This is a genomic window from Mycobacterium sp. NPDC050041, from assembly GCF_049541695.1.
Lineage (GTDB): Bacteria > Actinomycetota > Actinomycetes > Mycobacteriales > Mycobacteriaceae > Mycobacterium.
Map to the genome: position 1 here is coordinate 793,200 of NZ_JBMVDG010000003.1, position 57,671 is coordinate 850,870.

Here is a 57,671-nt window from a genome sequence, read left to right on the forward strand (position 1 = left end):
GCCGCGGAAATCGACAATACGGCTGCGTCGCCTCGCCGCATGGCGCACCCTTCTAGGCAGGGAAAAGCAGGTCAATCCCGGGCTCCAGCCTCCCATGGCAATGCCTCGGCGTTGCGCGATCGTCGACGAAAGGTGCGCGGACGTGTCGCCGTCGTGGAGGAAGCCCCGGTGAACGACATCGACCGGTGGTTCGAACGCACCGGCCGCCGCAGGCAACGCGCGGTCTCGCTCTACGGCTGCCTGTTGACCGGCAGGATGTTCGAGTACTTCCGCTACCGCCTGCGCTACGCGCTGCTCGTGGACGGCATCGCGTTCGTCGTCCACGTCGCCGAGTTCCTGATCATCCTCACCGCCCTCGGCGGGCTGGCGGCGTTCACGGTGATGATCCTGCGCGTCGGCAGCCTCATCGTCAGCGGCGCCTGGTGGGGACTGCTGGAGGTGATGCGCGAACGTCTGCGCGCGTTCTCCCTGACCCGCGACCGCGACGCCGTCGAACGCGAGATCGGCAGCTGGCTGGTGCTGTCGGTGATCGCGGCGACCACCGTGGCCGTCGCCGGCGCGGCGGTGGTGCTGTCCCTGTTGCCCTCCGACGGCGATCCCATGGGTCTGCTCTACGCGTTCCTCGTCGTCATCGAGCTCGCACTGCGAATGCCAGTGCGGGTGCTGCATTCCGGCATGTACGCCACCCGGCGGATCTGGCGGCCACTGTGGACGCTGTTCGCCCCGACGGTCGTGCAGATCGCGGTGATCGGCGCCGGGGCGATGTTCTATCCGACCGCCGCCGTGATCGTCGCGATCATCGCATCCAACGCGCTCTCGATCTGGATCACCATCCACTTCACCCTGCGCCTCTACCGGCTCAACGGCGTCTCCCCGAATCACCGGGCGGCGCAGCCCCTGCGTGCTCGCCTGCCCTCGATCCCGTTCCGGCAGGGGGTGGACACCACGCTCGCGGGCCTCGGCCTGCGGCTCGACGCGATCGCCGTGCTCGCGATCGCCGGCATCTACGGCACCAGCACCCGCTCGTTCGACCTGACCGCCGGATTCGAGGCGTGGCGCGACATCGATGCCTTCCAGTTCTTCTATCTGGTGCTCCCGCTGTTCCGCGGTGCCTACGAGGCGACAGCCGTGTTCTACTTCGATTTCGTTCGGCTGCGGCGCATTCCGGCCCTCCGCGAGTACCGGTTGTGGTTCTTCCACCGGCTGCTGCTCGTCACGCCGGTGGTCACGCTGTACTTCTGGGCGCTGGCCGTGGCGCTGGGACTGTTCGTGTTGCCCGGCATCCCGTTCGGGTTCCTGCTGGCGCTGCTGCCGCTGTTCATCGTGCGCAGCTTCATCGGCACCTATCAGATCCGGCTGTTCGCCGAGGGCCGGTTCCACGCGCTCAACCTGACCATCGTGTTCACCGGACTGCTGTTCGCGCTCGTGTGGATCGACGTCAATCCCGCTTCCGACCTCCTCGAGCTCACGGCGGCGATGATCGTCCTGCTGATCGTGCACGTCAACGTGCAGCACCTCGAGGACCGCAGCCCGCCACCGGCCACCCAGCTGCCGCTCGGCGACTGGATCCGGGCGCTGGCCGCGGAACCGGGACCGGTGCGCGCCGGGACGATCACCGTGCCGGAGTGGATCCCGCAGCGGCAACGGTCGGCAGCCGTCGACACGATGCGAAAGACGTTGACGGGCAGCGGCTGTCTCGCGTTCTACTCACCGACGTCCCTGGTCTTCTACGAGCGCGAGTCGGACATCGACCATGACCGGCAACCGCACCTCGAGGTGCAGACCGTCACGGGTGGCGCCGCCAACCGGGGTCGTTACTGGCGAGAGCCGGCGGCTGACGGCCGTGATGCGCTCGATCGCATCGTCACCGCACAGTGGATCAAACCCATTGCAGGAGTCCCGAGAGCGCCGCAGAGCCCCGACCACCTCGGACCGGAATTCCTCGACATCTTTCCCGACGGCACGGTCGCCGATCTCGACACTCGCGCGGGCGCCAAGATCATGCGAACGCTCGACGAGGACTTGGTGCCGGCGATCCTGACCACGGCCATGAAGAGCCTCGACGACGACGCACTGGTGGTGTCGGTGGCGGGCCGCTGGCTGTCGCCGATCTTCCACGAGAACAAAGTGCGGATGATCTTCCTGCTGCCGTCTGACCCCGAGCCGGCGCGGTTCCAGCGCTGGCTGCGGACATTACGGGCGTGGCGGCTCGGCCAGTGGGAGGGCACCGGCCGTGACGCTTGAACCCATCGACATCGACCGCTGCCTGGTCGATCCCGCGACGTACGAATCCACGATTCTGCGCATCTACGCCAAGCGCAACGAGCAGGGCCTCGGTTTCAACGAGGTGTCCTCTGGCGTCAGCTATTTCGACGCGGCGACGGACCGCAAGAAGTTGTCCCGCGCCATCGCCGACAGCATCGCGGACGGCACGTACCGGCCCCAGCCCGTCGACCTGTGGTTCCTCGAGACCGGTGGCAAGCGCCGCACCGCCCACCTGGCCGGCTTCGTCGATCATGTGGTCGGCTCGGCGCTGTTCAAGGTGTTGTCGCACAACGCCCGCTGCTACGGGCTGCCCGGTGTCTGGTCCTACCTGCCGGGCCTGACGAACGTCGGGGCGATGCGGGCGTTCGCCGCGTTCATCCGCGCCCACCGGGAGCGGGTCGGTCCGAGGGGCGGGCCGCTGTACGTGCTGCAGTCAGACTTCGAGAAGTACGGCGACAACCTGCCGGTCGGCCCGGACGCCGCACTCTGGCACACCCTGCGAGAGGTGGTGTCACTGGGCAGCGCCGGTGGTGAGATCGGCAATGCCGCTTGGGATCTGATCACGGCGCTGGTGCGGCCGGTGGTGCGCGATGAGGACGGCGCCGAGTTCACCCGCCTCAACGGCGTCGCGATGGGCACTCCCCTGGTTCCCCTGTTGGGGAATCTGGCGGTGGTGCCGATGGACCGCGCGATCAGCGCTCTCGACGGCGTGTTCTATGCCCGCTACAACGACGACTTCATGATCGCCCATCCCGACCTCGCGGTGATCCACGAGGCGGACGCCCGCATCGACACGCTCGTCGCGGAGTTGGGGGTGAAACGGAAGCTGAGCAAGGAGATCCGCACCGCCCTGAGCGGGAACGGCCGACCGTGCACGGTCGATCCGGCTTACGGCGGCCGGGACCGGATCGACTGCCTCGGCATGTCGGTGACATCTGCAGGCACCGTCACGCTGGGCCCGCATCGGTTGCGCCGCTTCGTCGCCCGCATCGCGGCGCGGATCGATGGCGCCGCGCCGACGCTGTCGGAGATGACGGTGCGTGAGCGGGCCCGCCACCTCGTCGCCGCGACCAACGTCATGCTGGACACGACGAGTCCGTTCGCGGTGGCCGGGTTGTCCGCGCTGCTCGACGCGGTGACCGATCGGGGCTCGCTCAAGGATGTCGACTACCGGATCGCCCGTAAGATCGCACAGACCGCGACGGGCATCCCGGGTGTCCGCGGCTTCCGGCAGCTCCCACCGGAGGTGCTATACCGCGAGATGGGCCTGGTATCGCTGGTCGCGCTGCGCAACAGCCGGTGACCTTGCGGGACGCCCCGGCGCGCGGCTAGTTTGAGTCTGGCGCGGATCCCGCACGTGTGCGGTCATCCCGAGAGACCACAGAGGTTGCGGCTTTCGGTCTCTCTTTTTCGGCGTTTTTCCCCGCGCCCCTTACTTGTCGTGCGCCCGGCGTTGGCCGCGGCTTTCTGAGCCAGTGCAATGACCCGCTCCCGTCAACATTTGTTGACGGGAGCAGGCCGTCACTGTTCTCGAGCAGCGCGCCACCCACCTCGGCCACACGGGTGCGATCTTGTCCGCGGTGGAGCACAATGCCGGATACTCGTCCGCACATGCCGATTGGAGTCGCGTGACCCGAAGCGTCGAAGACGTGGACACCCCGTGGTCGCCGCGGGAGTGCGAGCTGCTGGCGGTCACCCTGGAATTGCTCCAGGAGCACGGCTACGACCGGCTGTCCGTCGACGCCGTCGCCACCACCGCGCGCGCGAGCAAGGCAACGCTGTACAAGCGGTGGCCGACGAAGGCCGAACTCGTGCTGGCGGCCTTCGTCGAGGGCACCCGTCATGTCGCCGTCGACCCGGACACCGGCACGCTGCGCGGCGACCTGCTCGAGCTCGGCGAGCAGATTCGCGCCCACGTCAACACCCACGCGGGCACCATCCGCGCGGTGCTCGTGGAGATCTCCCGGAGCTCGGATCTCGCCACCACGATGCAGGAGCGGTTCCTCGACCAGCGGAAAGCGCTCATGTCCCATGTCCTCGCGCGGGCCGTCGACCGCGGCGAGATCACGTCGACCGCCGTTACCGATGACCTCTGGGACGTGATGCCGGGCTACCTCATCTTCCGCACCCTCCTGAACGGACGGAACCCGTCCCGGCGCACCGTCACCGACCTCGTGGACAACGTGCTCATCCCCAGTCTCACCCGTCACAACATCCGATGATCTTGAGGCGAGCAAAGGGTTGAGCAGTACGGTCCGGTACCGTACTGTCAATCAAGTTGATATGACTCGAGCCGGCCGGTCGCCGGTCGCCGAGGCGTGTCAAAATGCCGCCGCCCGTCGAAAGGCTCACGTATGCAGCGGGTTTCACTCGGTGGCCGCCTGCTGAGGCAGTGGATGATCCTGGTGGCGATCGTCGTCATCGCCATAGCGGGTTTCGCGGTGTACCGGCTGAACGGCATCTTCGGATCCAAGGACGTCACCTCCACCCCCAGCGGCGCCGCCAACGAGATCGTCCCGTTCGACCCGAAGCGCGTCCTCATGGAGGTGTACGGCCCGCCGGGCGCCGTCGCGACCATCACCTACACCGACATCGACGCCCAGCCGCAGCGCGTCGACGGCGCGACCCTGCCGTGGACGTACGACACCACGACCACCCAGCCCGCGGTCTTCGTCAACGTCTCCGCCCAGGGTGACAGCGACTCCATCGGCTGCCGGATCACGATCGACGACGTCGTCAAGGACGAGAGAACGGTCACCCAGTTGAACGCCTACACCTTCTGCCTGGACAAGTCCGGATGAGCCAGCACCTCGCCGAACGCCCGGCGAAGACCGACCGCGTCGCCCGGTGGATCCGCAGGCTGGCCATCCCGATCGTGCTGGCGTGGGTGGCGATCGCCGCCCTGACGAACGTGCTGGTGCCGCAGCTCGAAGCCGTCGGCGAAGAACAGAACGTGGCGTTGAGCTCCCCCGATTCGCCCTCGCTGCAGGCGTTTCAGCGCATCGGCGAGAAGTTCGAGGAGTTCGACTCCGACAGCGCGGCGATGATGGTGCTGGAGGGCGATCAACCCCTCGGCGCCGAAGCGCACGCCTACTACGACGAGCTCGTCAAGCGGTTCGAGGCCGACACCACACACGTCCAGCACGTTCAGGACTTCTGGGGCGACCCGCTGACCGCGGCGGGCTCGCAGAGCCCGGACGGCAAGGCCGCCTACGTGCAGGTGTTCCTCGCCGGCAACCAGGGCGAGGCGCTGTCGCTGGAATCGGTCGACGCGCTGCGGAAGATCATCGCCGATACGCCTGCGCCGCAGGGCATCCACGCCTACGTCGCCGGCTCCGCGGCGCAGATCGCGGACCAGTTCGAGGTGGGCAACGAGAGCACGGTGCTCGTCACGCTGCTGACCGTCGGCGTGATCGCGGTGATGCTGCTGATCGTCTACCGCTCACCGGTGACGATGATCCTCGCGCTCGTCACGGTGCTCATCATGATGTCGGCGGCCCGCGGAATCGTCTCGTTCCTGGCCAATTCCGGACTCATCGGCCTGTCCACGTACTCGACGAACATCCTCACGTTGCTGGTGATCGCCGCCGGCACGGACTACATGATCTTCTGGCTCGGCCGCTATCAGGAGCGGCGCAACGAGGGCATGGACCGCGAGGCCGCCTTCTACGACGCGTACCGCGGGACGGCGCACGTTGTCCTCGGGTCGGGGCTGACGATCGCCGGCGCCGTGGCGTGCCTGCACTTCACCCGTCTCCCCTACTTCCAGAGCCTCGGCATCCCGGCGGCGATCGGCGTGCTCGTCGCGCTGGCCGCATCGCTGACGCTGGCGCCGGCCGTTCTGGTGATCGGCAGCAAGCTCGGCCGGTTCGACCCGAAACGCAAGACGGCCAAACGTGGTTGGCGGCGGATCGGCACGGCGATCGTGCGGTGGCCGGGACCGATCCTGATCGCGACGATGGCGCTGGCGCTCGCGGGTATCGGCGCGCTGGGCGGCTACAAGGTGAGCTACGACGTCAGCGCGTACATGCCGGACGACGCGCCGTCGAACGTCGGGTATGCCGCGGCGGAGCGGCACTTCTCGAAGGCGCGGCTCAATCCCGAACTGCTGATGATCGAGACCGATCACGACCTGCGCAATCCGACCGACATGATCCTGCTGGAGCGGGTGGCGAAGGCCGTCTTCCACACCGAGGGCATCGCGCAGGTGCAGTCGATCACGCGGCCGCTGGGCACGCCGCTGGACCACACGTCGATCCCGTTCCAGATCAGTGCCAACAGCGCGGCGCAGATCAACAACCTCCCGTACCAACAGGCCCGGGCGCAGGATCTGCTCAAGCAGGTCAGTGAGATCAACACGTCGATCGACACCCTGCGGCAGCAGTATGCGCTGCAGCAGCAGTCCGGCGAGATCACCCACGAGCAGAGTGAGGCGTTCCAGAACACGGTGGCGATCGCCGCGGAGCTGCGCGACAAGATCGCGAACTTCGACGACTTCTTCCGGCCGATCCGCAACTACTTCTACTGGGAACCGCACTGCTACGACATCCCGATCTGCTGGGCGTTCCGGTCGCTGTTCGACGCGCTGGACGGTATCGGCGAGCTGACCGATCAGCTGGCCAGTGTGTCGGGGAGCATCGCCAAACTCGATGAGCTGCAACCGAAACTGCTGGCGCTGATACCGCCGCAGATCGCGGTGCAGGAGACCAACCGCGACCTGACGATGACGAATTACGCGACGACGTCCGGCATTTACGATCAGACCCAGAAGGCGCTGGAGAACTCGACGGCGCTGGGCAAGGCGTACGACGCGTCGAAGACCGACGACTCGTTCTATCTGCCGCCGGAGGTGTTCAGCAACTCCGAGTTCATCCGCGGGCTAAAGCTGTTCCTGTCACCGGACGGCAAGGCGGCGCGCATGATCGTGACGCACGAAGGTGATCCGGCGACGCCCGAGGGCATTTCGCACATCGAGGCGATGCGCAACGCTGCCAAGGCGGCGGTCAAGGGCACGCCCCTGGCGGGGTCGAACATCTACATCGGCGGGACGGCGTCCACCTATGGGGACATCCAGGAGATGGCGCACTACGACTTGATCATCGCCGGCATCGCGTCGCTGACTCTGATCCTGCTGATCATGATGTTCATCACCCGCAGCATCGTCGCCGCGCTGGTGATCGTGGGCACGGTAGCGCTGTCGCTGGGGGCGTCGTTCGGGGTGTCGGTGTTGGTGTGGCAGCACATCTTCGGCATCCAGATGTACTGGGTGATCCTGCCGTTGGCGGTGATCCTGTTGCTCGCGGTGGGGTCGGACTACAACCTGCTTCTGGTGTCGCGGTTCAAAGAGGAGATCCACGCCGGCATCAACACGGGCATCATCCGGTCGATGGCCGGCAGTGGCTCGGTGGTGACGGCCGCGGGCCTGGTGTTCGCGTTCACGATGGCGTCGTTCATCTTCAGCGACCTGACGGTGCTCGGCCAGATCGGGACGACGATCGCGCTCGGGCTGATGTTCGACACGTTGATCGTGCGGTCGTTCATGACGCCGTCGATCGCCGCGCTGCTCGGTCGGTGGTTCTGGTGGCCGGTGAAGGTGCGCCAGCGCCCGGTGCCGCAGAAGTTCGGCGACGAGGACACCCGCCAGCTGTCGCTGTTCTGACGCGCGCCGTCTGAACCACGCGGGAGCGGGCACCCACCCCTACAGTGACCAGGTGTCCACACAGGGGGCGGGATGACAGCGGCGAACACAGCGGCGACGTCGACGTGGGCGCCGCTGCGTTCGCCGGTCTACCGCGCGCTGTGGATCGCGCAGCTCGTCTCCAACCTCGGCACCTGGATGCAGACGGTCGGTGCGCAGTGGATGCTCGTCGGTGATCCTCGGGCGGCAGTCCTGGTTCCGCTGGTGCAGACCGCCACCACGCTGCCGGTGATGCTGCTGGCGCTGCCGTCGGGTGTCCTCGCCGACCTGATCGACCGACGCCGGCTCCTGATCGCCACCCAGGGGGCGATGGCCGCGGGAGTGGGCCTGCTCGCCACGCTGACCGGCTTCGGGTTGACCACACCGGCGGTGCTGCTGACGCTGTTGTTCGTCATCGGATGTGGGCAGGCCCTGACCGCGCCGGCATGGCAGGCGATCCAGCCTGATCTTGTTCCCGCCGAACAGATCCCGGCGGCGGCCGCGTTGGGCAGCATGAGCATCAACGGCGCCCGGGCGATCGGACCGGCGATCGCCGGCGTCCTGGTGTCGTTGTCCGGGCCGACCCTGGTGTTCGCGCTCAATGCCGTCTCGTTCGTGGGGATCGTGTTCGTCCTCATTGCGTGGCGGCGCCCCGCCGTCGAGAGCGGCTATCCGCCCGAGCGGGCGCTGGCGGCGCTGAGTGCGGGCGGGCGGTTCATCCGCAGCTCCCCCATCGTGCGACGAATCCTGTTGCGGGCGGCGTTGTTCATCGCACCCGGAAGCGCCATCTGGGGTCTGCTGCCGGTGATCGCGAAGGACCGACTGGGGTTGTCGTCCGCGGGTTACGGATTGCTGCTGGGGGCGCTCGGCGCGGGTGCGGTGCTCGGCGCGTTCCTGTTGTCGCGGCTGCGTGCGCGGTTCGGCCAGAACACGCTGCTGACGGTCGGGGCGGCGGGCTTCGCGGTGGCCACCGCGGTGCTGGCGCTGGTGCCCATCTTCGCGGTGGTGTTCCTGGCGCTGGTCGTCGGCGGCGCGTCGTGGCTGTTGTCGTTGTCGACGCTGAATGCGTCGATGCAGTTGAACCTGCCGGCATGGGTGCGGGCCCGCGGATTGTCGGTGTATCAGCTGATCTTCATGGGCGGGCAGGCGCTGGGTTCGGTGGTGTGGGGAGTGCTCGCGGGGTCCACCACGAGTTCGATCAGCCTGCTGGTGAGCGCGGCGCTGTTGTTGGTGTGCGGGCTGTCGTCGTTGTGGTGGCCGCTGCACGCCGGCACCGGCAACCTCGACCTGACGCCGTCGGCGCACTGGCCCGAGCCGACGCTCACGTTCGAGCCCGAACCGTTGGATGGGCCGGTCATGGTGACGACGGCGTATCGGGTCGCAGCCGACGACGAGGAGGGTTTCCTGGCGGCGATGGCCGTGCTGGGTCGGTCCCGGCAGCGCACCGGGGCGGCGGAGTGGCGCCTCTTCCGCAGCGTCGAGCACGAGTCGACGTTCGTGGAGACGTTCATCGTGCGGTCGTGGGGCGAGCACATGCATCAGCACTACGTCCGCCTCACCGGCCAGGACCGGCTGATCGAGGAGGCCGTCGAGCGCTTCCTCGACGGGCCAGCGGTGTCCGAGCACTACCTGGCGGTGCGCGACCCCTGACGAGGCGCGCGTCCCGAGACCTGTCGCCGTTCTAGTTGCTCCGCTATGAAGCGCGAGGGACTTCCCAGGCGCTGGCCTGGCCGGTTCCCGCGAATGCGTGGGAGTTGGTGGTAGTGAACTCCTCCACGGTCAGCGCGGGCGTTCCCGTGATGGCATCGACGAGGTTGTTGGTCCCGGCGAAGATGCCGTCGCGGTAGTCCTGGGCCACACTACTGATGTGCTGGACAAAGTACTCGTCGAACCCCTGCGCGCGAAGCACTTCGGCGAACGAGGCGATGCCGACGGGCTCGTAGCGGACGGGTATCTCGAGCGCGGCCGCAACCTTGGCCGCGATGCCGTCGTTGTCAAGTTCCAATGGGCCGTAGAGCGGATAGACCTGACGGTCGTGCGGCGCCGGGTTTCGCAGGATCGCAGCGATGACACGGGCCTGGTCGACGGCCGCGATGGGGGCGTGCCGACCATCGGCGAACGGTAGGCGGAACACGCCTCCGCGATCATCGCGCGACCACTGCCACACCAGCCATTCGGCGAAGAACGTGGGCCGGAGGTGCGTGGTGAAGAACGCCGACCGGTCGAGCAGTCGTTCGCTGAGCCAATGATTCTGCGCGGCATGACTCTTCGCCTCGCGCCTGGCGCTGATCTGGGACATGTTGACCACGGCCCGCACGCCGGCTTCGGCGGCGGCTTGCGCGAAATTTGCGGTGGCATCCAAGAGGCCCGGGCGAATGGGATAGCAGAAATACGCCGCGGTGACGCCGGCCATTGCGGAACTCACGGAGGCGAAGTCCAGCAGGTCGCCGACGACGACTTCCGCGCCCAGGTCGGCCAGCGCCTCCGCGCGGGCATCCAGAGAGTGGACGAGTGCACGCACCCGTAGGCCATCCTGTCGAAGTATGCGCACGGCATGGGCACCGGTCTGGCCGGTGGCCGCAGAAATGAGATAAAGGTTCCCTGTCGTCATGATCTTCCTATCGGTCGGAGGGGTGAGTTCAGAAATTGGGTCCTCGGTTGCGTGGCGCCGGACGGTAGCTCTCCTCTCCCTGACTAACGCGTCCGTTACTCATCCCATCGAAGCATGCTAGGCTGACTAAAGCAAGCGTTATTCAGAAGGGAATCGGGGAATGAACTTTGAGCCCGCGCTCAGCGATCGTTCGCAGTGGCAGATCGGCGACGCCTGCTCGATGACACGCGTGTTGGACGTCCTCAGCACCAAGACGGCTTTTCAGACCCTCCGCGAATTATTCTTCGGCACAGTGCGTTTCGATGACTTCGTGACGCGAACCGAGAGTTCAGCACCCGCCACCTCGCGCGCGCTCAAGCAGCTCGAAAACGCCGGCATCGTGGCGCGGGTGCCGTATCAGGAGCCGGGCCAGCGGGTGCGTGACGAGTACCGCTTGACCGAGGCGGGCGAGGAACTGCTGCCGGTGTTCATGGCGTTGGTCCAGTGGGGGGACAAGCACCTGCAGAACGGACGCGCGCCTCTTGCGTTCCTCGATACCGATACCGGAAGGCCCGTCAAGGTGGGGGTGATCGCCGGTGAGGGTGCGTCACCGATCGGCTCGGGTCATATCGAGATTCGCGGAGCCTGATCGGCTGGCCGCCTCCGCCTGCGTCCGTCGTCCATGCGCGGAAGCGACTCCCGACCGGTGACATCGCCGGACTACAGTGCGGCCATGGCCGGCATCGTCCTCACCGACGAGTTCCGTCGAGCCCTGGACCTGTTGGCCGGTGGCCGCCACGTCTTCCTGACCGGCAAGGCGGGCACCGGCAAGTCCACGCTGATCCGGTTGTGCACCGCCGACACCGACCGCTCCGTCGTGGTGGTCGCACCCACCGGGATCGCCGCGCTCAACGTCGACGGCTACACCATCCACCGACTCTTCGGCTTCCGCACCACCACGACGCTCGACGACATCCGCACCGGCGCGTACCGACCGGGACGGTTCACCAAAACCCTGGCATCGCTGCAGACGCTGATCATCGACGAGGCCTCGATGGTGCGCGCCGATGTCTTCGACATGGTGGCCGCGGCGCTCGAGCGGTTCGGCCCCGCTCCCGGCGCACCGTTCGGCGGCGTGCAGATCGTCCTCGTCGGCGACCTCTACCAACTGCCGCCCGTGGTCAGCGAACACGAGGCCGGCTTCTTCACCACCACCTACGAGACGCCGTACTTCTTCTCCGCCCGCAGTTTCGACCGCGACGACTTCCCCACCATCTCGCTGACCACGGTGTTCCGGCAGCTTGGCGACGACCGGATGACCGCCATCCTCAACGAGATTCGCGAGGGCGTGCTGCTCGGCCACGCGCAGGGGCAGCTCAACGCCCGCGCCGACGCCGACTTCGTCCCACCCGACGGCGAGTTCTGGCTCACCCTCGCCCCGACCAACCGGCTCGTCACCGCCCGCAATCGCCAGCACCTCGAACGGCTGCCCGGCGACGAACTGGTCCACCAGGCGCGTGCGTCCGGTGACCTGTCGCTGTTCGATCCGCCGGTCGAGGAGACGCTGCGGTTCAAGGTCGGCGCGCAGGTGATGATGCTCAACAACGACCAGAGCGATCGCTGGGTCAACGGCAGCATCGGCCGCGTCGTCGGTGTCGGGTACGACCGCTACGGCGCCGTCGTCGAGGTCGAGTTCCCCGACGGCTCGGTCGCCGACGTCGCGCCGTATACGTGGGAGGCCACCCGGCCGGTGGTGTCCGGCGCCTCGCTGGGCCGCGAGGTCATCGGCTCCTACACCCAGCTGCCGTTCAAGCTGGCCTGGGCGATCACGATCCACAAGAGCCAGGGCCAGACGCTCGACCGGGTGATCGTCGACCTCACCGGCGGCATGTTCTCGACGGGTCAGCTCTACGTCGCGCTGAGCCGCTGCACGTCGCTGGCCGGGCTGGTGCTGAAACGCCCTGTGCTGCCGAAGGATTTGAAGACCGACCGGCGCATCGCCCGCTTCCTGCGCACCGCGAACGGCGGGACGGGCGCACGGCGATACTGCGCGATCGGCATGCTGACCGTCGGCGACGAGGGCCGGATGTCGCGGCCCCGGCCGGTCGAGCTGGCGGTGGCGTTCGACGACGGCACCGCGCTCTCGACGCTGATCAACCCGCAGCGCGACCTCGCCGATGCGCGAACGGCTTACGGCATCACAGTGTCCGATGTGCTGCTGGCCCCGACGCTGCGCGAGGCGTGGGCGGTAATCGCCCCCATGCTGGCCGGCTGCACCCCCGTCGGCGTCAACGTCGACGACCAGCTCGGCCTGATCGACTTCGAACTCAAACGCCTGGGCTTCGTGACGGCGATGCCGCTGGGCGTCGAGCTGCGCGGTACGCGGATCTCGGGGCGCACCGCGCTGGAGCGAGCCCGCTCGGCGCTGAGCGCCCACGGCGGCATGCCCGCCGAGGACGGCTCGTCACCGTTCGAGGAACCCGATGCCGTCGAGTCGTCCGGCCTGCTGGTGAGCCGTGACCCCGACGCACCCACACCGGTCGCCGACCACCTGCCCGGCCTGTCGGCGCTGCTGCGAATCAGCCGCGACGTCAGCGCGGTACTGCTGGGCGCGTCGGTACCCCGAGACCTCGACGCGCCGGCGGATGCGGCGGCACGGCAGTCGGTGGCCGATCAGTTGCGCGCGGCGGCGGCGCGGGTGCAGCTGCCGAAGGATGTCGCGGCGCGGCTCGAGGAGGCGTCACGGCTGCTCGGGGTGGACATCGGCGCGGACGCGCTGTGCGCCGGCGTCGACGACATCGCGGCGACGCTCACCCCGGGGATTCGCATCTGCTTCACCGGCACAGCGCAGGACAGCGCCGGCCGGATCGTCGAGCGGCCGGAGATGGAGCGGCTGGCGGCCGAGGCGGGGCTGACGCCGGTCAAGACGGTGTCGAAGACCCGGTGCGACGTGCTGGTGACCGCCGAGGTGGGCACGCAGTCAGGCAAGGCGCGCAAGGCGCAGGAGTACGGCAAGCCGGTGTTCTGCGCCGACGACTTCTTCGCCTGGCTCGCTACCCGCTGACGGCCCCGCGCCGGTGTTTTAGCCGTCGCAGCCGTCGAAGAAGCGAGACACCGACATCTCGATGTCCTCGCTCGGGGTGAATTCCGCACCGGCGGCCGGTGATTGGGAACAGACCTCCCAGTACATCAAGTCGATCTGCTTCTGCTGTGTCGGACCGTCGATGTTGTGAGACTTGATGACGAATTTCGTGTTGGGGTCGAGCTTCTCGATGGTTTTATCGGCTTTCGCGAGGCTCATCTTCTCGACCGACGGCATGACGAACGTCGGCTCGTCGGCTCCCGCAGGCCCGGCCAGTCCGATCGCGGCGGGGACGAGTAGCGCGAGAGCGCCTGCGGCGCGGAGGGCGTGCATCTTCATGGGAACTCCTAATTTGGTGCTCGGGCAGTGGCGCGGACCGGCTGAAGTCGGGTCGGCGTGTCGCAGTGCTACAGCGCCGTAGTGCCCGCGATGAGCGAAGAATGCCTGTCATGACCCTGGCAATACCAGGGTTTTCTCATGGCAACATGCTGCCGGGCGGCTGTGCGTTTTCGCGGTTTCCTGTGAACGGGCCGTATCCGCCTACGCGGTGCCCATGCCGTCGACCACGGCGACGCACAGCGTCGCGGCGACCGCCGCGAGCTCGGCGGGCGTCTCCTTCGGATCGCGGAGCCACGCCTCGATGAGTTGGTTGGCGCCGCCGACCATGAACAGCGCCCCACGGCGCAACGCCTCCGGACTCGGTGTCTCGGCGCCGAGGACCTCGGGAGCGAGTTCGACGATCAGAGAGGCGATCTGGTCGAGGATGCCGGCCCGGTGTTCGGGAAGACCCGGGACGGCGCTGACGTCCCCGGTGGCGATGCGGTGGACGTGCGGGTCCGCGGCGATGATCTCCAGGAACGCCGTCAGCGCCGAGGTCAACTTGTCGGTGAGGGTGCCCGGATCGCCGACGCCGGCCTCGACCAGCGTTGCGAGCATTTCGGCACGCACCTCGTCGATGACCGCGAACACGATCGCCTCGCGGTTCGGGAACTGCTCGTAGAAGTAGCGGGTGGTCAGACCCGCGGCGCTGCACACGCCACGCACCGTCACGTCGGCGACACCGGACGTGCCCCAGATCTCGCGCGCGGCGGCGATCAGCTTCTGACGCCGCTCGGTGCGGCGGTCGTCTGCGCTCACGCCGCCGTAGTCACGCACCACCTCCGCGCGCTTCATTGACACGACATTACCTGCGGCCTTACTTTGGACTACGGCCGTTATCAGAAGTGTCCGAAGGAGCGTCGCGATGGAACAGCCCGTCCCTGCCCGCCACCCTTCGGCGCCCGGCCCCGTCCCTGCGGGCGTCCGGGTATTCGCGACCCTGCTCGGCGTCGGGCCTCCGTCGGCCGAGCGCTGGCAGAAGCTCGGCGCACACCTCACCGTCGGCGACGAGCCGATGGACCGCCTGGTCGAGTGGATGTCGGCCACCGGGATGGAGCAGGTGCGCCCGCTGTTCGATCGTGCGCTGACGTCGGGCATCGCCAGCGTCCCCGAGGCGCCGGAACCGTTGCGCGCGTTCTTCACCGAGGTCGAGACGGCTCCGGACTGGGTCGACTGGGAGCTGCTGCGGATCGGTCAGCGGGCGATGCGCCGCGGCGGGGCCGACGGGATGTACATCGCGCGAGACGTGTCGCTGCTGGGCGGGTATCAGTTCTCCGGGTTCAACAAGACGCTGATCCGGACGGGGGCGCTGGAGAAGGGGTCGAACAAGCGGTTCGCCGAGACCATGCAGTGGGCGATGGACACCTTCGTCGAGGGTGGCCTGGCGCCGCAGGGCGTGGGCTTCCGGTCAACGCTGCGGGTGCGGCTGATCCATGCGTTCGTGCGCCGCCACGTTTCGGCGATGCCGGACTGGCGGGCCGACGAGTGGGGCCTGCCCGTCAACCAGACGGACATGGCCGCGACGCTGGTCGGCGCGCTGATCGCGCCGTCGGCGGGTGGGCCGGCGATGGGACTTGTGCTGTCGCCCAGGGAGTATGACGCGATTGCGCACCTGACCCGGTATGTCGGGTGGCTGCTCGGCGTGGACGACGCGTGGTTGCCGCGCGACTTTCGCGACGGGATCCGGATGCTGTATCACACCGTGGCGGCGCTGTCGGAGCCCGACGAGTCGACGAAGCAGTTGGCGGCGCCGATGGCCGAGGACCCGCTGCAGTGGAACTACCCGCTGCTCGCGCGGGTGCGTCGACGGCTGGCGCGCGCACAGCACCTGTCGGTCACGAGCGCGTACCTGGGTCCGCGGGCGATGCGATCGCTGGGCCTGCCTGCGTACGTGCCGCCGTGGTACCCGATGATGCGCTTGCCGGTGAACCTGCTGCGGAGCTCGGCGGCGTTGACGCGGCGCGGCGGCCTCGACCGGGCGGCGCTGCGTGGCGACCGGGAGCAGAAGGCGTTGCTGCGCATCATGATCGGTGACGAGGACGCGACGGTCGGCGCGTCGGCCGCGCATGTGAGCCGGGTGGCGTGACACCGGCGTAGGGTGCGAGCCGTGCACGTCGACGTGATGACGACCCCGCAGCCGCTGCCGCAGATCTCGGACCTGGCGCGGCGCACGCAGGCGGCGGGTTTCTCGGGTCTGCTGTTCACCGAGACGGGCCGGACGGCGTATCTCAGCGCGGCGGCGGCGTCGCAGGCGGCGCCCGGGCTGGAGCTGTCGACGGGGGTGGCGGTGGCGTTCCCCCGCAGCCCCTTCGTGACGGCGGCGACGGCGTGGGAGCTGCAGGAGGCGTCGGGCGGGCGGTTCCGGCTGGGCCTGGGCACGCAGGTGCGGACGCATGTGGTGCGGCGGTACGGGGCGGAGTTCGAGCATCCGGGCCCGCGGCTGCGGGACTACGTGCTGGCGGTGAAGGCGTGCTTCTCGGCGTTCCGGACGGGAACGCTGGATCATCACGGCGAGTTCTATGACCTGGACTTCATCACGCCGCAGTGGAGTGCCGGGCCGATCGACGCGCCGGATCCGAACGTCGACATCGCGGCGGTGAACCCGTGGATGCTGCGGATGGCCGGCGAGGTGGCCGACGGCGTGCACGTGCATCCGCTCGGCGAGCCGGGCTACATCGCCCGCCATGTGGTGCCGAAAGTGGCAGAGGGCGCGACGAAGTCGGGACGAGCGGCAGATGACGTCGCGCTGATCGTGCCGGTGATGACCATCGTCGGCGACACCGACGAGGAGCGGCACCGCGAGCGCGAACTGGTGCGGGCGAGCATGAGCTTCTACGGCAGCACGCCGAACTACGCGTTCATCTGGGACGAGGCGGGCTTCGAGGGGACGACGGCCCGGATCCGGGAGAAGCAGAAGGCCGGCGACTACGCGGGCATGGCGGCGTGCATCACCGACGAGCACATCGCGAGGTTCGCGACGGAGGCGACGTGGGACGGCCTGACCGACGCGTTGCAGGCGAAGTACGGCGGTGTGGCGTCGCGGATCGTGTTGTACAACGCTGCGGCGGACCCGGAGCGTTTCGAGCGGTACGGCGAGGTGGCGCAGCGGCTCTCGGCTGCGTGACCAGTCTGTCGGTGGCGGCTGGCACGATGCGGCTTCCATCGAGAAAGGGAGAGGCCGTGGTTCGGAAGACGCCGTTCATCATCGCGGCCGCGTTCCGCCGCCGGATCACGGATCTCGACCTCGATGAAGACGCGCGCGAGCGGATGGCCGCACTGGCGCGACGCCAGGCCGATCGGATGAAGCGGCGCCATCCCGACTTCAGCTATGAGTGGTTCTACGGTTCGTGCGGACTGGACCACTGGGGCGAGCTTCCACCTGAGTATCCCAACTCGCACGGGCCGATGAAGGCGTAGCGGGACGACCGGCTGTCGGAGGTAGTTGAGGCGGAAGAGACGACGACAAAGGGGTTTGCCGCCGCGAGACGTGCAGCTGGGCGACGATGAGGACCGGCGAAGGGAGTGGTCTCTTAGCTGCGTTCCTGAACCAGGACGAGACGGCATCTTCTGGGGCGAGCTGCGTATACGCGAGCCTGCCTAACGCAGAGCGACTGACCGGTCTAACTGCATTCGTCACACACCCCACTGACCGGCAGCGCAATCCCAGGATGGCTGGGGCAAAACGTCGGCGGTGCATCACGCTTAGCCTGGGCCTTTTTGTACTCCCGCGACGCCTGCGCCTTCGGCGTCAGCTCCGGCCGTGCGCCCGGCGGCAGGTCAGCACCGAAGAACCTGTAGCACTCGAACCGCTCCTTTGCGGCGTGGTCATCGAGTTCATCGAGGCTTGGTTCGCCGTAAGCGCTATCCCCGTCCTGCCTGTACTTCTCGGCCGCGATCAGAGCGAACTTATAACCAGGACCTACTGTGCCATCTGCGGTGACGCACAGTGAGGTGAGCTGCGGCCAGCCAATCACTGTGCAAACCGCGATGACCCGGGCGAGAATATTGCCAACGTAGTTCTGCACTAGAGCGTTATGGCTGATCCCCGTCTTGTCTTTCACGTAGTCAACAAGCTGTGTGTAGGTAATGAAGCCTCGGTAACGCCTGGCGCTGGATTGCAATATCTCTACGGCGTGTGGCGTCCACGCGTCGTAAGCGTCCTGCATCGCGACGTAGTTGCCGTCTTTGTCGTGAGGCACCGCGCCTCCATCCCTTTTGTCGTTACTTTCGCACATCAGACCGCCACCGCCAGCCAAAGCATCCCTGCGCTTGACATCACCACCTGGTTCTGGAGACACCTTCAAAGCGCCAAGCTAGCGCTGCGGGTGGCCGACATCCCTGACGAGATTTTGCAATCGCACAGGGTGACCAGCACGGTGTCCACGGTCAGTAGTCCTGTTCCGCGGTCCTTCGCCGTTGCAGCGAATCACTGGCCGCGAGACAGCTCGATCTGCTTCTTGATCTCGCGGTACGCCTGCACGGGTGCCGTGACGGTGCGTTGGTGGCGCGTCGATGTCGTCGAACGGGCTCTTTACCACTCGATCAGCGAATCTGGCAACGCCGGCGGGTCAAGCCGTGGCACACGCGGTCGACCTGCAGCAGGGGTTCTTCAGCGGCGAGGTTGGACAGCCGAGCGCGGCTCCGCACAGCAGGGTGCGTCGGCATGTCCCTAAACCAAATGACGTCCTCGAAGCCCGTGACCGACCGGATCGGCTTGACCAACAGCTCCTGTGTGCGCCCGAGGAACGTGAACAAGTTGACCGCTTTGCGGACGAGTACGTCCACGTCCGACTGCTGATCGTTCGACGTCAACTCTCCCCCGGCTAACATTAGCTACCCCACGCGCGCGATTGCTGAAGACGCAATAATGACAGGCGTGCTGAATATGGGACATAGGTATGACAGCTCACAAAAGTTTGCGGGATCCTCCGCGGCCCCGACCGCACGCTCCCATCGTACCATCGCCGCAACACCCACTGCCCTACAGGAACCGGGTCGGCGCCAAAGTAGAGCGCATGCCATCGGTTTGCCAGGGCAACAGGAGGTCGCTACTGACGTCGCGCCAAGCTTCACCTAGGGTGGAAATGCAGACTGGGGAGGATGCGATGACTGAGACCGGGGGGACAGTGGTTCCCGTGTGGACGCTGACGACCCGAGACACGCCCCTACCCGTTATACCGTTGGACGATTCCATGACGCCGGAGCGGCTTGCCGAAATCCGCACGGTCCTTGCGGCGGTCGCAGATGCCCCGATTGCGACCCTCGACGCCCGACCTCTCCCCGCGGACTACGACCGCAGCGCGGGGTTGGCGCTGAGCAGCGCAAGCCCCCTGGCGACCCATCTGTCACAGCTCGTTTCTTCTGCACCGAAGGCCGGCGCGGCAGCGGCAGCGACTGTCTCCGGTGAGACGTTGTATCGGATGGTCGTGCCGGCGAAGGTGGCCGGGCAACTCGGTACGAACATGGTGAAGCCGATGGCGTCCAAAGCCGTGGCTGGCGGCGTGCACAGCGCACTAACCGGCTCGAAGGGCATCGTGGCACAGGCCTCGTTCGTGCCCGTAAAGGCTGGATCGGCCGCCGGCGCTGGGGTCGCGGCAGCGGGCGCAGGCGCGTTGACCGTCGCGGCACCCCTCGTGATGATGGCCGTCGCCGTCGGTGTCAGTGCGCACGCAGAGCACAAGCGGCAACAGGCGATCGAGAACATCACCGCACTGCTCGAAAAGCTGCACAGTGATGCACTTCAACGAGAACGTAGCGCGCTCAACGGGTGTAGAGACGCCATCGAGAAGGCGCAAGCCATCCTGCTGGATCAGGGCCGCGTTGGGGTGTCATTGGGGCTCGATTCCGCCGTATACGCCATCAACACTGCTTTGGTTGAAGCAGAGGACAGATTAAAGAAGTGGACTGCAGGCCTCGACGAGATCGGCGACGCCCCAGTCGAAATAGCCAAGTTGAACAAGACTTTCAGTGGAATCGACCATGACACCGGTGAGTTCTACGCGCATCTCGAACTGACTCAGCTGGCCATCGCGCTGAAGAAGCGAGTAATTCTTATTCAAGCCGTGGAACACGCCCAACACGATCCAGCGAACCCGTTTGAGAACTTCGTACAGATACTTAAATCTGATCAGCAGAAGGTGTCGGATTTGGAGTCTGGCGTTGAACAAGTGCTATTGCGATTGTCATCGCTGCAACTCGATCGATCGAGGGGCATCCGCGACAAAGTCTTTTCGTCAGGCGCCGTCGACAACATGCTGCGGACGTCCCATCGCCTCCATCAACTCGGTGATCGAGTTGCATTGCCCGGCAGGTCATCCGATGTAGAGATTGAGATGGTGCGCAGCGCCGACGGGTCAGTGGTAGTGCTACCGGCGAAGCGGGTAGAGGCGGCGTAGAAGCGAGCTTTCACCATCAATATCACTCGGTGCTGTTGAGCTTCACGGTGAACCGAGATGAAAGGATTTGCAGTTGCCAGCGCTCTATAAGGACACCGGCTACACGCTGAATCACCTTGTGCTAGATATCGGCGCCGGCCGTATCGCCCTGCCGGACATCCAGAGACCGTTCGTCTGGTCTTCGGCGAAGGCGCGGGACCTGTTCGACTCGATGTACCGCGGGTATCCGATCGGCACCATCATGCTGTGGGAGACGGGCGTCGAGACCGGGACTCGAAAGATCGGCGATAGCGAGGACCGCTCGCCTCAGTATCTGATCGTCGATGGTCAGCAACGCTTGACCTCTTTGTATGCCGTCCTCACCGGCCAACGCGTCCTGACAAAGACATTCGAGAAGAAGCACATTCGCATCGGCTACCGACCGTCGGACGAAACGTTTGAAGTCACTGACGCGGCTATCGAGAAAGATCCTGAGTTCATCCCGGACATCACTGCGCTCTGGACGGATGGACGAAAGCGGACGGTTCGGCAGTTTCTGAAACGACTTGACGAGGTCAGAGACGGCGGTCTAACCGAAAGTGATGAAGACCTACTTGAAGATCGCCTCGACCGCGTTCACGACCTGAAGGAATTCCGTTTCCAAGTAATTGAACTGGCCGCCACGGCCGACGAAGAAGAAGTCGCCGAGATCTTCGTCAGGATCAACTCCGAGGGAGTCAAGCTCAATCAAGCGGACTTCATCCTTACGCTCATGTCGGTGCACTGGGAGAAGGGCCGACGTGAGCTCGAGTCGTTTAGCCGAGCCGCGGTCGACTCAGCGGTTACGGGACCTAGCCCGCGAAATCCCTACATTGAACCCAGCCCAGATCAGATGCTCCGTGCAGGCGTCGCGCTGGCCTTCCGCCGCGCCAGGCTCCAGCACGTCTACAGCATCTTGCGGGGCAAAGATCTAGAGTCGGGCATCGTCAGTGTTGATCGACGAATCGCTCAGTTCGAAACCCTAGCCGCCAGCCAGGAACGCGCACTCGACCTGACACACTGGCATGAGTTCCTAAAGTGCCTCTATGCCGCCGGATACCGCAGCAAGCGGATGATCACGTCAGAGAACACCGTTCTCTTTAGCTATGCGTTGTGGCTCATCGGCCGCATCGACTTCGGCCTCGACCTACACGCGCTGCGTGCTGTGATCAGCCGATGGTTCTTTATGGCTCACACAACCGGACGGTACACATCGTCGCCAGAGTCCCAACTGGAATCGGATTTGGGACGCATTCGCGATCTCCCTGCCGGCGACGGTCAAGCCTTCGTCACTGAGCTTGACCGTATCGTGACGGCAAACTTCACCAACGACTATTGGGAGATCAGCCTTCCGAACCGGCTGGACACATCCTCTCCGCGGTCTCCAGCATTGTTCGCGTATCTCGCGGCGCTAAGCCTTCTTGACGCAGAGGTACTTTTCAGCGACATCAAAGTTCGACATCTACTCGATCCAACGAGCGTCGCACCAAGGGCTATGGAGCGGCACCATCTGTTCCCAAAGAAGTATCTTGCAACGCAGGGCATTACGGCCACCAAACAGGTAAACGCTATCGCCAACATGGCCTTCCTCGACTGGGCCGAGAATGCTGTTATTAGCAGCAGCGGTCCCGCCGATTACTGGTCGACGATGTCATCCAAGGTGCCTTCCGAAAAGCTCAAGCGACAGGTGTACCTACATGCGTTGCCCGTCGGGTGGGAACAGCTCGCCTATCAAGAATTCTTAGCCAAACGGCGAACTTTGATTGCTCGCGTTGTCCGCGAGGGATTCGCCACTCTATGGGGCTCCGCACCGTCCCCGCGTGAAGCCACCATCGAGGACGTGATCGCAGCGGGCGAGTCTCAGACCACCGAGTTCAAATCGACCGCGCGTTGGAATCTCCATACAATGCAGGCGGATCCGAAGATGGAGCATGTCATCGTCAAGACCGTTTGCGGCTTCTTGAATGCCGAGGGTGGCACGCTCTTGATCGGAGTTGACGACGGAGGTGGCGTCGTCGGCTTGCAGGCTGACTTCGACACGTTGGGAAGTAAAGGCAACGCCGACGGCTACGAGCTCTTCCTGCGGCAGCTGTTGGATGTCAACCTCACCGTCGCCACCGCTGCGACTGTCCGTATCTCGTTCGAAACCAGAGGTGCGCAGCAGATTTGCGTAGTGTCGGTGGCGGCGTCCGGAAAGCCAGTCTTCGCAAAGCCGGTCAAGGGATCAGGTTGGAACGCCGAAGAGTTCTGGGTCAGAACGGGAAATGCAACAAGGCAGCTCCACGGTGATGACATGATGGAGTATCGCGAGCAGCACTGGGGTTAGTGACAACGACCGAGCTGCAGGCGCAGCATCGTTCCGAACACAGCGCTCATTCATGCGTCATGAGTAGGCGGCTCGGCTACGCCCTGCGTAATCGCGAGATCTCCGCCCGGAGGCACCTTTGCGTCCTACGCTAATGCCATGGCGCTAATTCGGTCTTTGAGCCCCGATGAGCACGAAGCAAGACCTCCACGCACTGAGGTCGACTGCGTGTATCAAGTCGTCCTGTCAGACAAGGGAACGCCGCTCCTCCGCCTTGCCACGCTCGGGTCAGATAGCCGCAAACTCCACCCCAAGCCGAGCCAAATAATTGAGCTAGACCGCGCCATGGCCTGCAAGTTGCTCCAGGTCATCGCAAACGCATTTCCCGGCCTTGTCAGTACTCCTTGCAACGAAGATCCGCCGGGTGCAGTGCCTACTGCATAGTTGATCGACACAACTGCTTCACGGATCACGGCATCGACGACTTGCATTGCTAAACAAGCTCGTACAGACTCCCCCGCTTGCTTGCCATCGTCGACTCGATCGACGCTGCAAGGCCGCTGTCGCGAATCAGCAAACCGAACTCGACGTTTCGATTCTCGGCGTTGTAGGAGAAGTTTGCGCTTGTCAGCAAAACGACCTCATGGTCGACGACGATGAACTTTGTGTGGCTGACGATCGGCTGTCCGTTGGGCAAGTTGGCTGAGCGGTACACAGTTGCTCGCGGGAGCCGTGCCTTGACGCCGCCAGGATCGCCCCTGCCGGCATCGACGTACACACACACGACAACGTCGGGCTCCTCCGACACTGCCTTAAGGGCGTCCCACATGTTCGATGTCGGTGCGAAGTTGTAAGTCGCGCATGTCACCGAGGTGCGGGCGGCGGCGACCACGTCGTGAAATTGGTTGGTCAAGTGCCCAGTCGTCGCTTCATTTCCCGGCATCGTCCACACGGGGACCAGATCGCGGTAAGCTGACTTCGCACCTGCAATCCCGCGAAGCACCGCGACAGACAACGCGGGTTCGGCGTGTCCGAGTTCCGCCGCCTTCAGAAATTCCGAAACCTGCTCCCGCCGTGCGGGGCTGACCGACGCCAGTGCGTGGGCGGTATGCGCGCCAGCCCCGATGAGCACTGCCAGGCTTTCGGCCTCAGTCACGGTCAGGTACTCACCGAGTTCTTTCAGCGGGTCATCGGACATCGGGGCTCCCGAAGAACCCCGGCACCGGCTTGCCGTGCGCGCTCGGCAAGGTGAGGAGAAAGCGGCGGTCAAGGTACCGGTTGGCCCTCTCACACGATGTCTCCGACGCGAAGGCGCAGCAGTGGCAGGCTGCTCCATGCAGGAACTCTTCGGGATCACTCGGAGTTCGCATGGCACACACAGGGTCCGAAGAGCACCGAGCAGCTCGTCGTAGCGCTGAAATCGCCAGGCCCTGTAGTCGAGACGGTTCAGACAGCGCGACCAGACCACCGAGAGTGCCCTCGCTATCTGAGGCGGTGGTGCAGATCAGCAGGCCGGCCGCACCCTCGCGGTGTGCGGAGGCCGGCCAGCCGTAGATCCGCTCGCTTAAACTGGCAGCGCCGTACCCACACGTCATCGCCATTTCACGGATTAGGACGTGAGACAGGGTGTGCAGCAGCCAGTATCGAGGTGCGGGCAACCGGGTCTCTGGCTCCACTGCCCCGGCTGTCTCAGAAAACCGGTTGCGGAAGTTGCGCAGATGGGCTGCCTTATGCGCGGCCCATAACGGAGTGTTCCGGATGCTGTTCTCCCAGGTTTCGACCGCATCGAGACTGAGCTGCAGGAAGATTCCCTCACCACGATCCTCCGTCGCGGGCACCCACGTCGGCTTGCCGTTGCGGGTGAGCTTGACCAGTCGGCCGGGTAGGTCGTTGACCCGGTCCATTTCATCGAGACGGGTGAACCCGATGAAGGCATTGACCTTCTTCATCTGGTTGACGGCGACGACCCGGCTGATCTGCGGGGGCAGCTCAGAGCCGCGGGTCATGTCGGTCACCATCAGCCCCGTGGTGTTCTTCTGGGAGGGGAACAGCGCAGGCTTCTGCAGGTACTGCCATTCTGGCACCATGAGTTCTACGGGATCCCAGTCGTCGCGCTTCTTCTTGCGCTCCTCATCCGACTCCGGCGGCGTAATCGCGTCGGCAACCGCGGTCGCGAGACCCTCATTTGAAACACCGCTCAGGTCAATATCTTTCATACCCGCCATCGCGCGGATAACATCGAGTTGTCCGGCGAACTGCTTAACCGTGTCAACCCCGAGCTCCAGCCGCAGCAGGTCACCAAGGGCTTCGGCTTTCTCGGCATCGGTGCGCGGCATAACGATGATCGATTGCGTGGAGGCGAACCACAGGTTGGAGGCACCCATCATGATCAAAGTCGGCCGCGCATCACACTCTTTGTCGAAAGCGTTCAAATGTGGGTGCCGTCCCCGGCAGGTCTGCGGCAGCTTGTCGCGGCCCACCGAGCCCTGTGCCTCCGCCATGCCACGGGTGGAGCCGCACTGCGTGCACGCGATCATCGAACCGACGCTCTTGCCGACGTTGGCGTCGCGCATCTTCAGGTCGGGCCGCTCCGCCTTGGGGCATCGCCGACCGCGATGCACCCACGGTTCGTACGGAAACTCGTCGACGTGACCGTTAGTGCACGTCAGCAGATGCTGCGCGGGTACCGCGGGGCTCTCCCGCTTCCCCGTCTTCGTACCACCGCGTTGCGCGCCGCGGCCCGGACAGCCCTTGTGAGTGAACTGCGCGAGATCGGGGCGGAAGGGATGGGTATTGGTGTAGCTGAACCGTGGCAGCGGGCCGAGGTAATCACACCCCGTGCACCGCAACCACTGCGGGAAGACTCGGGCGGGGATGCCTAAGTCGGCACCCTCTTTGGCGAACGAGTTCTGCTTGGGCTGCCAGGGATAGGGCCGCAGCGCGTCCACCTGCGGACCGAGGTGCATCCGAATCACATTGAGCAGCCGGGGCTCGATGACCGCCGGTATCTTCTCGCGCCGTTTCCAGATGGGCTCCCAGTCGTCCAACCCTGCGGGCATCACCGAAAAACCGGGCAGATCCATGATCGCGCCCGGCCCGTAGGTGTACAGCAGCGACGAGGGCCGTGACGAGCCCACCTTGGCGCGGTTCTTGACCACCGCGTCTTCAGCGTCGGCCAAGGGGTCCAGCGTCTCCCCCGGGTCATGCAGCATCATCGCTTCGAACGACGTGGTATCGGTCATCAGTCCTCATCCCCCACTGGCAGGATCCACCGTGGTGCACCGTCGGGAACGTGCGCGAATAGACGCTCCGGGATCGGGCTGACGAGGATGTTGATCTCCGGCTGCACTTCTCGCATCGAGTTCGCGACGACGAACGGAGCCTGATTCGACGAGCCGACACCGGCTTTGGCGTTCTCAGGGCTCATCAACAACGGCAGATACTTGTCCCCTTCCCCGGTGCGCTCGTACACCAGAGTCCTGTGCGTGTCGCTGGCGCGGTTGGCGCGATCTACCCACCGATCGATTCGATTGACCAATCGGTCGCTGGCATACTTCACCCTCGCATCATCCTGCGCCGCGGCCGAGATCCTGGCTTTGAGTCGTTCGGCCACCCGCTCGACCACGTCCCGGTGCTCCTTGATCCGCCAAGCACCGCGCTCCTGGGAGAGCCCGTCATCGAGGGGTGCCTGCACTACGCGGGCCACGCTGACCAACAACCCGTCCAATCCTCGATCCAACGACGTCGGCGAGTACGGCGTCACCGACAACGCTTCCACCTGAGAATAGAACGTCTCGTGGTAGTGACGGAACTGTTCGTAATGCGCCAGATCGCGAGGACGAGCCCAATTACCGAGCGTCACAACCAATCCGGGTTTCGAGGCGTCGCGGCCGACACGGGAAGAAGCCTGAATGTATTCGGCGGTGTTCTTGGGCTGGCCGACGACGAGCATCAGCCCGAGTCGCTGCACGTCGACACCGACCTGCAGCATCGAGGTTGCCAGCACCACGTCGAACGGCGCCTCCTTGCGCGTGGTCACCTTCTTGCCGTCGCGCTGTGCTGCCATTCGAGCCTGGAAGGCTTCGGTGGTGTCATATTCAGGGTCGAAGTCCAACCCCAACCGGTCCAGTGTGCGGCCGATCTCCGACGACGCGATCCGTGCGGTGAGTTCACCGGTATTCAGCAGGCCGAACGCGGCGCCGTGGCGGGGTGGGAACCCGGAGTCTTTGCGGGGACGCTTGATTCGATTCTGCACATCGTCACCCATGTAGCGGGTCATGCCCGCCAGCTCGCGGGTGGCATTAAAGTATCCAACTAGCGTCAGGTAGGGGTCGGCGGCGATGCCGCTGCGGTCCAACAGCAGCTGCCCGGCCGAGAGCAACACCTCCGAGACGCGGATCTCGGCGCTGGCCAGGCGCACTCCCTGCGCGCTCACCCCGATGTAGCGGCGGCCGGGCGTTGTTTTGGTGACCGGGATCTCGCGGGAGAAGTAGGTGTCTGCGACATCGAGCACCTGCGGCGGAAAAATCTCTAGGCGCCGCCCATACAGGCCGCGCACCTGCTCCTGCGCATTACGGACGGTAGCGGTGGACGCGACAATCAGCGGCCGCACAGGCTTGCCGTCGGGCTGTTCCCAGGAAGCCAGGGTCCCCACCGCAACCTCGAACAGGCCAACGGAGGTGCCCAGCGCCCCGGTAATCAGGTGCAGCTCGTCCTGGATGATCAGGTCTGGAGGGCGAAGCCGGTTCACCGGATGGACTGTCGCCGCGGGGTATCCGTTCACGGCCGGATGCGCGGTGGAGATGTTGCACGCGGCGTAGTCAGGGTGGACGTAGCCGTGGCGACCGCAACGCCGTCCGACGTAGCCGAACAATGCCGCAGCTTCGCCCTCACGGGCCAGGCGGGCGAACTTGTCGACGGTGGCGATGACGAACGCCGGCGTCAGCCGGTAGATCTCCTCGTCCACGGTCAGAATCGGCAGACCCTCCGTGACCTGGCCGCCCTTCGCGAACGGGCAACGCGCCAGATCATCACCGCAGTAGACGAACACCCGCCGGGCCGTAGCATCGGCCTTGACCTGTGCCGCGGTGATCGGGGTGCCACACCATGGGCAGCGCTGGACCTGGAGCACGGTAAGCCGATGCGACCCGTATTCGTTGGCCTTGGTCAGCTGCTCGTCGGCCTCCTCGAAGCGTTTCGGGCTCACGTCGGTACCCACCCACAGCCCGATCCGAAACGGTTCAGGGCCCCAGATGGTTTCGTCAGCTTGGCGCGCCAGCTCGGCCGCGCACACCAGTGCGGTGGCACGCTGGAACTGCTGGGCGGTGAGCAGCCGTAGCGTGTAGCGCATCAGCACCGCTACACCGTCGCGGCCGTCCAGCGGGCCGTCGGAGGAATCAACGACACCCTGGCGGCGGCGTATCGCGAACGTATAGGCGGCCAGCCCGAGGTAGGCCTCAGTCTTGCCGCCACCGGTCGGGAAGAACAACAACTCGACTTGCGCCAGGTGCGCGGCACTGCGCAGCGGCGCTGCCGGGTGGGTTAGGGCTCCGAGTTGCATCAGGATGAACGCCAGCTGGAACGGCCGCCACGATGCGGCCTTCGCGCCAGCTTCGGCCACTTTGCTTTGTGCATGAGTGATCGACAGGGCAGGATCCGATGCGCGCACTGCGGCCACCTGAGAGGCGATGCGCTGATCGCGCATCACAGCGTTCATGAACTGAAAGCAGCGCAGCGCTTCAGAGTCGGCCACGACGTGTTCGAGCCCCGCTTGCAGTCGCTTGTGGGCCCGGCGGGCTTCCACCAGTGCCAGGTCGGCAGTATCGCGAAGATGCGGCGGCAACTGCGTGGTCGCTGTTTCCTGAGTCTCGAGCCAGTCCCCGTAGCCGTCGATCAGGGGCTGCAGTCCGGAGCGGACCTGTTCTGCTGTCGCGGTCGCGAGGACATCCATGGATAGCAGTGCGTTCTCGACGTCGCGTGCCTGCGTCTGCGGGGTCTCAGCCACCGGCAGCCACGTGGTCCATACCGCGGCGGCGCGTCGAGAGCCCTTCTTGACAGTCCAGTCCACCGAGCAGGTCCGACCGATCGCGTACTCAAGCCTATTGCGGTACTGCAGATTTAGACGTTGCACCTCGGGGTCGTGTTCCGGCAAGTTCTGCTCGAGCACATCACACACCGGGAGAAACACCTCCGCGCCCCCGGCATCGATGTACAGCTTGGTTTGGAACATCCACATGCCGATCGGAATCGGCATCGGTGTCTCGCGGTCGTTGCACAGCGCGATCTCGATGAGCACCCGCCCGTACGTCGTATCGTTGTAGCGGTCCACCCGAAGACAGATGGTGTCGCGCAGCGGAATCGTCGTCGTCCGTCCGGCATCGAGACTGGCAAGGCGGATGGTGCGGGGTTCTTCGACCGGGACGCGCTGGAAATGGCGAATCGGTCGGCCCGCTTTGGTGACCTTGTCGGTCTGTACCGACTCGTAGGTCCCCCACGACACCGTGACCGTGAACGCTTCCAAGTCGGGCGGTACCTGAAACCGCAGACCCATCGACGAGGGAATCATCAACCCCTGCCTGGGTGCCCGGTCCTCAGCATCATCGTCGGCAGCGTCGGCCTCAACGTCATCCGCGGCAAACGCCGGAATGCCCCGTCCATCAGCCGCGGCATTCTCGTCAGCGCGAGCCTCGGCCAGCTCGCCACGCTCAATGCCATCGGCGGCGTCACCATTACCGGCTGTGGCGCCTGTGAGCCGCACTGGCGCGATGTATCCGACCAAGTACTGGGAGCGTGGGCTGAAGGGCAACAACTCATCGGGACCATGAATGGGTCCGAGCAATTCGCGCCCCAGAATGTCGACCAAGTTCTCCCGAACCGTGAACGACGATCCGTCCGGCTCGTACGTCAACGCATAGGTCGCCGCCGGCTCCTTCGCATTCGCAGTGGAATTAGTCACTACAGCAGTGTCCCCTGTCCATCTGCCGCCTTCTTGCCTCGGCGAACCTTGTCTTCTGGCTTCACTGTCCCGGACGCCTGGCGGTGGTTTTCCTCCAGAAGTCTCCTTCTGAGTTCTGACCGATCTTCTTCGCTACACGCGAAGCGTCGAACGCCGGCAATTTCGAAGAACCCGTACTTAGGGGATAGATCCTTCCAGCCGTAGCCATCTAACACCACGCGATCGAGCGCAACGTGTGCGTCCCTAAGTTCGCGTATATCGGGGCCCAGTGCCTTCGGATCATCTACGGCATTGTAGAGCTTCGTTGTTGATACAAATCGGGCTAGGGCGCGGTTTCGCGCGCTGATAAAGGATTCCGCCACCGGAGAGATCCGGATTTCATCCAGATGGGGGAAAGGGAAGGTCCGAAGACATCTCGACACAACATAATAGCTGGTAGAACCGCGGTTGGTGCGCGTGGCCTCGAACCAAGCGATATGAGCTATAGACGATAGCACCCCCAATACTGCGGCAGAATCGCTTGCGATCAACACAACTTGATCGGAAAAGACGGACCGCACGTCCGTCGAAAACATGAACGTTGGAACTCTCGTCATGCGAGCCAAGACAATAAATCGGTCACGCGACTGACAGTCGGAAATGAGGTCCTCACGCTTGTCCCAATATGCCCAATACCGCACCTCGTGGATCTGGCTTGTTATCGCATCACGCACAGGTTTTACAGTCCTACGAAGATGGCTAGCCAAGGTAGGCGCCGCCGTAAATACTTCTTCCTCGGTTTCGAATCTGTTGACATCGATTACGGAAACACCAGACGAGACGCCAGACAAAAATGACTGCCCGTTCACAAAGGGCCGAAGTAATTGCCTCTCCTGATCGCTGAGGTCCGCCAAGATCGGATCTTGAGCACGAATAAAGAAGCCTTCGCCGTAAACGGACACTCCATTACCCGCGCGAAAAGGGGCAGGTAGTTTCGATGCATGAGATAAGTCAGCTCGCCCACCATCTGACAAGGAGGAAGTTATACTGCGAACCTTCTCATTATCCAATACCGCAGCTAACTCCGGCATCCCGACCGACTCTTTAGTCGCCCATACTATGGATGCTCCTGTTGCCACTTTCCCAGGCCACCTAAATGCCGTAACAGCCCTGAAGATTCTGCCCGTCTGCGCTAAGATAGCAGTGCTCATGTGAGCTGTATCGCCTTGTCCGATACGGTCGGTGCCAATCAAACCGACACTCCCGCGACGGGTAAGAAGTGACCATGCTCTCCTGAAGAAGTGTGCACACAGGTCAGCAGACCCCTTCTGGCCACCGAGGTCAGCTTTAAACCAGCTCTCACAATTGGGGCCAAGCGCAACGGCTATTTTTTTACCAGCCAAGAATGGCGGATTGCCGACTATTGCATCAAAGCCTCCACGGTCGACTATGACGTCTGGGGCTGCAAGTACCCAGTGGTTAGGTAGCCAGTACTCGTAGTCGGTGTCGACAGTGGGCCGTAGACCCCTCTCGATGATCGCATTCAACATTGCCGGATCAGGTGTGCCAGAATTCGGGAACGCGGCTTTCACCGCCGCGCGAAGGTTCTCGTAGGCTTCGTCGAGCGCTTTGCCTGGCTTCCCGCCCAATGGAAGGCCGGCCGCGACGATCCCGTCGGCGATCTTGCGCAAATCGGCTGTTGTACTTTGCAACTGCTCCAGCTGGCGACGCTTTGCCGCACTGTTGCGCGCTGGGTCGTTCTCGTCAATCTCGGTTGCAAGTTTGCGACGCAATTCGGCCGCCCTTTGGATGACCGCGTCGATGTCCACGTTGAAAATGTCAAACATTTCGCCGACCGGCACGCGGGACGGGTCGATATGAAGTCGGCGAAGCTGATGGAGACTCGTGATTCCGAGCAGCGAGTTCCCAAGGAATACCTTGTCGTCGACAAACGAGAACGGCAAGTCGCGGTCAAGCGACACCAGCCACAGCGACAGTTTGCACATCTCGACGGCCATGTCGTTGATGTCGGCGCCATAGAGGCAGTTGGCGACGACCACTCGGATGGCTCGACGATGAAGATCACTGCGGTGGGCGTTCGCGGAATCCTCAGCGGTCCACGCTTCGACTACTCGATCAGCTAGATAGCTAGCTGCCGACACCAGGAATGCTCCTGAGCCGCAAGCGATATCGGCCACCTTCAGACTCAGCAGGTCATCCGAGGATTTGAGTCTCCACTGAGATTCGTCAGCGGTTTGATAGGGACCGGGTGAGTAGCACAGTGGCTGCAGCGCGTGCAGGACGACTTCTCGGGCGAGTGACTTGGGTGTGTAGTGCGCTCCGGCGTTCTTACGGGACGGGGTTTCCTTAACCATTAGCCCGCCGGTGAGTACCACGAATGGTCGGCCTCGGAGGTCCTGCCGCATGATGCCTAACCACGGCAACACGTGTTCACGAAATGCGGTGTCGTCGCCGACCGCTTGCGCCAGCCCGCTCACGACGCTCGGGTCCGGCTGCGCGCCAAAATTCTTCGAGATAGCCGCCACCGAATGCGGTTTGGCAGAAGGCTGATCATCCTCGATGTGCGCGCGGATTGCCTCGGCCAACTTCTTCGGGGTGGTGTTGGTCGCGGCGAGCCGTTCCAGCCCGGATAGCGTGATCTCGGGTTCCTCGCCACGAGTTCCCTGCAGGCCGAGATGAGTCTCCGCCACAGTGACAGCGGTGTAACCGAGCAAACCCTCGTAGATGTAGCCGATCTGTTCGACATCGATGTCGCGGAACGAGATTCGCCTTGCCTCACCGCCTTTGAGGACCGCCTGCTGCACCGAGCGAAGCGTGTGAAGCATCACGCGGTCGGACACGGTGATCGCCAGGGTTCCGTGGGCTGTGAGTCCTGTGAGGAACGGGAAGCGGTCTGGGTCGAACAAGGAACCGCCGTAGGCAGGCACCCGCATGTTCTCGAAGGACGCACCGCCATAGAGCGCCTGGCTGGTTGCGAGCAACCGATGCCACGTCAGCGAGGTGGCATCGAGGGCCTCTTCGCTCTCCTCGGCTTCGCGTGCTTGCAGCCGATCCAGTTCGTGGGAAATGCCGTACCCCTGCTCGAACAACTCCCCCGACGGCAGCAGGCCGCGTTCCTCAGCGAACAGCAGGAACACGATCCGCATCATGATGGTCACTGCGGCTTCGTAGCTTTGGTGGGTGTCGGCGGGTAACGGATCGGGTTCACCGCGTTGATGAGCGTCACGCGCCGATTCGGAGAACGACTGGATGAGCAGCTCGACCGCGCGACGCACCTGCGCCCCGAGGGCTTCGGTGATCTCCTCGGCGGCAGCCACGGATTCCTCGAACAGCACCGGCAGCCGCTCTTCTTCCTTGCCGCCAATGATGTGCTGACGCGAGATCAGCGTCAGGAAAGCGTCGCGGGTGCGGGTTTCCTCCACCCAGGTCAGCGCATCGACGACTCCGGAGGCCGTCATGGCGCCGGCGCGTGCGCACACCAGTGCCCACCAGCGCCCGTCGGTGACGATGCCGATCGGAATGTCGTTGTCGCGCAGCAGCGCTTCCATTCGGTCGACCGGGGTGGCCGCCCACAGGTCACTGGGGACCTGTCGCAACGAGTCGACAGGGTCGATCACCGACACCAGCGCGCCGATGGCGCCGTCGGGGTCCAGTAGGGCTCCCTCGGCGCCGACAGTGACGGCACGGTTGGGTGACTGAGCCGTGATGCCGGCGACGGGTCCCCAAGACAGGGATTCGGCCCAGCCGACGACATCGCGCAAGACGGTTTCGACCCATTTGTCGCGCGCGATGCGGTATGCGTCATCGGTCGTGCCGTCGTTGCCGGTGGCTCGGTCTGCCGTCTCCCATGCGGCTTCGAAGTCCTTGCGGGCGTACAGCAGTGCTTCTTTGCGTTCGTCGTCCAAGGCTGGCATGCCCTGCGGCCATACCCGCTTGAGTGGTGCGATTGCCAGGAACGGGCCGTCGGTGTCGACGAGTTCGAGCCATGCGCGGTGTAGCTCGGAAACGTTGGGTGTCGCACGCCGCCGGGGTGTGCGCGGCGCCATCAGCGCAGCCCTCCTTTCGCGTCCTCGGGGGTGAGGGCGAAAACCACCGCGGCGGCGGTGGTGTGGGGTTTGACGTCGGCGTAGCGGTCGGTGATCGCGGCGATCTCGCGGGCCTCCTCGTCGTCGAGTTCGTCGAGGCGGCGCTGCATCGAGTCGATGTCGCGGCGCCACTGCTTTTGCTGGTCGTCGGCCCAGAGCATGGCTTGGGCTTCGGCTTCCTTGCTGCGCAACAGATCCAGTGATTCGCCCAGGTTCGTTCGGAATGCGGCGAAGATGTCGCGGGCCCGCTGGATATCGGAGGCCCGGCGTTTGTCTAGTTGCTCCAGTACCCGGGTGTGTCGGCGGTCGGCGCGGGCGTGCATAGATTCTTCCAGTCGTTCCCGTAGCGGTGCATCCGGGGCGTTCCAGAGGTCGCATAAGTCGTCGCGAATCCGGCGGCTGGCCAGGGTCAGCAGGTCGCCGTCGAGGGCATGATCGAGGGCCTGTTCGGCTTTCTCCTCGGCCATCGCGCGACGGCCCTTCAACCGCACACCGACCAGGAACACCTCCTCGTGCAGCCGCACACCGCCTCGGCCGACGAGCACCATGCGGGTCACGGCCGCGACGAACGACTCCGCCGTATCGTCGACCACAACCGCAGTGACTCGGTTTAGGGTGGAATCCACACTCCACAGCGAGCGGCGAAGCAGCCGTTGCGCTTTCTGCACGATCGGGTGTCCGAGGTGGACGTACACCAGGTCCGCGCGTCCTTCGGCGGCGGTCGGATCGAACGTAATCGGACGCAGTACTTCGGGTTTCAGTCGGGTGGCCAAGCCTTTGAGGGTGTCCTGCCATGCGGGGCTCAACGGCGGCATTTCGAAGACCTCGGCGTCGGTGTCGGCCTCGCCGACCGGCTCCAGCGGGAGCTGATGGTTGATCCGCAGGGCCGTGTCGACGACTCGACGAAGGTTCTGCGGCTCGAGGTGCAGATCGGCCCGCGATGCGTCGTAGCCGCGTTCGAGTTCGGTGAGCCGCGTATTGAGTTCGATGCCGCCGGCTAAGGCTTCCTGGATAACCTTGTTGCCATCAAGCCCCTTGGCTTTGCGTTTGGCCGGTGCGCGGCGGGCGAAGTGTTCTTGGATCTCGTCACCGATCACCTGGTTGGCCGATCCCAAATCCACCTCGACCTGAGCGATCTTCTTGGCGATGCGTGCCATGAAGTTCGCGTCGGCGGCGTAGGTGGAGGACTTGTCGTTAGGCACGAAGTGAAACACCTCGGGTGTTTCGGTTTGCCCGTAGCGGTCGATGCGGCCGATGCGTTGTTCGAGCCGGGAGGGGTTGAACGGGATGTCGAAGTTCACCAGCCGGTGGCAGTGGTTCTGCAGATCGATGCCTTCGCCGGCGGCATCGGTGGCCAGCAGCACCCGCACCGGTTCCTCTGTCGGGTCGGCGGTGAACTGGGACCGGATGTACTCCCGGTCCTCTGTGGGGGTTGCGCCTTCGATAACGGCCAGCCGGTCGGCGTAGCCGCGCTGGGTCAGTACTCGCTGCAGCCAGCCGAGCGTGTGGGCGTATTCGGTGAACACCACGACCCGCTCGTTGGTCCAGTGGGTGCCGTCGGGCCGGCAGACCGCGTCGAGGAAGGTGATCAGCCGTTCCAGGCGTGAGTCGTGCCTGCTTTCGTAGCTCAATCCCCAGTCGGCGAGTTTCTCCAGCTGACCGGGTTCAGCGGCGCTGAGCGGGTCGGAGGCCTTGGACTCACGCAGCCGCTCGGCCTCGTCGTGCTCCCACAGGCCTTCCTCCTCGTCGGCTTGGCCTTCACCGAAGATGTCGTCGTACTCGTCGTCGCGCAGGCCACGCCCGGCTCGTGCGTCGCGGTAGTGGCTGATCGTCATCCCAAAGGCGAACGGGCTGGACAGGAACCGCTTCTTAAGCAGCATCGTCACGATGTCGCCCCCCGGTTTGGTGCCGTTCTGCTTGGCGCTGCGGGTGACGATCTCATCGAGCAGGGAGAACATCTCCTGTTCGCTGTCCTCGGGCGTGAAGTCGAGGATCTTGACCTCACGGTCTTTGAACCCGTGGCCCTTGAGATCGCGCTTGAGGCGGCGCACCGTCACGTCCTTGAGCGCGACGGCGTCTAGCAACGCGCCGCGGGAGAACCGACGGGGATCGATCATCTCCATGAGCGCGGTGAACGATTCCGGGTAGCCGTTGTGCGGGGTGGCGCTCAGGAACAGGCGGTGCTCGCACGTGTCGGCGAGTTGGCGCACCGCGACGGTTCTTTGGGTGTCCACCGAGTAGCCGCGCCCACCGGCAATGGTTGAGGGGCTCGACGGCGCCACGTGGTGAGCTTCATCGACGATGAGCATGTCGAAGGCGAGCCGCTTGCCCAGCTTGGGGTTCTTGGCCTGTGCGTAGACGTCGCGCAGCAAGCGCTGGCAGCGCACCTGCGGCAGCCACGCCATGGACACGATCACCCGCGGATATAACTGGAATGGGTTGGCGTGCAGACCGTGGGTGCGGCGCACCTCGGCCATCAGCTCGCTGTTGACGATGACGAACTGGAGACCGAACTTGTCCCGCATCTCGTCTTGCCACTTCAGCGCCAAGCTCGGCGGGCACACGATCACCGCGGTGCGGGCCCGATGCCGCAGGAACAGTTCCTGCACCACCAGGCCAGCTTCGATGGTCTTGCCCAATCCGACGTCATCGGCCAGCAACAGGTTGGTTCGCGGGCTGGTCAACGCGCGGCGTAGCGGTTCGAGCTGGTAGGCCTCCACGGTGACGCCGGACCAGAATGGCGCCTGGTAGCGGTTAGGGTCCGCCGAGGTGACCGCACCCCAGCGCATCGCGTCGATGAAACCGGCCAAGGTGACGGGATCATCAAAGCCCTCCGGGTTGATGTGCTCGGGCAATCCCTGCGGCGGAGTGACGGTCTTGCCGACCTCCAGCTCCCAGATCACCGAGAGCTGCTCACCTAGGCGGTCCTCGTCGAGTGACTGCAGGTCGACGACGTGATTGAGCTTCGCTGCTGCATCGTCTGCCGGGCTGAGCGGCAAACCTTGGGCCTGAACATTGGCGACCGCCCACGTCGAGCCACGCACCTCGACGACCTGGCCGGGTTCGGGCACGGACGGGGCAGCTACGAGCACAGGTGATCCTCCGGGTGGTGGCGCTGGCCGAACAGTATCGCCGTCGATACCGACAACGGCGCGGATGGTGTCTTCGGACACCCCGAAGTGCTCGGCAGTCCGCTTGACCACCTCGGCAGAGGCGTCGTGTCTACGGGTTGGGTCGGCAATGGAGGTCGTAACGCTGAAATCCCGTCGGATCTTGTTGCGCTGGCCCGACGTCAGCAGCTCCTCCGGTAGTGCGGCCGGCAGCTCGTCATAGAGCAGGAACTCGACGGTGTCGTGGGAGATGCCGTACTTTGCTTCGAGTTGGGCGCAGGTGTTACGCATCGCCCATTCAATGCCGTGTTCGTCGATCGCTTCTTGGACGGCTCGACGGATGGTGTAGCGCTGGCCCGGCGACAAGTGGTCGGCCTCTACCTGCGGTGTCTCCCCCACGCAATCCACGTTAGCTGGGCAAGTCTGCATGTGATGGCGCGTTCGCAGACCAGCTCGAGAACGATGGACCGCCGGCAGCACAGCGGGGCTCTAGTTGGCCGCACTTCGGCTTTGCAAATATGAACGATGTCCTGTTCGCGAGCATCGCACTGCAGCACGGCACTCGCTGTCGATCAATTGAGTTCGACTACCACTCTTGACCCTCATACGCCGCGATGAGCCAGAGGCCTGCCTTTGTTGTGCAAGTCGCGAGTCGACGGAAGCGGAATGAGCTACGATACGTTCTGAGCGATGTGCACGCTCCCGTTTCAAACCGTACCGCGCTTCCGCTGCGAGCGAGCGTGATGGAATCCGCACTTTCAATCGCCATGTAGTGGTTCCCCGTCATCTCGACTGAAAGCGGTTCCGAACTCAATTGATGGTCGGAGGCTAGAGTCAGAGATGTGTTACCTGTCGCAGGCATAAACGCTGAGATGCGTGTCGCACTTACCGACACGAGGCGCTTGTGCCTACCGTCCCAGTACGAATAACCTTCGGCCGGCGCAGAGTTACTTAGACCGCTCACATCCTCGCCGTACGCATCGACGTCAGCAATCCCAATATCTTCCCTCCGAACCCCGCGCCCGAGTCTCGTCTTGTAAAGCCGGCATTGGTCATTGCTCGGGAAGTTGGCGATTCGCGAGGCTGAGATCGAAGAGCGAATGGATGGGCCGGCTAAGTTTATGATTTTCTTCGGACCCATGTCTTGGTTGGGCTCGTTAAGGACGATTGACAATCCCAGCTTGCCCAATGACGTTGCTACCGCCCGCAGTCCCGTGCTGAGAGCCACTGCGTAATACTCGTTCAACACATCAGGTATCAGCCGCTTCTTGTCGGCGAAAAAACCCTTATGGGCGGGCGTGACGAACGCCCCTTTGTCGGTCGCGAGATAGAGCCTGTCGTAGTAAAGCCTAAGGTCCAGGCAGAAGGAGAAGTCGCGTATAACTCTCAGCTTGAAGTCAGGTTTAATGGACAATTCCAGAGGACCTGAGATGCTCGGCGCTTCACGGAAAGCACGCACCATGCGCTTGCTAGCTCCGATGCCTCGGCTGCAAAAAAGGCTGTACGCTGCGGCGCCTCCTATGTCACCGTACTGCTTATTCAGCGCCTCGATCACCGCCGCTATTGAAAAGATTTCTAATTCATTGTTCAGAGTCCAACAATATAGCTCGCTTCTATACGCGAACGCGTCGACAATCACCTGGTCAGTCAAGATGACGGATGTCTGGTACACGTTGCAATCTTCGGCTTATATTCTTCGGCGGATGATTAAATTGGCGTCGAATTCAGACAGTATTCCGGCCTGTGCCCAAGATTTGACAATGTCGCTCGGAGGTGTGTGTTCGATTTCTCGCCGGCGGTCGCGGGCGGACACTGGGTATCCGTGACAATCGTCCTCAGGGCTCCTCGTCTTCGGAAACTTGGCATAGCGGTGCGCAGCATCCGCGCCGAGTATCGGAAGACCGATGCATACGCCCCAATAGTGTTCACCATCAGTCCAATTAGAGACGCGGCTGACGGAAAAAATTCGTCGTTCATCGTCAGGCTTTATGCGAGGGGCCCACTTATTGAAATTGTTCGAGGCTGTCGACCGGTGTTTCGCAATCGATAGGTAGTCAGGGATGTCCGATGATCGCTCCCTCACCCGGATTGTGCCACCCGGCTCCACGGCCTGCTCGGATCCCGGCCGACTATCGCAATTACCGCACATCGGGTCTTGCGCGGTGGATAGTCCAGGCTCTTCCGGGCGTTGCCTCACGGGACTTCGAAGCGCTAACCGTTCCCCTCCTCAGCCATCCGAAACATTTGGCTCGAACCAAACCAATGTAGCGGGACCTCCTTAATGGCGCCGCGTTCTCGTCCCATCCGTCAACGATGTGGGCCCTACCTGCACCGTGGTTCCGGCCCGCGTGTGTATGGGCCCGGGTCAACTGTCGGCCTCATACATGATTTCGGGGATCCGAGCGAAGACGCAGCGAGGGGCTCAGTGACACCCAACACAGAAGCAGCTGACCTCCTCAACCTCAACCGCGAACTGCAGCGATCCCCCGCCGCCCGCCTCCTGGCTATCACCAACCTCAGCCTCTACGCGACGTCGATGGAGCGCCCCCTCAGCGACGGCCAGGTCCCTGAGACCAAGACGTCGCCGTCGAATCGGGTCGGCGCTGAACGGGCGAGCGACTGGACTGGTCGGCTCACTTCGCTACGGCAGGCGATGCGGGCGAAGGAGCTGGTGCCGGCGGGGGTATGACGTTAGATGCCCAGGGCGTGCTGGCCGAAATAGCGCGGAGTTTCGACCGGACGAGCACCCTGCTGATAACGCACAACAGCGTTGATACTTGACGCCTGAACTCAGTATGGTTTCATCTTGAAGGATTGATGAGCAAACGGGCGAGGTAATTGGAGCAGCATGCCGGATATCGAATTTCAGTCCGATAAGAGGACCATCGAAGAACTATTCATCGGAGCCGACTATTACCTGATTCCACGATTTCAGCGCCCGTACAGCTGGGACGCAGCAAACTTGGACGATTTCTGGCGCGACGTTGTGTTTGACAACGACATCGGGTATTTCATCGGACCAATGGTGGCATGGCGTGAGCCGGGCAGTCCTCTCAGGCGCGTTGTCGATGGACAGCAGCGCCTTACGACGATAGCTATAATGTTCGCGGTTCTTCGCGATCAATTTGCAGCTGTGGGCGAGTCACAGCTGGCCGAAGGTATACATCGCTACCTCGAAAAGGCTGATCGTAACAACGAACGGCAATTCACACTCCGCACAGAGGTCGATTCGCCGTTCTTGGCGCAAGCAATATTCGCAAGCCCGCCAGACCGGTCGGTCAAACCGGCATCGGAAGAAGACACAGCACTTTCTAAGGCGCTTGATGCAATCTCGAAACGTGTACGCGACGAACTTGCAAAGCGAAAGAATCCAGCGATCTGGCTTAAGCAGCTACGCGATCGACTTCTCGGTCTGAGAGTCATATGGATCGAGCACAGCAGCGAAGACGACGCATATGTGATATTTGAAACGCTAAATACAAGGGGCAAGAACCTCGAGGTTGTAGATCTTCTCAAGAACACGCTACTGAACCGTTTGCGCGGAACTGGTAACGCTGCAGCCGACTCAGCGCGCACGTCCTGGGATAAGATGCGGAATGAGCTTGAAGCGACCGATACGCGTAAGCGCATCGATCCCAACAGATTCGTATTACATTGGTGGCTCTCACAGGAAGACTACGTCGCTGAGCGGAAGCTCTTCCCAGCTGTCAAGAAGAAAATCACTACCAAGCCTGCGGCGAGAGCGAAGCTTTCCGGAATAGCTAGAGATGCCCCGCTTTACCGAGCTGTAGTGGAACCCAATACGCGAAAATGGCCAATTGAGGAAAAAGACGCTCATAACAGCCTCGAAGGCCTGACAATCTTCGGTGTCGTGCAGCCGGCGCCCCTCTTACTGTCCTTAATGCGCTCGCGCTCCGACGCAGCTAAGCTGAGTGCAAACCAATTCAAACGTACACTTTCTGTGATCGAGCGGTTCCACTTTCAGCACACGATCGTTAGTCAGTTGCGAAGCAGTGGCGGCGTATCAGAAATGTACGCCAAGGCGGCACGCGAATTAACCTCGGCGGGAAGCGACCAGCAAGCACGGGCAAAGGTGCTGAGCGAAATTCGGCAAAAATTGGTCGAAAGAAAACCAGAACGCGACCAGTTCATCCTCGCTTTTGAGGAACGATTCATCTTTACCAATGAGCAAACCAGGGACAGTCAGTTAGTCAGATACGTACTCCGGAGCTTCCTTCGCGACGCGCACCCCAGCACCGGGATGGATAATCTGACCATCGAGCATGTTATGCCGCAGAGCGCACTGGCGCACGGAGCGGACCTCAATATCGTGGGTACGATAGGAAACCTTCTCCTAGTCAGCGAAGAGGTCAACAGATTACTTGGTGAAAAGTCATTCGAAGCCAAGAAGCGCGCCTTAGGTAGCCAAGGTATCAATTTCGATATAGGAGGGATTCTCGACCAAGAAGATTGGAATTCAGTCACGATCGCGAATCGCACCAAACTACTCGCCGAGAGGGCTTACGATAAGATCTGGAAACTGTGACGATGCCGGTTCTTATCTGTAGTTTTCGACATTAGCGCCACCATCGGCCATCATCACACGACGCGACGCTCCACGGCGTACAAATAACCTAATTGCTCCATTAATGCCCGAATAACGACTTTGCCCAATTCGACCGGGACCGCGTTACCCAGTTGGCGCTGCACTTCGGCACGTGTACCAATGATGACGAAGTCGTCCGGAAAGGTCATCAAGCGTAGTAACTCGTTCGTGCGCAGCCGCCGAGGCCGCTCAGTGCCATCGCTTGTCCGCACGTTAGCCCAGTGGAACGGTCCCACCCATGGGCCCGGCTGAGCTTGAAGAGTTGTCGATGGTCGGTCTGGATCTAATCGCAATAGGAATGTCCAGTAACGGCTGCGCCACTCAAAGTGGTTGCGTCCACCGTAACGCTCCGTATGCCACAAGTAATTTTGGCCAGGTGGGACCTCTGCGGCCAGCTCGCCATACTCGCCATCCACTATCTCGTCGTCCGTAATTGAGACTAGCCGTGGCAACCGCCTGAAAGCCTGCCGAGCCGTGACATACGGGATCTTCGATTTGTCGATATGCCGATCGCGCTCGCTCCACCCCGAATGAGTCGCCTCTGGAAACCGAAAGACCTCCCCATCTCGCCGGCCGACCACAAAGACACGTCGTCGGAGCTGAGGAACTCCGTAGTCCGCCGCAAGGAGCACCTTCCACTGAGGGGCATAACCGAGTTCGCCAAGCCCGCGGAGTAGCCGATCGAACTGCACCCTATGCGTTCGGTACGTAAGACCTTGTACGTTTTCCAGCACGAAAGCTTCCGGCCGCGATTCGCGAACGACACGTACATACTCATCAAGGAGCGATGCGTTCGGGTCCCGGCTCTCCCTCTTCTCTTCCAACCAAAAGCCCGATTTGCTAAACGGCGTACACGGTGGGCCTCCGACGAGGAGCACCGGTTCACCACGTTGCAACCCAGCTGCGGCGAGAATCTGAGCAGTCGACAACTGCCGAATGTCACCAGCCAAGGTAAACGCCCCCGACACATTCGCTCGTAACGTGTCCAACGCGTCTGCGTTGTAGTCAGTCGCGACGCCTACTCGAAGGAGACCGCTACCGGGGTCAGTCGGACTGAGTGGCTGTGCGTCGGCGCGTTCAACGGCGAGGTCGAGTCCCCCAGCCCCGGAGAACAGACTTATGACCGGTAGCTGCTCGCCCACGTTTCCGCCACCTCGCCAGACTTCCGTCGTCACTGCTCACCGCGCAGTACCACTGAACCAGTATCGTCGACGACACTCTTCCTCAAGCCACCGACATGCCCGCTTCGAGACGGCAGACTTGCACAAACGCCGGGTTCAGGAGCACTGTGACCGCAGACGCTTTCGCCAACCGTGCTTTCGGTGAACTGTTCCGCGTGCGAGGTCGCGAAGACCTGCACGGATTCCTCTTGGACTCGGTGTCGGCGTCCGGCGGCAAGGTGGTGTACGCGAGCAGTCCCACGCTGGCCCCTGTCTTTCTTGGTGTCCAGCTCGATTCAGACGAACGTCTCGGGCTCGTCGTCTACCCATTCCGAATTACGCGAAGAATCACGCGCAACCGCCCGTCTGACGAAGTTCGTGGCCAGCTTCGCTACGGATCCGAGGGGACTTGGAGGCAAGAGCACACGGTCGGCCGCGATGTTGCTGGCGTTGATGTGACCCTCATCGTCGGCATCGACCTTGAGGATGAGGTCCTGCTGGGGCTTGACGCGCAGCTGTGGGATCCGCTGCCGATGGGGATCTCTTTTTATGCGAAGACGGCCGATCTTCTCGAGGCGCAGCGGTCTGGTTGGCACGTGTGGGAGAAGGTCAATCGTGTCGGCACGAAACGACCAATCCCCCGCTCGCCTACTCACTTCGAGACGCTTGTTGCCTTCAAGCCAGAACGGCTAATCGACTATGCACGACTAGAGCGCAAAGCCAGCTCGCTTCGACTCGACCCGGCTTTACGCTTCGCAGCAGCTAGCGTAATGACTGATGCCTCAGCGCGGAGAGACGCATCCCAGCATGTGCTCGAGCAGCAGTTCAATCTGACTAGCCCAGAAATACTTGAGATAATCAGCGGCCGAAATCGCCTTGCAGTGGCAGTTAGAGGCGGTGTTGCAGAATATCACTTGGAGCAGCTCCTCCGGAGTTCGAAATCGATAGCCAAGGTAAACCGGCTTGACGTTGACGCTCTCCATGATTTCGATGTCACCTTCGCCAGCGGCGACCGACTCCGGATCGAGTGTAAGAATGCCAGCCCGAAGGCGTCGGCGGACGGCACTTACAAGGTTGAGGTGCAGAAGACGCGTTCGTCGAAGAACGATCCAGCTTCACGCTTCTATCCAGCCGACGCATTCGACGTCGTAGCGGCATGCTTATTTTCCGTGACTGGCCGCTGGGAGTTCCGGTTCGGAAGAACATCTCAGCTGCCGCGTCACGGCGTGTTCGGAGACCGCCTAGCCGCCGTCCAAAAGATCACACCAGTTTGGACAGATGACCTTCTCGCACTGATGTGCTCGATTAAAGGCGGCACAATATGAGAGGCTGCCGCCGCCTGTCCTAGCTTTGATCAGAGCGAGTACCGAACGCAGCATGCGGCGATCAAGGGCTCCGTCGCCGAAAGGTGGTCGCGTGCTACCACCTGCTACGGCGATTCCGGGAACGTCAGCGTCGGCTCGTCATACGAGCCCCCACTTCCGCTCGACGGTAGCTCCGGCTCCACCGGGGTCACCGGCTCCGGCGCGACGGGCTCGGGAGCCACGGGCGCGACGGGCTCCGGCGCAACGGCAGGCGGTGAGTACGCCGGCTCCTCGGCCGGGGGCGAATACGCCGGCGCCTGGGACGGCGGCTCGACTGGCTCGGGCTCCGGCTCCGGCGGCACCGTTGGCACCGTCGTCGGCGTGCTGGTCTCCTCCGACGTCGTCGTCTCGGTCGTCGTCTCCGTGGTCGTCGTCGGAGACGTGGTGGTCGGCGAAGTCGTGGTCGTCGTCTTCGTCGTGGTCGGCGTCACCGACGTCGTCACCGTTGTCGTCCACGTCGGAATAGTCGGGAACGGGTTGAAGGGGTTGAACGGCACGATCGGCACACCCGGCACCGGCACCGCCGGCACCACCGGTGCGCCCGGCACCGGTACGGGACCCGGGATCTGCACCGGCGCAGGCACCACCGGATTCGGTCCGCGGTTCACCGGCACCCGCACGGCGGGAGCCGACGGCGCGGGCGACACCACCGCGATCGGCAACGCCACCGGGTCCGGCTGGTGCGGCACCTCCGGCAGGAACCGTCCCGGCACCGTCTGCGGCTGCACCGGCGGAGCAGGCTGCGCCTGCACATCGGCCACCGGCCGGATCGTGATCGCCACCGAGGCCGCCAGCGTCGCGAAGGCCACCACCACGAACGCGAACGCGCTGCCCATCAACACCGTCTTCGGTGGGGGCGGCGCGATCATCGCCGTGTACGCCTGCTCGTCCTCCAACTCCGGGACGAACTCTTCCATCTGCTCGAACGGCACCTCGTATTCGGCCGGCCCCTCTTCCGAGTACGCCAGCTGCGGCCCCACTGCCGCCGAGTCCGTGGCCGGCGCCATCTGCGTCGCCTCGCCAGCCACCGGCGCCATCTGCGTCGCGTCGCCCGCTACCGGCGCCATCTGCGTCGCGTCGCCCACCGCGGGCGCCATCTGCGTGGCCTCGACCGCGGCCGGTGCCATCATCGTCGCCGCACCCGCCGGCAGTCCTGAGTCCGAAGCCGTCTGCGCCGCGCCCCGCGCGATCGCATAGCCCGCATCCGGCGGCACCTCCACCGGCACCGTCGTGTTCAGCTCAGCGGCGATCGACTCGAGGTCCAGCCGCTGACCCACCAGCACGATCCGCACGGTTTCCCCGCTGGGCACCGACTGCAGCACCGCCGCGCTCGCGACGGCCGCGCCGGACAGACCGATCGGCAGCGACGCCAGCACCGACGTCGAGTCCTCGTCCTCGCCGACCCTCGTCAGCGACACCGTGTCGTCGTCAGAAAGCAACAACGCCGCATCGGCACCGACACTGCGCGCCAGCGCCGCGGCTGCCTCCGTCTCGGCCACCACGTCGACGTTCGGCACGCCCGCGCCGACCACCGACTGCCGCAGCGTCTCCGCCTGCGACGGGTCCGGCACCACCAGCCGGATCGCGGCCACCCGGTTACCCGACTCGGCCACCTCGCGGTACGTGCCGACGATGGTCTCGGCCAGGTCGGTCATCCCGCTGTCGGGCAGGTCAAGGGCGTACTGGTCGAACACCTGGCCACCCGAGGCCGCCGAGCCGACCATCGCCAAGCGAGCTACCCGCCCGGTGACCGCCACCCCGAGGACTACGTCCACCGGCCAACTCCTTCACTCACTCGTCGAACCGCCTCGAAGCTACCCGAGTCACCCCTTGTAGACAGGGGCGAAAATGAGCACGCTGAGGTGCCAACACCGCAAGGTGTCATCACTGAGAGGATCGTCAGGTGAGCGACCAGCGTTACGACGCGCCTCCCACCGTCGCGGCGGCCGGCACCACCCCGCCCGGCCCCGGCCGATCGCCCCGCGCCGGCTACGTGCCCACCCGCCCCAACCTGGTCCGCGACGTCAAGGCCGTCGTCCTGCTCGTCCTCGGTCTCCTGCTGCCGTGGAACCTCGACTTCGGCCTCGGCGCCTTCGGCGGCAGGGCGTCGCTCTGGGTGCTCGTCATCGTCGTGACGTTCCTGGCCATCAGCGCTGCGCTCGACGCACACATCGGCCCGCTGCGGCTCACCAACCCCGACCTCGACGTCCGCCTGCTCAGCCGGGTCCGGCTGCTCGTCTGCCTGCCCTACGTCCTCGTCGCGATCGGCTTCGTCGGCTACCACCTGCTGGAAACCCTGCGCGACGGCGGCACCGGACTGGTGCCGCCCGGCATAGGCCCCGGCCTGATCGTCGGACTCGGCGGCGCGCTGCTGGCCGCGCAGCCGCCGATCACCAGCGTCACCATCGAGGAGAACCGGTTCCGTCGGTGGTATTCGATGGCGCGGACGCTGGGTGCGGTGTCGATCGGACTGGCGACGCTGGCGGTGGCCTGGAATCTCTACTGGCGGCTGCGCTACCTGTTCGTCACCAACGTCGACTTCGGCGGCCAGGACGTCGCCGTCATCGTCACCACCCTGCTCTACGGCGCCGTCGCGTTGATCGCGGTCATCATCGCCTCGCGCTGGCTGCTCGAGCGGTCCGCCGCCGCCCGGCTGGCCACCACCGCGCTGGGCGGTTCAGCGGCGCTGGCCGCCACGCTGGTGTGGGTGCTGCCGATCGGCCGCGACATCGACGCCTTCCACGGGATCGCGCAGAACACGTCGACCGCGGCCATCGGCTACGAGGGTTACCTGTTCTGGGCGGCGGCCGCGGCGATCGTCGCCCCGACCACCCTCTACGCCGTCTTCCAGATCCAGCCGCCGACCCTGGGCGCCTACCGCTCGGCCGCACAGAAGTGCCTGACGCTGATCGCGTTCTGGGCGTTCGCGGCTGCCGCCTGCCGCGTCGTCGACTACCTCATCGCCCAGTCGCTCGACCTGACGCGCGCGCTGTACGACACCGTCGCGATGACGGTGTTCAACCTGATCACCGGCATCATCGCGCGGTGGTTGCACCGCCAGCTCGGCCGCGGCGACACCACGGCCAGCGTCATCGCGGCATTCAGCGCGGTACTGACCGCCTTCACCGTCGCGAATCTCGCCATCGGCCTCGCACTGGCCCCGCGCTACGCCGAACCCTCGCCCGACGCGGTCTACGGCAACAACCTCGCCCAGCAGATCACCAGCACCTTCGACGTCGTCGTCTGCCTGCTGAGCCTCACCGTGCTGATCGCGATGCTGTTCACCGGCCCGCTGGCCGGACTCCTGGCGCGACGGCGCGAGACCGCCGCCACGACGCCACCGCCCGCGCCGCTGCCCGAGCCGGAGCCGACGACCGCCGTGGTCCCGCCGCCGTTACCGAGGATCGTTCGGCGCCCGCAGGATTCGACGACGGTGATCCCGGCACCGCCGACCGAACAGATCGCCGCGCCGACCACCGCGCTGCGCATCAAGCGCCCCGAACCGCCGACGCAGGCATTCACGCCACCGCCCGACGACGACGCCCCACCGACGACGGTGCACGAGCGCCCGCCTGGCTGATCTGCGCGCTGGAACACCGAACTTGGGTTCGGTAGCAACCGCTACGTCGTCGAATACCTCCACGACCCGCCGTCGACCGATGGCGGCCTGAGGCAAGGGACGGCGATGACGGCATTCACCGACGACACCGTGGCCTTCTTCCCGCGCTACTCCCGCTCGTCGACGCACCCCGATCCCAAATCGCCTCCATCCTCGCCTGATTGGACACACCCATGACACAGCACCTCCGGCGTCTCGCCGCGCTCGCGACCATCAGCCTCGCCCTCGCCGCCTGCTCGTCGAGCACCGACACGGCGAGCACGGCGACGACTCCCGCGGCCAACACCTCCGACTGCGCGGTCAATCCGGCGAACGCGCCGGTCCCCACCGCCGAGCCGTACGAGGCGGTGCCGGCCGACGCCCGAGTGTCGTTGTCGGTCAACGGCATTCCATCCGGAACGCTGCAGCCCGGCGCGGCGCCGGTCGAGGTGGACGTGACGGTGTGCAACGACTCGCCGGTCGCCTACCCGAAGTTCGGTATCGTGCTGGCCCTCGAGCACTGCAGTTGCGCGCCGAATCCGCTGACAATCCCCGAGGGCACCATCGAGCGCTTCGACCAGGCCACGCAGAACTGGATCGCGCTCGACCACCCCGCCATGGGCACCGGCATGGACTACCTCGGCGGCTACACCGACGTGCAGGATCTGCCGAAGGGCAAAAAGGTGTCGGTGAAGTACCGCGTCGCCCTCGACGCGTCGATGACCGACGGCAAGGGCGGCCTGGAAGTCGCTGCGGTGACCACGAATCCGCTCAACGAGATCGGCAAGGCCAACCTGCCGTTCACCGTGACCAACGCACCCTCGTCGACGCCCGCACCCGACCCGCGGCAGTCGGTCGTGCCGCTTGAGGGCGTCACGTCCCCGTTCGGCGTCGCCACCAGCCCGAAAGGTGACGTCTTCATCGCCGACCAGAACAAGGTGCTGAAGATCGAAGCCGGCTCGAACGACCAGTCCGAGATACCGTTCACCGGGCTCACCCAGCTCGGCGGGATCGCCGTCGACACCGACGGCAACGTCTACGTCACCAACGACAAGAAGGTCCTCAAGTGGACCGCCGCCACCGGCGAGCAGACCGTACTGCCCTTCACCGGCCTGGAGAACCCGCAGCACCTCGCCGTCGACGACATGGGCAACGTGTACGTCGCCGACGGGCAGCGGGTGGTCGGCTATGCCACCGCCCTCGAGCTCCAGGCGGTGTTGCCGTTCACCGACCTGGCGTGGATCCGCGCGATCGCCGTCGATAAGGACGGCAGCGTCTACGCCAACGACGGCGCGCACCACCGCGTGGTGAAGCTGGAGTTCAACAGCAAGGATCAGACGGCGCTGCCGCTGTCCGAGAACGTCGAACCGGACGGACTCGCAGTCGGCGCGGGCGGCGAGGTCTACGTCGTCGACACCACCAGCCGCCAGATCGTGACGCTGGCCGCCGGCTCCGGCGAGCAGTCGGTGCTGCCGGTCAGCGGCCTGAGCGGCCCGCGGGACGTGACCGTGGACGCCGCGGGCAACGTCTATGTGCTCGACGGCAACGGATTCGGGCAACTGGTGAAGCTGGCGGCGGGCTGATCGCCGGCCCTCACCGCCTCCTCCCGCGGATCGTCATGAATACGCTCCATCCGATCAGCGTCCCCAGTGCGATCGAGAAGATCGCGGCGACAGTGGTTCCCAACGTCGACAGGTCGTCGCCCCCGCCCGTCACCGCCGCGCCCAGCGACTCGAAGCTCAGCGCGCCCGGCACCAGCGACCAGAATGCCGTCAGCATCATGACGATCGCCGGCGGCGACGTCTTCACCCGCGCGCCCAGCATCGCGAAGGGCACCACCACGAACGCCCCGACGGCACCGGCGTGCGTCGGCGACAGGAACAGCCCACCCACCTGCTGGCCGACCAGCGCCACGCCGACCGCCGCCACCAGCCACCGCAGCGATCCCTTCGGCGCCGACAGGTAGAAATAGATGCCGACGGCGATCACCACGATCGCGACGTACAGCGACCACGGTCCCATCTGAGGCGACGGCGCTTGTGGCGGCAGCTGACCCGCGACGTGGATTCCCAGCCCCACTCCGAACACCAGCAGCGCCAGCTGGGTGACGCCGTAGATGAGCCGGGTGGCGCCCGAGATCACCTGCGCGCTGGCCAATTCCATCGCCGCGATCGTCAGCGCCAGCCCGGGTAGCAGCGCCACCAGCGGCGGGCTGATCACCCGCAGCAACCCGTCGTTGGCCGCGTCGGCGACGAACCACGTCGCCAGCATCGTCACCACCGCGGCCGCCAGCGTCGGCAGCACCGCGCTCAGGGTCGGGAACGGCCGCCCCAGCATCAGGATCACGCCGACCACGAAGCCGAGGAACACGTAGCCCCACAGCGATGCCCACGTCGGGTTGATCACCATGCCGAAGCCCAGCGTGGTGATCGTGTAACCGACGACCGTGGTGAGCGGGCCGAACCGCGGCGGCATCGACCGGGCCAGAGCAGTCTCGCGCGCGGCGTCCGCCGGCGTGATCGCGCCGACCTCGGCCAGCTCGGCGATCGCATCGACCCGGCCCGCCAGGTCGAGTTGCGTCGTCGGCCTGACCACCGTCTCCACCTCGTAGGCGATATTGCCGACCTGTACCACCAGCGCGGTCGGCAGCGCGACGATCCGGACGGTCTCGTCGGTGTACTGCGCGGCGATCGTCAGCAGCCGCGCCTGGACCATCTGCGCGGGCTGCTCGCACTCGATCAGCGCGATGCCCAGTTCCCGCAACATGGCCGCCACCTGCGCGTCGTCGTGGTCCTGCCCCTCGGCCAATGCCTCCGGGATCTCCTTGCGGATGGAGTCCAGGAGCCGCCTGGATCGGCGAGGACGGGAGTCAGCCATCCCGCGATTGTGCGCGCGGCGCCTGTACACCGTGGGCTGCGCCTGACCAAAGTTCGCCTTTGAGGCAACGGCACCGTTACATTCAGTTCCCGAGATGACATCTTTCAACGACTTGATCCGCCACCCCTACCGCGTCCCGCGCGTCGACGACCCGCGCGCCGAAGGCCGGTTCACCCTGCCCGACGGCCGCCGCATCGGCTTCGCCGAGTTCGGCGACCCCAACGGCGACACCGTGCTATGGTTCCACGGCACCCCCGGTGGCCGCCGCCAGTTCCCGCTCTGTGGCCGCCGCGCCGCCGTCGAGCTCGGCCTGCGCGTGATCGTCCTGGGCAGGCCCGGCTCCGGCCTGTCCGACCCGTACGCCTACGAGGCCATCGCCGACTGGGTCGCGGACGTCAGCCACGTCGTCGACATCCTCGGCGCCGAGGAGATCTCAGTCGTCGGGCTCTCCGGCGGCGGCCCCTACGCGCTGGCCTGCGCAGCCGTCCCGCCCCTGGCCAGCCGCGTTCAGGCGGTCGCCGTCCTCGGTGGCGTCGTCCCGTCGGTCGGCCCCGACGCGCTCGCCACCGGCGCCGTCGAGCTCGCGCGCAAGTTCGCGCCGGTTCTGCAGAGCCTCCGCCGGCCGCTCGCCGCGACGATGTCCGCGCTGCTGACGCCCGTCCTGCCGATCGCGCACTTTGGCTGCCTGGCCTACGCCCGGACCACGCCCGAAGGCGACCAGAAGGTTCTGCACGACCCCGAGATGGAGGGGATGTTCATCGACGACCTGGTGCTGCTCTCCAAGGGCGGCTTCCAGGCGATCGTCGACGATGCCCGGCTCTTCGGCCGCGACTGGGGCTTCAAGCTGGCCGACGTGCAGGCGCCCGTGCGCTGGTGGCACGGCGACTCCGACCACATCGTCCCGCTGGCCGACGCCCAAAAGGCCATCGACATGCTGCCCGACGCCACCCTCGTGCTGCGGCCGGAGGAGAGTCACCTCGGCGGCTTCGCCACCGCCGATGAGGTGTTGCACTTCATCCGGGATCACATCAGCCCTTCGGATGCTCCGCGCTGAAGGACACCGCCACCGCGTCCTCGACCTTCATCGCGCCCATCACCATCGAGTAGGGCCTCATCGTGAAGTCGGAGTGCAGGACTTCGGTGTCACACGACAGCTGCCACGAGTCGCCGGCGTCCGACACCTGCACGTCAACCGTCCGCTCGCGCGCGACGCCGTGGATCTCCAGCGTGCCGGTGAGCCGGTAGCCGTCGTCGATCGGCGCGACGTCGTCGGCCCGGAACGTGATCGTCGGGAACTTCTTGGCGTCGAACACCTCCAGCGCATTCGAGCGCGCCAGCATCTTTTCCGGCCCCGACAGTCCCTTCACGCCGCCCTCGCCGCGCATCACCTCGAGCGAGTCGACGTCGACCGACACCTCCACCGCGACGGGTTCGTCGGAGTCCCACTCCACCGAGGCCGTCCAGGACCTGAAAGCGATCGTCAGCCGGTGGCCCATCTTCGCCGCCGGGCCGGTGACGCCGGTCGTCACCACGAGCTCGCCGTGTGAGCCGTCCACCGTCCACTTTGAGCCCGTCACCGTACGAATCTAACGGTGTCAGCCCCGCCTGCTGTGCGACGCCATCTGCGTGACGACGGACCGGCCCTGTCCGCGCGGCGACCGTTGGGCCGCCGCCACCAGGACGTCGACCGCCTCCGCGACGCCGCGTGCGATGTCTTCCACGTCGTCGACGTTGTCCGGGCAGGCGCTCACACACACGTCCATCGTGTCGGCGTGCGACGTCACGGCGATGTTCAGTCCGCTCCCGTCGACCAACGGTTCGGCGGTGTACATCCCGACCACCTCGGCACCGGCACAGTAGAGCGTGCCCGTGCTCTCGCCGAGGAACGAGATGCTGCCGTGGCGGGTCGCTGCGCCTCGCTGGGCCAGACCGAGCCCGCTGTAGACCCGCGCACCCGCGTGAGCCGCCCACGGCCACAGCATCGAGACCGCCTTCGCGAGATCGTCACCCTCGCTTGCAGTCTCGTCGGAATCGCTGCCCGCGACGTTCGCCCTCTCGGTCGCGGTGTGCATGTTGGTGAGCACCTCAACCGGGTCGTCGAGCTGCACCGGCACCCGAACCTCCCCCTCCGCGACCGCGATCACGAGCGGTTCGTCGGGAACGTCGCCGTGGCGCTGCAGCCATTCACGCAGCGACAGTGTGCACGCGGCCAGTAGAACGTTCGCGGCACTCCCGCCGAATGCGTCGCTCACCAGTTCCACGTCGGTCCGGACCGCCGTCGCGAACGCGATTGATCGCCGCTGCGTGAGCGGCGCATTGAACACCGTCGTCGGCACCGGGCCACGCATCGATGCCACGGCGGGTCCGAAGAGCACGGTCACGCGTGCCTCGCGCAGCCGGTCACGAACCGAATGCACCGCACCCGCCACCGTGTCCGCCGCCATCCACGCGCCGGTGATCTGGTTCTCCACCATCTCGCTGATCATGTCGGCGACGAGCGCAGCTTTCGTTGGCGTCGAGCCCACTTCGACCTGCGCCACGACATCGTCGGCGGCCGGCGTGCCGGTCAGGAGGGTGTCCCACAACGCCGTTACGCCGAGGCCACCCTCGGCAAGCACCGGCGACATGCGAACCGCCACCGCCCACCGGCCGCCTGCCAGGCCGTCGATCGTCCACGCCTCCCAGAGCGGCCGACGTCGATGCTGCGGCGCGCCACTCAGCGCTGTGGTCAGTTCGGCGAGTTCGCGTACGCCCCCCGGCGCCGGCACTGTCGTGCGGTGGATGTGCCGCGCGGCGTCGAAGTGCTCGATCTCCGCCCACACAGGCTGACCCATCCCGAACGGCTTGCCCACGAGTCGACTTCGAAACCGCGCCAGCCGCGGTACGGCTGCGGCGACCTGTCGACACAACACGTCGTGGCTGAGGTCCTTCGTACCGCCGAGAATCACCAGCGACACCGTGTGCGCCGGTGTGGTGGGGGTCTGGGTGTGCAACGCCATCGCGTCGGCCGGGCCGAGCCGGGTGGTCACCGGCCGAAGATGGTCGCGTCTGGCCGCCGGACTCAAAATGCCTTCACGTGGGTCGCGAGGAGGTGCTCGGTACTCGACGCGTCACCCGCTCCCGACGCGGCCATCACGATGGCGTGCGCGCGGTCCGGCTCGGTCTTGGCGGGCACCACCAACAGGATGACCTCGTGGCCGCGGCCGTCGGAGACACCGATGGTGTTCGACGGCTGGCGGCTGTAGCCATCCATGCGGACCACCCCGCCGGCAGTGATGACCTTGGCCGGGGCGGGCGCCCACTCGGCGAGGCCGTATGTCACTCGGGCGATCGGATGCACGTGTTCGGAAAGCCCCTCGAGCAACTCAGGAAGCTCGGTCGTCAGGTCTCCGCCGTGCGGCCACCAGGCGCCGTCCACATATCCGGTGGCGAGCGCCGACTCCTTCAACCGCAGCCTGGGCCGCTCGGATTCCGCACCGGACGCTGCGCGAATGTCTTCTTGTACTGCCATGGGAATGATCCCGTCTGGGCCGCAATGGCCAGTCGTGTGAACCGACGGCGACACAATCTCAGATGGTCGCGCGCGACATACCGCCGGTGTGACCCATCATACGCCTGAACGGCCCTGCTCACGGATGGGTAGGTCAATCAAAAGCGTTGTACTCGAACTAGTTTCGAGCAATTACCGGAGATGGACCGGCGGGTCAACCCACCGGTCCACTTCACGCGCACCCCTCGCAACGATAGCGCGTGACACCTCACTCGACGTCGAGCGACGAGTGTGGAACCTGTTATGGGACTGAGCTATCCAGAACCGAAGGCGTCAGCGAACCCGCTCGGGGATCGAGCTCAGCGCATGCAACACGTGGACGGCGAGTTCGCCGGCGACATCGTCCTTGAGCTTCGAGTGAGCGGTGATCGTGTCCTTCACGAGCTCCACGCGGACGTCGTAGGGACTGCGGAATGTGGTCGGCGACGCCATGAGAGTGTCCTTCATAGTCAGGCATGTTCGCTCGAAAGAGCTGCCCGATAGTCGCGACGGTACGCCCTGAACATAAGAGGTGGCCGCGGCGATCTGCTAAATGTGGGTGGCATGAGCAAGACCGACATCGATCTTGAAGCCCTGTCGACCACCGACCACGGCTACACCGTGAACGACGAGGACGACGACGACCCCGTCCTGGTCGACCGCGACGGCAATCCCATCGAGACCTGGCGCGAGCACTACCCCTACGACGAGCGCATGCCGCGCCGCGACTACGAGCGGTGCAAGCGCAACCTGCAGATCGAGCTGTTGAAGCTGCAGAAGTGGAGCAAGCGCACCGGCGCACGGCACGTCATCGTCTTCGAGGGCCGCGACGCCGCGGGCAAGGGCGGCACCATCCAACGCTTCATGGAGCACCTCAACCCTCGGGGCGCCCGCACCGTCGCGCTGGAGAAGCCCACCGAGGAGGAGAAGTCGCAGTGGTACTTCCAGCGCTACGTGCGGCACTTCCCCACCGCCGGTGAGATGGTGCTGTTCGACCGGTCCTGGTACAACCGCGCCGGTGTCGAGAAGGTGATGGGTTTCGCCACCGAAGCGCAGCAGGGCGAATTCATGCGTCAGGCACCGCTGTTCGAGCAGATGATCGTCAACGAGGGCATCAACCTGACCAAGTTCTGGTTCTCGGTGTCACCGCTCGAGCAGCGCACCCGGTTCGCGATCCGGCTCGTCGACCCGTTGCGGCACTGGAAGTTCTCCGACATGGACCTGGAGTCGGTGAAGCGCTGGGACGACTACACCCGCGCCAAGGAGCAGATGTTCGTCGCCACCGACACCGATTACGCGCCGTGGATCGTCGTCAAGAGCAACGACAAGAAGCGCGGCCGCCTCAACGCGATGCGGTTCCTGCTCTCGAAGTTCGACTACGACGACAAAGACACCGACGTCGTCGGCGATCCCGACCCGCTGATCGTCGGCCGGGCGCTGGAGGACTAGACCGCAGTCTTCGCTTTGCGCACAGGCTTTTTCGCTGCCGCCTTCTCGTCGCGCATGAGCGCGGTCCACTTAGCGCTCTCGACCTCCGCGGTCTGCATCACCAGCTCGGCGGTCTCGGCCTGCTTGCCACCCCGGTCCTCCTCGCGGAACGGTTTGGCCGCCGCGCAGCGCATCACGATGGAACCCAAGGCCGGCGACGTCATGTGCGGGATCACCAGGAGTTTCAGGCAGCCGTCTCGGCCGTCGACGACCATCAGGCGGGGTCGCCGGAACTTCGCCGACTCCACCGACCGTGTGCCGTTGACGATGGTGTCGAGGTCGAGCGGTCCCTCGGAGACCGACCAGTTGATGGCGATGTCGAGGATCTCACCGAGCGGCTTGTGCAGGCACTCGATCAGCCCCGGCAGTTCGTGGGCGACCGACCCGGTGTGCGGCCACCAGGCACCGTCGATGTGGCCGCCGGAGCGGCTGGCCAGGGCCAACCTGACGGGCCGCGCCAGTCGCCGCGACCCGCTCAGGCCGTTCACGAGGAATGCGAATCAGGCACCGAAGAGCCGTTGTCGGAGAAAGCGGGTGACTTCACCGGTTCGGGCGTCTGTGTCTGTGCGGCCTCTTGCCGGTCGGGATGTGAAAACAATCCTGAGGAATCCATGTATCAATCCTTCGAAAGCGGACGTTGCGTCCGTACGTCGGGCCGAAAGCGAGCGAGATTCGAATCGCAGGCTGATCGTCTCTAGAAAGTGCCACGCTTGCCGGGACGGCAGCGCAGGGACGAGGACGGCCTACCCCCAATCTACAGCTGACCCGTCAGCGGCGCGCGGGCACGCACCCCGAGACGCCCTTCGAGCCTGGTCAGCGCCCCTCAGGCGATGCAGCGGAAACCGATATGGGTGGTGGCGCTGTCCTGCGATTGGGACGACCGCGCGGCGGGGCGGTAGCGGTGGCAGTACTCCGGCGCACACAGGTGCGACCCGCCCTTGAGCGCCTGATTGAGCGTCGGATCCCCGGACGGGGCGGGCGGCGGCGGGCAGCAGCCCTCGGCGGGCTGGTCGATGCGGTGCTGCCGGGCGTACGGCGTGGTGGTCCACTCCCAGACGTTGCCGATCATGTCGACCAGACCGAACCTGTTCGGCGGAAAGGTGCCGACCGGCGACGTGCCTGCCCAGCCGAGCGCACCGTCATTGCGGTAGGGGAATCTTCCCTGCCAGGTGTTGGCCATCAGCCTGCCGTCGGGCTGGGCATCGTCGCCCCATGCGTAGGCGGTCGTCGCGCCGGCCCGGGCCGCGTACTCCCACTGCGACTCGCTGGGCAGCCGTCGCCCGGCCCAGGCCGCGTACGCCGCGGCGTCGGGGTAGGCGACCTGCACCACCGGGTGGTCGAGGCGGTCCTCGACGGACGATTCAGGTCCGAGCGGGTGCCGCCACGAGGCGCCGGGCTGCCATGTCCACCACTGACGCCAGTCGCGCAGGTCGACCGGTCCGCTCGTGGACCGGAACACCAGCGCACCGGGAATGAGTTCGGTCGGTGGGACGCCGGGGAAGTCGGCCGGGTCCAGCGGGCGTTCGGCGACGGTGACGTAGCCCGTGTCGGCGACGAAGTCGGCGAACTGGGCGTTGGTGACCGGATGACGCTCGATCGCGAATGGTGCGACCGAGACGGTGTGCACCGGAGCTTCCTCCGGATAGAAGTCGACCGACCCCATGCGGAACGCACCGCCCGGCAGGTCGACGAGTTCGGTCAGCACACCGCCAGGCTAGAACGGTGCGCGCATGGAAGGGCAGCGAGCACCCCTCACGCTCGCTGCCACCTCCGCGACCCGGACGAACCCCTAGCGAACCGCCCAATCGCTTCTACCAACGACGCCATGGCTGGCAGCGCATCGACCCCAGCCAACTCCCATCAGGCGTCGAGAGCGCCGGACGCCGTGACCCGCTACCTTCACTTCGCCGTCGGACAACATATGAGCGTATACCCGTCAAGCGTCTTCAGCTAACTTCTGTCAGTCAATATCAATCCGGCGGTGCCATCCTGATGACGTGACCGACCTCGACGACCTCGTCGACGAATGGAGCCTGCGCCCCGACGGCGACGCCGTCCGCACGCCGGAGACCGCCGTGCTGCCCGTCCGCGCCTCCGGTGCGCCCGCCGTGCTCAAGACCGGCGGCGCCGAGCACGCCCATCTCGTTCTGCGCCGCTGGAACGGCGACGGCGCCGCCCGCCTGCTGCGC

41 protein-coding genes (2 of these 41 cut by a window edge) are annotated in these 57,671 nt (G+C 64.9%); 20 read left to right on the plus strand and 21 right to left on the minus strand.

From position 1 onward, the window contains the following. Positions 1–41: the 5' end (the start) of a ribonuclease T2 family protein gene (locus ACPCHZ_RS14260; RefSeq protein ID WP_423485297.1), read on the minus strand. It extends 721 nt beyond the left edge of the window; only the first 41 of its 762 coding nucleotides appear in the window; it begins with the start codon at positions 39–41; the stop codon falls past the left edge of the window. 127 nt (positions 42–168) lie between these two features. Between ACPCHZ_RS14260 and ACPCHZ_RS14265 the strand changes: the two genes are divergently transcribed. The 6 genes from ACPCHZ_RS14265 to ACPCHZ_RS14290 all read left to right on the plus strand — a co-directional run bounded on the left by ACPCHZ_RS14265 (position 169) and on the right by ACPCHZ_RS14290 (position 9,592). After that, positions 169–2,244: a hypothetical protein gene (locus ACPCHZ_RS14265; RefSeq protein ID WP_423485298.1), complete on the plus strand. Its 2,076-nt coding sequence runs from the start codon at positions 169–171 to the stop codon at positions 2,242–2,244. Beyond that, the gene (locus ACPCHZ_RS14270; protein ID WP_423485299.1) at positions 2,234–3,568 is read left to right on the plus strand and encodes a hypothetical protein; all 1,335 of its coding nucleotides are present in this window, start codon (positions 2,234–2,236) and stop codon (positions 3,566–3,568) included. The genes ACPCHZ_RS14265 and ACPCHZ_RS14270 overlap by 11 nt, the downstream gene beginning before the upstream one ends. 346 nt (positions 3,569–3,914) lie before the next feature. After that, entirely contained in the window at positions 3,915–4,487 is a 573-nt protein-coding gene (locus ACPCHZ_RS14275) for a TetR/AcrR family transcriptional regulator (protein WP_423485300.1), read from the plus strand. A gap of 132 nt (positions 4,488–4,619) precedes the next feature. Then, positions 4,620–5,066 (plus strand): MmpS family transport accessory protein, encoded by a 447-nt coding sequence (locus ACPCHZ_RS14280; RefSeq protein WP_423485301.1) that lies wholly within the window; start codon positions 4,620–4,622, stop codon positions 5,064–5,066. Next, positions 5,063–7,924 carry an RND family transporter gene (locus ACPCHZ_RS14285; protein WP_423485302.1) on the plus strand — a complete coding sequence of 954 codons (2,862 nt, stop codon included), beginning with the start codon at positions 5,063–5,065 and terminating at the stop codon, positions 7,922–7,924. The genes ACPCHZ_RS14280 and ACPCHZ_RS14285 overlap by 4 nt, the downstream gene beginning before the upstream one ends. A 72-nt stretch (positions 7,925–7,996) precedes the next feature. Beyond that, the gene (locus ACPCHZ_RS14290; protein ID WP_423485303.1) at positions 7,997–9,592 is read left to right on the plus strand and encodes an MFS transporter; all 1,596 of its coding nucleotides are present in this window, start codon (positions 7,997–7,999) and stop codon (positions 9,590–9,592) included. A 43-nt stretch (positions 9,593–9,635) separates the two neighbouring features. On the opposite strand, the gene ACPCHZ_RS14295 is transcribed toward ACPCHZ_RS14290, so the two are convergent. Next, on the minus strand, positions 9,636–10,553 hold the full coding sequence (locus tag ACPCHZ_RS14295; RefSeq protein ID WP_423485304.1) for an NAD(P)H-binding protein: 918 nt from the start codon (positions 10,551–10,553) through the stop codon (positions 9,636–9,638). A gap of 160 nt (positions 10,554–10,713) precedes the next feature. Here ACPCHZ_RS14295 and ACPCHZ_RS14300 point away from each other — a divergent pair, with 160 nt between their 5' ends. Together ACPCHZ_RS14300 and ACPCHZ_RS14305 are read left to right on the plus strand one after the other, a co-directional pair. Next, positions 10,714–11,181, plus strand: a complete 468-nt coding sequence (locus ACPCHZ_RS14300; protein WP_423485305.1) for a winged helix-turn-helix transcriptional regulator — start codon at positions 10,714–10,716, stop codon at positions 11,179–11,181. An 84-nt stretch (positions 11,182–11,265) separates the two neighbouring features. Beyond that, positions 11,266–13,596, plus strand: coding sequence for an AAA family ATPase (locus tag ACPCHZ_RS14305; RefSeq protein WP_423485306.1), 2,331 nt, complete (start codon positions 11,266–11,268; stop codon positions 13,594–13,596). An 18-nt stretch (positions 13,597–13,614) separates the two neighbouring features. Here the strand turns inward: ACPCHZ_RS14305 and ACPCHZ_RS14310 are convergent, their stop codons facing one another. Together ACPCHZ_RS14310 and ACPCHZ_RS14315 are read right to left on the minus strand one after the other, a co-directional pair. Continuing rightward, the gene (locus tag ACPCHZ_RS14310; RefSeq protein ID WP_423485307.1) at positions 13,615–13,953 is read right to left on the minus strand and encodes a hypothetical protein; all 339 of its coding nucleotides are present in this window, start codon (positions 13,951–13,953) and stop codon (positions 13,615–13,617) included. Between the two features lie 201 nt (positions 13,954–14,154). Then, a complete protein-coding gene (locus ACPCHZ_RS14315; protein ID WP_423485308.1) occupies positions 14,155–14,787 on the minus strand; it encodes a TetR/AcrR family transcriptional regulator in 633 nt (210 codons plus the stop codon). A gap of 70 nt (positions 14,788–14,857) precedes the next feature. Between ACPCHZ_RS14315 and ACPCHZ_RS14320 the strand changes: the two genes are divergently transcribed. Genes ACPCHZ_RS14320 through ACPCHZ_RS14330 form a run of 3 tightly spaced genes read left to right on the plus strand, consistent with a single transcriptional unit; the run spans position 14,858 to position 17,409 of the window. Further along, the gene (locus ACPCHZ_RS14320) at positions 14,858–16,078 is read left to right on the plus strand and encodes an oxygenase MpaB family protein (protein WP_423485309.1); all 1,221 of its coding nucleotides are present in this window, start codon (positions 14,858–14,860) and stop codon (positions 16,076–16,078) included. A gap of 21 nt (positions 16,079–16,099) precedes the next feature. Continuing rightward, positions 16,100–17,116, plus strand: coding sequence for a TIGR03617 family F420-dependent LLM class oxidoreductase (locus ACPCHZ_RS14325; protein ID WP_423485310.1), 1,017 nt, complete (start codon positions 16,100–16,102; stop codon positions 17,114–17,116). Beyond that, complete coding sequence (locus tag ACPCHZ_RS14330; protein ID WP_423485311.1) at positions 17,113–17,409, plus strand: hypothetical protein; 297 nt, start codon at positions 17,113–17,115, stop codon at positions 17,407–17,409. Before ACPCHZ_RS14325 ends, ACPCHZ_RS14330 begins: the two co-directional genes overlap by 4 nt. Positions 17,410–17,612: 203 nt before the next feature. Here the strand turns inward: ACPCHZ_RS14330 and ACPCHZ_RS14335 are convergent, their stop codons facing one another. Then, positions 17,613–18,191 (minus strand): hypothetical protein, encoded by a 579-nt coding sequence (locus ACPCHZ_RS14335; protein WP_423485312.1) that lies wholly within the window; start codon positions 18,189–18,191, stop codon positions 17,613–17,615. Between the two features lie 343 nt (positions 18,192–18,534). Further along, positions 18,535–18,777 carry a hypothetical protein gene (locus tag ACPCHZ_RS14340; protein ID WP_423485313.1) on the minus strand — a complete coding sequence of 81 codons (243 nt, stop codon included), beginning with the start codon at positions 18,775–18,777 and terminating at the stop codon, positions 18,535–18,537. A gap of 320 nt (positions 18,778–19,097) precedes the next feature. On the opposite strand from ACPCHZ_RS14340, the gene ACPCHZ_RS14345 reads away from it, so the two are divergent. Both ACPCHZ_RS14345 and ACPCHZ_RS14350 read left to right on the plus strand, forming a co-directional pair. After that, entirely contained in the window at positions 19,098–20,387 is a 1,290-nt protein-coding gene (locus tag ACPCHZ_RS14345) for a hypothetical protein (protein WP_423485314.1), read from the plus strand. Between the two features lie 73 nt (positions 20,388–20,460). Further along, positions 20,461–22,731, plus strand: a complete 2,271-nt coding sequence (locus tag ACPCHZ_RS14350) for a GmrSD restriction endonuclease domain-containing protein (RefSeq protein ID WP_423485315.1) — start codon at positions 20,461–20,463, stop codon at positions 22,729–22,731. A 472-nt stretch (positions 22,732–23,203) separates the two neighbouring features. Here the strand turns inward: ACPCHZ_RS14350 and drmC are convergent, their stop codons facing one another. The 6 genes from drmC to ACPCHZ_RS14380 all read right to left on the minus strand — a co-directional run bounded on the left by drmC (position 23,204) and on the right by ACPCHZ_RS14380 (position 38,532). Next, positions 23,204–23,908: a DISARM system phospholipase D-like protein DrmC gene (drmC, locus tag ACPCHZ_RS14355; protein ID WP_423485316.1), complete on the minus strand. Its 705-nt coding sequence runs from the start codon at positions 23,906–23,908 to the stop codon at positions 23,204–23,206. Continuing rightward, positions 23,898–25,952 (minus strand): DrmB family protein, encoded by a 2,055-nt coding sequence (gene drmB / locus ACPCHZ_RS14360; protein WP_423485317.1) that lies wholly within the window; start codon positions 25,950–25,952, stop codon positions 23,898–23,900. The genes drmC and drmB overlap by 11 nt, the downstream gene beginning before the upstream one ends. After that, a complete protein-coding gene (gene drmA, locus ACPCHZ_RS14365; protein ID WP_423485318.1) occupies positions 25,952–29,665 on the minus strand; it encodes a DISARM system helicase DrmA in 3,714 nt (1,237 codons plus the stop codon). The genes drmB and drmA overlap by 1 nt, the downstream gene beginning before the upstream one ends. After that, positions 29,665–33,711 carry an Eco57I restriction-modification methylase domain-containing protein gene (locus ACPCHZ_RS14370; protein WP_423485319.1) on the minus strand — a complete coding sequence of 1,349 codons (4,047 nt, stop codon included), beginning with the start codon at positions 33,709–33,711 and terminating at the stop codon, positions 29,665–29,667. Before ACPCHZ_RS14370 ends, drmA begins: the two co-directional genes overlap by 1 nt. Then, positions 33,711–37,259, minus strand: a complete 3,549-nt coding sequence (gene drmD / locus ACPCHZ_RS14375) for a DISARM system SNF2-like helicase DrmD (protein WP_423485320.1) — start codon at positions 37,257–37,259, stop codon at positions 33,711–33,713. Before drmD ends, ACPCHZ_RS14370 begins: the two co-directional genes overlap by 1 nt. A 187-nt stretch (positions 37,260–37,446) precedes the next feature. Continuing rightward, positions 37,447–38,532, minus strand: coding sequence for a hypothetical protein (locus ACPCHZ_RS14380; protein WP_423485321.1), 1,086 nt, complete (start codon positions 38,530–38,532; stop codon positions 37,447–37,449). A 1,176-nt stretch (positions 38,533–39,708) separates the two neighbouring features. On the opposite strand from ACPCHZ_RS14380, the gene ACPCHZ_RS14385 reads away from it, so the two are divergent. Beyond that, positions 39,709–41,406: a DUF262 domain-containing protein gene (locus tag ACPCHZ_RS14385; RefSeq protein WP_423485322.1), complete on the plus strand. Its 1,698-nt coding sequence runs from the start codon at positions 39,709–39,711 to the stop codon at positions 41,404–41,406. A gap of 53 nt (positions 41,407–41,459) precedes the next feature. Here ACPCHZ_RS14385 and ACPCHZ_RS14390 read toward each other — a convergent pair whose 3' ends face one another. Then, positions 41,460–42,641 carry a DNA cytosine methyltransferase gene (locus ACPCHZ_RS14390; protein WP_423485323.1) on the minus strand — a complete coding sequence of 394 codons (1,182 nt, stop codon included), beginning with the start codon at positions 42,639–42,641 and terminating at the stop codon, positions 41,460–41,462. Positions 42,642–42,754: 113 nt separating this feature from the next. Between ACPCHZ_RS14390 and ACPCHZ_RS14395 the strand changes: the two genes are divergently transcribed. Then, positions 42,755–43,951, plus strand: a complete 1,197-nt coding sequence (locus ACPCHZ_RS14395; protein ID WP_423485324.1) for a hypothetical protein — start codon at positions 42,755–42,757, stop codon at positions 43,949–43,951. Between the two features lie 104 nt (positions 43,952–44,055). Here the strand turns inward: ACPCHZ_RS14395 and ACPCHZ_RS14400 are convergent, their stop codons facing one another. Further along, complete coding sequence (locus ACPCHZ_RS14400; RefSeq protein ID WP_423485325.1) at positions 44,056–45,765, minus strand: hypothetical protein; 1,710 nt, start codon at positions 45,763–45,765, stop codon at positions 44,056–44,058. A gap of 128 nt (positions 45,766–45,893) precedes the next feature. On the opposite strand from ACPCHZ_RS14400, the gene ACPCHZ_RS14405 reads away from it, so the two are divergent. Next, entirely contained in the window at positions 45,894–47,570 is a 1,677-nt protein-coding gene (locus tag ACPCHZ_RS14405; RefSeq protein WP_423485326.1) for a hypothetical protein, read from the plus strand. A 212-nt stretch (positions 47,571–47,782) separates the two neighbouring features. Further along, entirely contained in the window at positions 47,783–49,171 is a 1,389-nt protein-coding gene (locus ACPCHZ_RS14410) for a hypothetical protein (protein ID WP_423485327.1), read from the plus strand. 10 nt (positions 49,172–49,181) lie between these two features. Here the strand turns inward: ACPCHZ_RS14410 and ACPCHZ_RS14415 are convergent, their stop codons facing one another. Beyond that, positions 49,182–50,465, minus strand: coding sequence for a threonine/serine ThrE exporter family protein (locus ACPCHZ_RS14415; protein WP_423485328.1), 1,284 nt, complete (start codon positions 50,463–50,465; stop codon positions 49,182–49,184). 94 nt (positions 50,466–50,559) lie between these two features. On the opposite strand from ACPCHZ_RS14415, the gene ACPCHZ_RS14420 reads away from it, so the two are divergent. After that, entirely contained in the window at positions 50,560–51,519 is a 960-nt protein-coding gene (locus tag ACPCHZ_RS14420; RefSeq protein WP_423485329.1) for an alpha/beta fold hydrolase, read from the plus strand. Here ACPCHZ_RS14420 and ACPCHZ_RS14425 read toward each other — a convergent pair. From ACPCHZ_RS14425 to ACPCHZ_RS14440, 4 genes are all read right to left on the minus strand, one after another. Next, the gene (locus ACPCHZ_RS14425; protein WP_423485330.1) at positions 51,494–52,042 is read right to left on the minus strand and encodes a YceI family protein; all 549 of its coding nucleotides are present in this window, start codon (positions 52,040–52,042) and stop codon (positions 51,494–51,496) included. The genes ACPCHZ_RS14420 and ACPCHZ_RS14425 overlap by 26 nt on opposite strands. Before the next feature lie 18 nt (positions 52,043–52,060). Next, a complete protein-coding gene (locus ACPCHZ_RS14430; protein ID WP_423485331.1) occupies positions 52,061–53,494 on the minus strand; it encodes a wax ester/triacylglycerol synthase domain-containing protein in 1,434 nt (477 codons plus the stop codon). Positions 53,495–53,526: 32 nt separating this feature from the next. Further along, positions 53,527–53,976: a DUF5994 family protein gene (locus ACPCHZ_RS14435; RefSeq protein WP_423485332.1), complete on the minus strand. Its 450-nt coding sequence runs from the start codon at positions 53,974–53,976 to the stop codon at positions 53,527–53,529. 312 nt (positions 53,977–54,288) lie between these two features. After that, positions 54,289–54,447: a DUF6307 family protein gene (locus tag ACPCHZ_RS14440; protein WP_364973752.1), complete on the minus strand. Its 159-nt coding sequence runs from the start codon at positions 54,445–54,447 to the stop codon at positions 54,289–54,291. Positions 54,448–54,558: 111 nt separating this feature from the next. Here ACPCHZ_RS14440 and ppk2 point away from each other — a divergent pair, with 111 nt between their 5' ends. Further along, a complete protein-coding gene (gene ppk2, locus ACPCHZ_RS14445; protein WP_423485333.1) occupies positions 54,559–55,443 on the plus strand; it encodes a polyphosphate kinase 2 in 885 nt (294 codons plus the stop codon). Here ppk2 and ACPCHZ_RS14450 read toward each other — a convergent pair. Further along, entirely contained in the window at positions 55,440–55,970 is a 531-nt protein-coding gene (locus ACPCHZ_RS14450) for a DUF5994 family protein (RefSeq protein WP_423485334.1), read from the minus strand. The two genes, ppk2 and ACPCHZ_RS14450, sit on opposite strands and share 4 nt — an antisense overlap. A gap of 335 nt (positions 55,971–56,305) precedes the next feature. Continuing rightward, complete coding sequence (locus ACPCHZ_RS14455) at positions 56,306–57,187, minus strand: formylglycine-generating enzyme family protein (protein ID WP_423485335.1); 882 nt, start codon at positions 57,185–57,187, stop codon at positions 56,306–56,308. A gap of 292 nt (positions 57,188–57,479) precedes the next feature. Between ACPCHZ_RS14455 and ACPCHZ_RS14460 the strand changes: the two genes are divergently transcribed. Continuing rightward, on the plus strand, positions 57,480–57,671 hold the 5' portion of the coding sequence (locus tag ACPCHZ_RS14460) for an aminoglycoside phosphotransferase family protein (protein ID WP_423485336.1). Its footprint extends 591 nt past the window's final position; the window shows 192 of its 783 coding nt (coding positions 1–192); its start codon is at positions 57,480–57,482; its stop codon lies off the right edge, out of view.

Excerpts from the sequence above, each read along its gene's own strand:
- ACPCHZ_RS14280 (WP_423485301.1), top strand. The coding sequence starts at position 4,620 with ATGCAGCGGGTTTCACTCGGTGGCCGCCTGCTGAGGCAGTGGATGATC.
- ACPCHZ_RS14285 (WP_423485302.1), top strand. The coding sequence starts at position 5,063 with ATGAGCCAGCACCTCGCCGAACGCCCGGCGAAGACCGACCGCGTCGCC.
- ACPCHZ_RS14290 (WP_423485303.1), top strand. The coding sequence starts at position 7,997 with ATGACAGCGGCGAACACAGCGGCGACGTCGACGTGGGCGCCGCTGCGT.
- ACPCHZ_RS14295 (WP_423485304.1), bottom strand. The coding sequence starts at position 10,553 with ATGACGACAGGGAACCTTTATCTCATTTCTGCGGCCACCGGCCAGACC.
- ACPCHZ_RS14300 (WP_423485305.1), top strand. The coding sequence starts at position 10,714 with ATGAACTTTGAGCCCGCGCTCAGCGATCGTTCGCAGTGGCAGATCGGC.
- ACPCHZ_RS14305 (WP_423485306.1), top strand. The coding sequence starts at position 11,266 with ATGGCCGGCATCGTCCTCACCGACGAGTTCCGTCGAGCCCTGGACCTG.
- ACPCHZ_RS14310 (WP_423485307.1), bottom strand. The coding sequence starts at position 13,953 with ATGAAGATGCACGCCCTCCGCGCCGCAGGCGCTCTCGCGCTACTCGTC.
- ACPCHZ_RS14315 (WP_423485308.1), bottom strand. The coding sequence starts at position 14,787 with ATGAAGCGCGCGGAGGTGGTGCGTGACTACGGCGGCGTGAGCGCAGAC.
- ACPCHZ_RS14320 (WP_423485309.1), top strand. The coding sequence starts at position 14,858 with ATGGAACAGCCCGTCCCTGCCCGCCACCCTTCGGCGCCCGGCCCCGTC.
- ACPCHZ_RS14345 (WP_423485314.1), top strand. The coding sequence starts at position 19,098 with ATGACTGAGACCGGGGGGACAGTGGTTCCCGTGTGGACGCTGACGACC.
- drmC (WP_423485316.1), bottom strand. The coding sequence starts at position 23,908 with ATGTCCGATGACCCGCTGAAAGAACTCGGTGAGTACCTGACCGTGACT.
- drmB (WP_423485317.1), bottom strand. The coding sequence starts at position 25,952 with ATGACCGATACCACGTCGTTCGAAGCGATGATGCTGCATGACCCGGGG.
- ACPCHZ_RS14370 (WP_423485319.1), bottom strand. The coding sequence starts at position 33,711 with ATGGCGCCGCGCACACCCCGGCGGCGTGCGACACCCAACGTTTCCGAG.
- ACPCHZ_RS14385 (WP_423485322.1), top strand. The coding sequence starts at position 39,709 with ATGCCGGATATCGAATTTCAGTCCGATAAGAGGACCATCGAAGAACTA.
- ACPCHZ_RS14410 (WP_423485327.1), top strand. The coding sequence starts at position 47,783 with ATGACACAGCACCTCCGGCGTCTCGCCGCGCTCGCGACCATCAGCCTC.
- ACPCHZ_RS14415 (WP_423485328.1), bottom strand. The coding sequence starts at position 50,465 with ATGGCTGACTCCCGTCCTCGCCGATCCAGGCGGCTCCTGGACTCCATC.
- ACPCHZ_RS14420 (WP_423485329.1), top strand. The coding sequence starts at position 50,560 with ATGACATCTTTCAACGACTTGATCCGCCACCCCTACCGCGTCCCGCGC.
- ACPCHZ_RS14435 (WP_423485332.1), bottom strand. The coding sequence starts at position 53,976 with ATGGCAGTACAAGAAGACATTCGCGCAGCGTCCGGTGCGGAATCCGAG.
- ACPCHZ_RS14440 (WP_364973752.1), bottom strand. The coding sequence starts at position 54,447 with ATGGCGTCGCCGACCACATTCCGCAGTCCCTACGACGTCCGCGTGGAG.
- ppk2 (WP_423485333.1), top strand. The coding sequence starts at position 54,559 with ATGAGCAAGACCGACATCGATCTTGAAGCCCTGTCGACCACCGACCAC.